The sequence below is a fragment of the Aeromonas sp. 602200 genome (genome assembly GCF_049173895.1).
Taxonomy (GTDB): domain Bacteria; phylum Pseudomonadota; class Gammaproteobacteria; order Enterobacterales; family Aeromonadaceae; genus Aeromonas; species Aeromonas veronii_A.
The window spans coordinates 1-55,491 of the sequence record NZ_JAAKSL010000014.1; the positions used below are offsets into that span (position 1 = coordinate 1).

55 protein-coding genes, 1 riboswitch and 1 other annotated feature (1 of these 57 only partly in view) are annotated in these 55,491 nt (G+C 58.6%); of the genes, 34 read left to right on the forward strand and 21 right to left on the reverse strand.

Annotated features, from left to right (window positions below):
• Positions 1-242 precede the first annotated feature (242 nt).
• Positions 243-2,426 carry an ExeM/NucH family extracellular endonuclease gene (locus tag G5221_RS15630; RefSeq protein WP_227341240.1) on the reverse strand — a complete coding sequence of 728 codons (2,184 nt, stop codon included), beginning with the start codon at positions 2,424-2,426 and terminating at the stop codon, positions 243-245.
• A 296-nt stretch (positions 2,427-2,722) separates the two neighbouring features.
• Positions 2,723-2,808: riboswitch (cyclic di-GMP riboswitch) on the forward strand.
• A gap of 115 nt (positions 2,809-2,923) precedes the next feature.
• Here G5221_RS15630 and G5221_RS15635 point away from each other — a divergent pair.
• Both G5221_RS15635 and G5221_RS15640 read left to right on the forward strand, forming a co-directional pair.
• Positions 2,924-5,950, forward strand: a complete 3,027-nt coding sequence (locus G5221_RS15635) for a glycosyl hydrolase family 18 protein (protein WP_421263553.1) — start codon at positions 2,924-2,926, stop codon at positions 5,948-5,950.
• A gap of 139 nt (positions 5,951-6,089) precedes the next feature.
• The gene (locus G5221_RS15640) at positions 6,090-7,034 is read left to right on the forward strand and encodes a chemotaxis protein CheV (protein WP_216951924.1); all 945 of its coding nucleotides are present in this window, start codon (positions 6,090-6,092) and stop codon (positions 7,032-7,034) included.
• Positions 7,035-7,110: 76 nt separating this feature from the next.
• Here the strand turns inward: G5221_RS15640 and G5221_RS15645 are convergent, their stop codons facing one another.
• Positions 7,111-8,265, reverse strand: a complete 1,155-nt coding sequence (locus G5221_RS15645; protein WP_227341239.1) for a flagella assembly protein FlgT — start codon at positions 8,263-8,265, stop codon at positions 7,111-7,113.
• A 206-nt stretch (positions 8,266-8,471) separates the two neighbouring features.
• On the opposite strand from G5221_RS15645, the gene G5221_RS15650 reads away from it, so the two are divergent.
• Both G5221_RS15650 and G5221_RS15655 read left to right on the forward strand, forming a co-directional pair.
• The gene (locus G5221_RS15650; protein ID WP_227341237.1) at positions 8,472-9,092 is read left to right on the forward strand and encodes a FlgO family outer membrane protein; all 621 of its coding nucleotides are present in this window, start codon (positions 8,472-8,474) and stop codon (positions 9,090-9,092) included.
• Positions 9,093-9,102: 10 nt separating this feature from the next.
• A complete protein-coding gene (locus tag G5221_RS15655) occupies positions 9,103-9,528 on the forward strand; it encodes an LPP20 family lipoprotein (protein WP_227341235.1) in 426 nt (141 codons plus the stop codon).
• 77 nt (positions 9,529-9,605) lie between these two features.
• Here the strand turns inward: G5221_RS15655 and pheA are convergent, their stop codons facing one another.
• Positions 9,606-10,778 carry a prephenate dehydratase gene (gene pheA / locus G5221_RS15660; RefSeq protein WP_021230338.1) on the reverse strand — a complete coding sequence of 391 codons (1,173 nt, stop codon included), beginning with the start codon at positions 10,776-10,778 and terminating at the stop codon, positions 9,606-9,608.
• A 38-nt stretch (positions 10,779-10,816) separates the two neighbouring features.
• Positions 10,817-10,938: a sequence feature (Phe leader region), on the reverse strand.
• Positions 10,939-11,108: 170 nt separating this feature from the next.
• Between pheA and G5221_RS15665 the strand changes: the two genes are divergently transcribed.
• From G5221_RS15665 to G5221_RS15745, 17 genes are all read left to right on the forward strand, one after another.
• Positions 11,109-11,720 carry an HAD family hydrolase gene (locus G5221_RS15665; protein WP_216979355.1) on the forward strand — a complete coding sequence of 204 codons (612 nt, stop codon included), beginning with the start codon at positions 11,109-11,111 and terminating at the stop codon, positions 11,718-11,720.
• Between the two features lie 18 nt (positions 11,721-11,738).
• On the forward strand, positions 11,739-12,017 hold the full coding sequence (locus tag G5221_RS15670) for a DUF6482 family protein (RefSeq protein WP_227341233.1): 279 nt from the start codon (positions 11,739-11,741) through the stop codon (positions 12,015-12,017).
• 79 nt (positions 12,018-12,096) lie between these two features.
• Complete coding sequence (locus G5221_RS15675) at positions 12,097-12,933, forward strand: hypothetical protein (RefSeq protein ID WP_227341232.1); 837 nt, start codon at positions 12,097-12,099, stop codon at positions 12,931-12,933.
• Between the two features lie 106 nt (positions 12,934-13,039).
• Complete coding sequence (locus tag G5221_RS15680) at positions 13,040-13,612, forward strand: DUF3157 family protein (RefSeq protein ID WP_227341230.1); 573 nt, start codon at positions 13,040-13,042, stop codon at positions 13,610-13,612.
• Positions 13,613-13,800: 188 nt separating this feature from the next.
• Positions 13,801-14,451 (forward strand): porin family protein, encoded by a 651-nt coding sequence (locus G5221_RS15685; RefSeq protein ID WP_216979351.1) that lies wholly within the window; start codon positions 13,801-13,803, stop codon positions 14,449-14,451.
• Between the two features lie 180 nt (positions 14,452-14,631).
• Entirely contained in the window at positions 14,632-15,579 is a 948-nt protein-coding gene (locus tag G5221_RS15690) for a YbgA family protein (RefSeq protein ID WP_227341229.1), read from the forward strand.
• A 67-nt stretch (positions 15,580-15,646) separates the two neighbouring features.
• Entirely contained in the window at positions 15,647-16,534 is an 888-nt protein-coding gene (locus G5221_RS15695) for a MerR family transcriptional regulator (protein WP_421205905.1), read from the forward strand.
• On the forward strand, positions 16,531-17,952 hold the full coding sequence (gene phrB, locus G5221_RS15700; protein WP_421263554.1) for a deoxyribodipyrimidine photo-lyase: 1,422 nt from the start codon (positions 16,531-16,533) through the stop codon (positions 17,950-17,952). The genes G5221_RS15695 and phrB overlap by 4 nt, the downstream gene beginning before the upstream one ends.
• A gap of 1 nt (position 17,953) precedes the next feature.
• Complete coding sequence (locus tag G5221_RS15705) at positions 17,954-18,382, forward strand: nuclear transport factor 2 family protein (protein ID WP_167572453.1); 429 nt, start codon at positions 17,954-17,956, stop codon at positions 18,380-18,382.
• Positions 18,379-19,113, forward strand: a complete 735-nt coding sequence (locus G5221_RS15710; protein WP_227341225.1) for an SDR family NAD(P)-dependent oxidoreductase — start codon at positions 18,379-18,381, stop codon at positions 19,111-19,113. Before G5221_RS15705 ends, G5221_RS15710 begins: the two co-directional genes overlap by 4 nt.
• Positions 19,110-20,369: an NAD(P)/FAD-dependent oxidoreductase gene (locus tag G5221_RS15715; protein WP_227341223.1), complete on the forward strand. Its 1,260-nt coding sequence runs from the start codon at positions 19,110-19,112 to the stop codon at positions 20,367-20,369. Before G5221_RS15710 ends, G5221_RS15715 begins: the two co-directional genes overlap by 4 nt.
• Positions 20,366-21,148 carry a DUF1365 domain-containing protein gene (locus G5221_RS15720; protein ID WP_227341221.1) on the forward strand — a complete coding sequence of 261 codons (783 nt, stop codon included), beginning with the start codon at positions 20,366-20,368 and terminating at the stop codon, positions 21,146-21,148. The genes G5221_RS15715 and G5221_RS15720 overlap by 4 nt, the downstream gene beginning before the upstream one ends.
• Complete coding sequence (locus G5221_RS15725; RefSeq protein ID WP_227341220.1) at positions 21,148-22,404, forward strand: SAM-dependent methyltransferase; 1,257 nt, start codon at positions 21,148-21,150, stop codon at positions 22,402-22,404. Before G5221_RS15720 ends, G5221_RS15725 begins: the two co-directional genes overlap by 1 nt.
• A gap of 2 nt (positions 22,405-22,406) precedes the next feature.
• Positions 22,407-22,883 carry a DUF2878 domain-containing protein gene (locus G5221_RS15730; protein WP_159163039.1) on the forward strand — a complete coding sequence of 159 codons (477 nt, stop codon included), beginning with the start codon at positions 22,407-22,409 and terminating at the stop codon, positions 22,881-22,883.
• Positions 22,880-23,101, forward strand: a complete 222-nt coding sequence (locus G5221_RS15735; protein ID WP_005338671.1) for a TIGR02450 family Trp-rich protein — start codon at positions 22,880-22,882, stop codon at positions 23,099-23,101. The genes G5221_RS15730 and G5221_RS15735 overlap by 4 nt, the downstream gene beginning before the upstream one ends.
• The gene (locus tag G5221_RS15740) at positions 23,058-23,600 is read left to right on the forward strand and encodes a chalcone isomerase family protein (RefSeq protein WP_227341218.1); all 543 of its coding nucleotides are present in this window, start codon (positions 23,058-23,060) and stop codon (positions 23,598-23,600) included. The genes G5221_RS15735 and G5221_RS15740 overlap by 44 nt, the downstream gene beginning before the upstream one ends.
• A 14-nt stretch (positions 23,601-23,614) precedes the next feature.
• Positions 23,615-24,154: a DUF3833 domain-containing protein gene (locus G5221_RS15745; RefSeq protein ID WP_227341216.1), complete on the forward strand. Its 540-nt coding sequence runs from the start codon at positions 23,615-23,617 to the stop codon at positions 24,152-24,154.
• Positions 24,155-24,229: 75 nt separating this feature from the next.
• On the opposite strand, the gene nqrM is transcribed toward G5221_RS15745, so the two are convergent.
• The 9 genes from nqrM to G5221_RS15790 form a co-directional block, all read right to left on the reverse strand.
• A complete protein-coding gene (nqrM, locus tag G5221_RS15750; protein ID WP_227341214.1) occupies positions 24,230-24,454 on the reverse strand; it encodes a (Na+)-NQR maturation NqrM in 225 nt (74 codons plus the stop codon).
• Between the two features lie 9 nt (positions 24,455-24,463).
• Complete coding sequence (locus G5221_RS15755; protein WP_005343668.1) at positions 24,464-25,504, reverse strand: FAD:protein FMN transferase ApbE; 1,041 nt, start codon at positions 25,502-25,504, stop codon at positions 24,464-24,466.
• 3 nt (positions 25,505-25,507) lie between these two features.
• The gene (gene nqrF / locus G5221_RS15760) at positions 25,508-26,731 is read right to left on the reverse strand and encodes an NADH:ubiquinone reductase (Na(+)-transporting) subunit F (protein WP_005343670.1); all 1,224 of its coding nucleotides are present in this window, start codon (positions 26,729-26,731) and stop codon (positions 25,508-25,510) included.
• A 32-nt stretch (positions 26,732-26,763) separates the two neighbouring features.
• Complete coding sequence (nqrE, locus tag G5221_RS15765; RefSeq protein WP_227341212.1) at positions 26,764-27,360, reverse strand: NADH:ubiquinone reductase (Na(+)-transporting) subunit E; 597 nt, start codon at positions 27,358-27,360, stop codon at positions 26,764-26,766.
• 3 nt (positions 27,361-27,363) lie between these two features.
• Positions 27,364-27,996 (reverse strand): NADH:ubiquinone reductase (Na(+)-transporting) subunit D, encoded by a 633-nt coding sequence (locus G5221_RS15770; protein WP_033114212.1) that lies wholly within the window; start codon positions 27,994-27,996, stop codon positions 27,364-27,366.
• Positions 27,989-28,777, reverse strand: coding sequence for a Na(+)-translocating NADH-quinone reductase subunit C (locus G5221_RS15775; RefSeq protein WP_005343676.1), 789 nt, complete (start codon positions 28,775-28,777; stop codon positions 27,989-27,991). The genes G5221_RS15770 and G5221_RS15775 overlap by 8 nt, the downstream gene beginning before the upstream one ends.
• Positions 28,767-29,996: an NADH:ubiquinone reductase (Na(+)-transporting) subunit B gene (locus G5221_RS15780; RefSeq protein ID WP_227341210.1), complete on the reverse strand. Its 1,230-nt coding sequence runs from the start codon at positions 29,994-29,996 to the stop codon at positions 28,767-28,769. Before G5221_RS15780 ends, G5221_RS15775 begins: the two co-directional genes overlap by 11 nt.
• A gap of 3 nt (positions 29,997-29,999) precedes the next feature.
• Positions 30,000-31,343: a Na(+)-translocating NADH-quinone reductase subunit A gene (locus tag G5221_RS15785; protein WP_216951904.1), complete on the reverse strand. Its 1,344-nt coding sequence runs from the start codon at positions 31,341-31,343 to the stop codon at positions 30,000-30,002.
• Between the two features lie 451 nt (positions 31,344-31,794).
• Positions 31,795-32,109 carry a BolA family protein gene (locus G5221_RS15790; RefSeq protein ID WP_005343682.1) on the reverse strand — a complete coding sequence of 105 codons (315 nt, stop codon included), beginning with the start codon at positions 32,107-32,109 and terminating at the stop codon, positions 31,795-31,797.
• 204 nt (positions 32,110-32,313) lie between these two features.
• Here G5221_RS15790 and G5221_RS15795 point away from each other — a divergent pair, with 204 nt between their 5' ends.
• The 5 genes from G5221_RS15795 to G5221_RS15815 all read left to right on the forward strand — a co-directional run bounded on the left by G5221_RS15795 (position 32,314) and on the right by G5221_RS15815 (position 37,190).
• Positions 32,314-33,447: a methyltransferase gene (locus G5221_RS15795; RefSeq protein ID WP_421263555.1), complete on the forward strand. Its 1,134-nt coding sequence runs from the start codon at positions 32,314-32,316 to the stop codon at positions 33,445-33,447.
• 17 nt (positions 33,448-33,464) lie between these two features.
• On the forward strand, positions 33,465-34,049 hold the full coding sequence (locus G5221_RS15800) for a YajG family lipoprotein (protein WP_421263556.1): 585 nt from the start codon (positions 33,465-33,467) through the stop codon (positions 34,047-34,049).
• A gap of 2 nt (positions 34,050-34,051) precedes the next feature.
• Complete coding sequence (locus tag G5221_RS15805) at positions 34,052-34,639, forward strand: peptidylprolyl isomerase (RefSeq protein ID WP_421263571.1); 588 nt, start codon at positions 34,052-34,054, stop codon at positions 34,637-34,639.
• Positions 34,640-34,811: 172 nt separating this feature from the next.
• Positions 34,812-36,191: an AmpG family muropeptide MFS transporter gene (locus G5221_RS15810; RefSeq protein WP_421263557.1), complete on the forward strand. Its 1,380-nt coding sequence runs from the start codon at positions 34,812-34,814 to the stop codon at positions 36,189-36,191.
• A gap of 156 nt (positions 36,192-36,347) precedes the next feature.
• On the forward strand, positions 36,348-37,190 hold the full coding sequence (locus G5221_RS15815) for an outer membrane protein OmpK (RefSeq protein ID WP_204385165.1): 843 nt from the start codon (positions 36,348-36,350) through the stop codon (positions 37,188-37,190).
• Between the two features lie 97 nt (positions 37,191-37,287).
• Here the strand turns inward: G5221_RS15815 and G5221_RS15820 are convergent, their stop codons facing one another.
• The gene (locus tag G5221_RS15820; protein ID WP_216951900.1) at positions 37,288-37,770 is read right to left on the reverse strand and encodes a YajQ family cyclic di-GMP-binding protein; all 483 of its coding nucleotides are present in this window, start codon (positions 37,768-37,770) and stop codon (positions 37,288-37,290) included.
• 201 nt (positions 37,771-37,971) lie between these two features.
• Between G5221_RS15820 and G5221_RS15825 the strand changes: the two genes are divergently transcribed.
• Positions 37,972-38,925: a ketopantoate reductase family protein gene (locus tag G5221_RS15825; protein WP_227341202.1), complete on the forward strand. Its 954-nt coding sequence runs from the start codon at positions 37,972-37,974 to the stop codon at positions 38,923-38,925.
• Between the two features lie 31 nt (positions 38,926-38,956).
• Positions 38,957-39,517, forward strand: a complete 561-nt coding sequence (locus G5221_RS15830; RefSeq protein WP_227341200.1) for a DJ-1 family glyoxalase III — start codon at positions 38,957-38,959, stop codon at positions 39,515-39,517.
• A gap of 111 nt (positions 39,518-39,628) precedes the next feature.
• On the opposite strand, the gene G5221_RS15835 is transcribed toward G5221_RS15830, so the two are convergent.
• Positions 39,629-39,835: a hypothetical protein gene (locus tag G5221_RS15835; protein ID WP_005338629.1), complete on the reverse strand. Its 207-nt coding sequence runs from the start codon at positions 39,833-39,835 to the stop codon at positions 39,629-39,631.
• Positions 39,836-39,966: 131 nt separating this feature from the next.
• Here G5221_RS15835 and dinB point away from each other — a divergent pair, with 131 nt between their 5' ends.
• From dinB to rlmM, 6 genes are all read left to right on the forward strand, one after another.
• Positions 39,967-41,022, forward strand: coding sequence for a DNA polymerase IV (dinB, locus tag G5221_RS15840; protein WP_227343092.1), 1,056 nt, complete (start codon positions 39,967-39,969; stop codon positions 41,020-41,022).
• 66 nt (positions 41,023-41,088) lie between these two features.
• Entirely contained in the window at positions 41,089-43,230 is a 2,142-nt protein-coding gene (locus G5221_RS15845) for a methyl-accepting chemotaxis protein (protein ID WP_227341198.1), read from the forward strand.
• A 284-nt stretch (positions 43,231-43,514) separates the two neighbouring features.
• Positions 43,515-44,435, forward strand: a complete 921-nt coding sequence (locus G5221_RS15850) for a transcriptional regulator GcvA (RefSeq protein WP_005338622.1) — start codon at positions 43,515-43,517, stop codon at positions 44,433-44,435.
• Positions 44,428-45,057 carry an alpha/beta family hydrolase gene (locus G5221_RS15855; protein WP_227341196.1) on the forward strand — a complete coding sequence of 210 codons (630 nt, stop codon included), beginning with the start codon at positions 44,428-44,430 and terminating at the stop codon, positions 45,055-45,057. Before G5221_RS15850 ends, G5221_RS15855 begins: the two co-directional genes overlap by 8 nt.
• A 51-nt stretch (positions 45,058-45,108) precedes the next feature.
• Complete coding sequence (locus G5221_RS15860; protein WP_227341194.1) at positions 45,109-45,495, forward strand: DUF423 domain-containing protein; 387 nt, start codon at positions 45,109-45,111, stop codon at positions 45,493-45,495.
• A complete protein-coding gene (gene rlmM, locus G5221_RS15865) occupies positions 45,488-46,582 on the forward strand; it encodes a 23S rRNA (cytidine(2498)-2'-O)-methyltransferase RlmM (protein WP_005338617.1) in 1,095 nt (364 codons plus the stop codon). Before G5221_RS15860 ends, rlmM begins: the two co-directional genes overlap by 8 nt.
• A gap of 82 nt (positions 46,583-46,664) precedes the next feature.
• Here the strand turns inward: rlmM and G5221_RS15870 are convergent, their stop codons facing one another.
• The 7 genes from G5221_RS15870 to queF form a co-directional block, all read right to left on the reverse strand.
• A complete protein-coding gene (locus tag G5221_RS15870; protein WP_136501476.1) occupies positions 46,665-47,123 on the reverse strand; it encodes a hypothetical protein in 459 nt (152 codons plus the stop codon).
• Positions 47,124-47,240: 117 nt separating this feature from the next.
• Positions 47,241-48,248: an isocitrate dehydrogenase gene (locus tag G5221_RS15875; protein WP_421263558.1), complete on the reverse strand. Its 1,008-nt coding sequence runs from the start codon at positions 48,246-48,248 to the stop codon at positions 47,241-47,243.
• Positions 48,249-48,407: 159 nt separating this feature from the next.
• Positions 48,408-49,208, reverse strand: coding sequence for a flap endonuclease Xni (xni, locus tag G5221_RS15880; protein WP_110303307.1), 801 nt, complete (start codon positions 49,206-49,208; stop codon positions 48,408-48,410).
• A 135-nt stretch (positions 49,209-49,343) separates the two neighbouring features.
• Complete coding sequence (ppnN, locus tag G5221_RS15885; protein ID WP_019445906.1) at positions 49,344-50,699, reverse strand: nucleotide 5'-monophosphate nucleosidase PpnN; 1,356 nt, start codon at positions 50,697-50,699, stop codon at positions 49,344-49,346.
• A gap of 148 nt (positions 50,700-50,847) precedes the next feature.
• Positions 50,848-52,461, reverse strand: coding sequence for a GGDEF domain-containing protein (locus tag G5221_RS15890; RefSeq protein WP_227341190.1), 1,614 nt, complete (start codon positions 52,459-52,461; stop codon positions 50,848-50,850).
• A 79-nt stretch (positions 52,462-52,540) separates the two neighbouring features.
• Positions 52,541-54,823: a hypothetical protein gene (locus G5221_RS15895; protein WP_421222323.1), complete on the reverse strand. Its 2,283-nt coding sequence runs from the start codon at positions 54,821-54,823 to the stop codon at positions 52,541-52,543.
• Between the two features lie 177 nt (positions 54,824-55,000).
• Positions 55,001-55,491 carry the 3' portion of an NADPH-dependent 7-cyano-7-deazaguanine reductase QueF gene (gene queF, locus G5221_RS15900; protein ID WP_101530823.1) on the reverse strand. Its footprint extends 358 nt past the window's final position, so the window shows 491 of its 849 coding nt (coding positions 359-849); the start codon falls outside the window, past its right edge — the gene reads right to left on this strand; its stop codon occupies positions 55,001-55,003.

A 55,491-nucleotide genomic window follows, 5' to 3' on the forward strand; every position in this document is an offset into this window, starting at 1 on the left:
TATAGCTCAGCTGGGAGAGCGCTTGCATGGCATGCAAGAGGTCCGCGGTTCGATCCCGCGTAGCTCCACCAAATTCTTCTTACAAGAAGCAATAAGGCCACCGCATCGCGGTGGCCTTTTTTTTTTCTCCATCATTTATTTTCTCCATACGTCCGTGCCTTTCATTTGTAAATCCAATGACCTGAATGAAAAAGCCCGCGAGAGTCGCGGGCTTTGCTTGCACTATTCAAATGCGCCTGTGGTTAACGGCGACGTCGCCAGGCCAGTGGCAACAGGGCTAGCAGGCCGAGTCCCAGCGCACCACCGCCTGAGGAGGTGTCCGGTTTGGTGGCATCGCTCTCCAGTCTCAGGTCGACGATGATGGGATCATGGTCGGAGGCACTGAAGGGGTTGTCAGACTTGAGCAATGTGCCGGTGTACTGGCTGCCGTATTCGAACAGGGAGCTCTCGAAGGAGTTGATATGCCAGTCGGCGACACCTGCCACCTTGCTGGCCAGCGCCGGGTTGGCGAAGGCGTAGTCCAGGGTGCCCAGCTCCCCGTCGTAGCTGTAGGAGATGGCTTTCTCCTTGTTGAATTTGACGTTGAGATCGATCAGGCCGTAGCTGCGAGTCACTTCGCGACCGAGCTGTTCATAGGACTGATCACCGATAAAGGTGTGAGAGGCCGATACGATCTTCCGCTCGCTGGTGGCCGGGTTGTAGTCGGTCAGCACCCGGATCGGATCTTCCTTGGCGTAGGAGTTGAAGTCGCCAACCAGCAGCACCTGGCCCGGCAGTTTGCTGACCGCCTCACCCAGCACCTTGGCGGCAGAGACCCGGAACTCGGTGCACTTGCCCTGCAGGTCGGCCGGTTCTGTCTTGCCATCGCCATTTTCGTAGCAGCCTGACCCCTTGGATTTGAGGTGGTTGACCACCAGCGTCAGCGGTTCCTTGCTCTTGGCGAGGGTGAAGGTCTGAACCAGCGAGTCGCGCTGACCGGCTGTCTTGGCCACACCACCTGTGGTGTAGCGCTGCTCCGGCAGCTTGATGACGCTGGCATCCCCGCTGGGGGTGAGCAGGGCAGGGCGGTAGATCATCGCCACCATGATGGCGTCCCCGCCGAAGAACTTGCCATCGGTAAGGGCAGTGACCGGCAGACGCACATAGGCGTAGTGTTTGCTCGCATCCTTCTGCTGTTCGTTGAGGCGAGTCACCAGATTGTGGAGGGCCGAGTTATCCTCGAAGCCGTTGTTTTCCATCTCCATCAGGCCGAGCAGATCGGCATCCATTGCGGTAATGGCATTGACGATCTTGGTGCGCTGTTTCTCGAACTCGGGCTGGCTCTTGGCACCCCGGTTGCAACCTTTGGCGTTGTCGGCATCCGCCTGATCCTTGCACAGGATATTGAGTGCACCGCCAATGCTGGAGTGGCTGGTGAAGTAGTTGAGCACGTTGAAGCTGCCGATCCGCAGATCGCTGCCAGCGAGGCGAGCCGGCGCGTCTTGACGATCCTCTTCAGGGCTGCGCAGCAGAGCACCGGCAGCCAGGGTGACGTCGCTCGGTACCACCAGACGGAAGGCATCCTTGCTATAGACGATCACCCCCTCCAGCCCGGTCAGTTGATCACCGATACGCAGATAGCCCTGATCGGCATCCCAGCCCGGGAACCAGGGCAGTACGCCATCCGGCGCTTTGTAATCAGACTCGACCACCAGACGGTTGCTGCCATTTTTGGTAGCCAGCGCGACAGCGTCCGCACTGCTGGCGACATGGAGCTGGGTCGGTTTGATCAGCGGGGTTTTGTGGGCCAGCTCTAGGTTGTTGCGATAGACCTTGTAGTCGAAGCCGTAATTGCGGGTCAGGTGCAGGTCACTGCTGCTGTCGAGACGTACCCGCATCCCTTCGTAGCGATTGAGCGCTTGCGCCAGCGTCTCCCCTTCATTGACCTGCAGTACGCTGGTCGGCACCGCCAGTCCTTGCGCTGTGACCTGCAGGCGGGCTTTGCTGGATTCGAAGGTGGGCTTAAGCTGAGTGCCGCCGTAATACTCCTCGACTTTGGCTTCGAGGCAGAGTTCTGCCCCCGGTTTGATGTCGGCATAGTTGGTCGCAAACTCCTTGTCGTTCAGATAGACAAAGATGCCGTCAGAGGTGGCCGGATTGCCATCACCCACCGGGTCGGTCAGATAGAACCCCTTGGTCAGACTTTGGCCCAGCGCCGTCACGATACCGCGAACATTGAAGGTGCCCGTGCTGATTTTACCGGTCACATTGCCGTTCTTGTCGGTCACGGTCTGGGTGGCCAGCGCGCTGCCGGAACCTCTGCCCTGAATGGCCGGGATGGGGGTGAGTTGAGCCGGATCGGACGGGCAGACAAATGCCGCATGGGCGCCTGAGGATGCAAGTGCCAGCCCCACGGCCAGCGACAGCAGGGTACGAGTACCTTTCATAGGTGTTCCTTTTTTATTTTTGCCAGTGATTCCATAGCCTTGGCTCGTTGACCAAGGGCGCGCATTGTCACATTTCTGGCATGTCGTACCAGTGAGCCAACGCACATTCCAGGGATACAAACGAGCGCAAAGCAGCTTTTTTTGACTTGGCTAACATCTTGAAGTTACTGATAAAAGACCTATCAAGTGCGTCGGTGAGAAAGTGTGATCCTGCCGGCAACCACATATTTTTCTTCGAGAATGAAGATTGAGACTCAGCTGGTTGATTCCTATACTCGGCTTGTTCCTCACGGAACCCAGGTAAAGGGCAAACCGGTCGAGATGCCGGGACGCAATGCCTCCGGTCTTCAGAGCGTGCGATCCAGATAGCGGGGCTTCCCAGGGTGAGGGTGACGTTTGTGGCAGGTCCATTGCCAGTTGTCTGCGCCCATCACGCAGGTTGCGCTTGTTCTTTGCCTTGGTGACCAATGCCAAGACAAAACAAGGAAGATAACAATATGCAACAGACCCTAAGGCCCAGCAGGCTTGCCATGCTGGTGGCTTTGGCTGCCATGCCCGCCTGGGCACAGGCCGCCTATCCCGCCTATCAGGCCGGTACTGCCTACAAGGCCGGCGACATCGTCAGCAACGTCGGCAATCTCTATGAGTGCAAAGAATTTCCCTACTCCGGCTGGTGCGGGGCCTCGCCCTATCACTACGCTCCCGGAGTGGGTGTGGTCTGGGCCGATGCCTGGAAGCTGTATGGCGGGGACGTGCCGCCACCGGCACTCGGCGTAGCCGTCAGCTCGCCAGCTGCCGGCGCCAGTTTCAACGAGGGGGCCAGCGTCGCGCTGGCGGTGACCCTGAGCGGCCCGGTGACGGCGCTGGTTCGGGTGGAATACCTCATCAACGGCAAGCTGGTCGCCACGGCGAGCGCCTCGCCCTGGAACGGCAGCTGGAGTGCCGCCGGTGTCGGCGCCCATGCCCTCAAGGCACGGGCACTGGATAAAGATGGCAAGGTGCTGAGCGAGGCGGATTCGAGCTTCAACGTCGCCGCCGTGGTGGCGCCGGAGGCGCCCAAGGTGAGCATCAGCAGTCCGGCCAGCGGCGCCAAGGTGACCCTGGGTCGCAGCGTGGCGGTGAGCGGCAACGTCACCGATGCCAACAACGACGTCGCCAAGGTCGAGCTGTTCGTCGATGGCAAGAAGGTGGGCGAAGACACCAGTGCCCCCTGGCAGGTGAACTGGACGCCCCAGAGCAAGGGGCTGGCCGGCCTCAAGCTGGTGGCGACCGACAAGGAGAACCTGAGCGGCGAATCGAGCCAGGTCGACGTACAGGTGGAAGAGGCAGCCCTGCCGCCCACCGGCGGCAACCTCTCCTGCGACATTCGCCAGATCTACCGCCCGGACGGCTACGAGTGCATGGGGGATGACCACGCCCGTCGGGTCATCGGTTATTTCACCTCCTGGCGTACCGGCAAGAACGGCTTGCCCTCCTATCTGGTGAGCGACATTCCCTGGGACAAGATCACCCACATCAACTATGCCTTCGCGGCGGTGGACGAGCAGAGCCACACCATCAAGGTGGACGACTCGGCGACCAAGATGACCTGGGACGGCGTGCCGGGTGCCGAGATGGATCCGGAGTTTGCCTACAAGGGCCACTTCAACCTGCTGTCGAAGTACAAGAAGCAGTATCCGGACGTGAAGACCCTGATCTCGGTGGGGGGCTGGGCCGATACCCGCGGCTTCTATACCGCTACCACCAAGGGTGACTGCTCGGTCAACAATGACGGCATCAACGCCTTTGCCAACTCGGCGGTGAGCTTCATCCGTCAGTACGGCTTTGACGGGGTCGACGTCGACTACGAATACCCCACCTCCATGAAGGATGCGGGTAACCCCAACGACTTCCCGCTCTCCAACCAGTGCCGTGGCAAGCTGTTTGCCAACTACAAGGTGCTGATGCAGACCCTGCGCAGCAAGCTCGACAGCGCCGGCAGCGAGGATGGTCGCAAGTACATGCTGACCATCGCCTCGCCGGCCTCGGCCTACCTGCTGCGCGGCATGGAGAACTTCCAGGTCACCCAGTACCTCGACTACGTCAACCTGATGACCTACGACTTCCACGGTGCCTGGAACCACTTTGTCGGCCACAACGCCGCCCTGTTTGACAACAAGGCGGATGCCGAACTTGCCCACTGGGGCGTCTATACCCAGAGCCAGTTTGGCGGTATCGGCTACCTCAACGCGGCCTGGTCTGCCCACTACTTCCGTGGTGCACTGGCGGCCGGCAAGATCAACGTGGGTGTGCCTTATTACACCCGTGGCTGGCAAGGGGTCAGCGGTGGCACTCACGGCCTGGCCGGCAAGGCAGCCCTGCCGAGTCAGAGTGATTGTCAGCCGGGTACCGGTGGCAGCACCATTCCGTGCGGCAACGGGGCGGTCGGCATCGACAACATCTGGCACGATCTGGACAAGAACGGCAAGGAGATCGGCGGTGGCGCCATCCCCATGTGGCATGCCAAGAACCTGGAACACGCAGCCGACTTGGGGATCACCACCATGCCGAGCTACGGTCAGGCCTGGGGTCTGGATCCCAACAACCCGGCGCACGTGATGCAGGGCAAGTATGTCCGCTACTACGACGACAAGGCCCATGCCCCCTGGTTGTGGAACGAGGAGAAGAAGGTGTTCCTCTCCACCGAGGATGAGGAGTCCATGGGTCACAAGCTGGACTACATCGTCAATCGTGGTCTGGGTGGTGTGATGTTCTGGGAGATGGCGGGTGACTATGCCTACGATCCGGTGAAAAAAGAGTACGGTATGGGGGATACCCTGACCACGCTCGCCTACGACAAGTTCGCCAAGGCGACCAAGTACAACACCAAGCAGAACGATCTGGCTGCGCCAACTGCCCAGCTCGACATCGCTGTGAGCCTCTCCGGCTTCAAGGAAGGGGATTCCAACTATCCGATCAACCCGACCCTGAAGCTCACCAACAACTCGACCCAGACCATTCCGGGCGGCACTCGCATCGAGTTTCTGGTACCCACCTCTACCTCCGACACCATCACTGACCAGAGCGGGGTGGGGCTGAAAGTGGTGGAGAGCGGTGGCAACCAGAACTCTGACGGGATTGCCAACGAGAAGGATTTCCACAAGGTGGCTCTGACGCTGCCGACCTGGAAAGCCTGGACGCCGGGCAGCGATGTGGAAGTGGCGATGACCTACTATCTGCCGGCAGCCGGTGTGCCGAGTGGCATCCGCATCATCAGCGGCAGCCAGACTGCGGGTCTCAAGGCCGAGTTCCCGACCCTGCCGGAGGCCGTACTGGGTTCGGGCGGTGGTGAGGGCGGTGCGACCTGCAGCAGCCAGAACATCAATCCGGCGGCCTACAAGGCTTACCCGACCTGGCCGCAAGGGGATCATGCCAACGCTGGCGATCGCATCACTCACAACAAGGTGGTGTGGCAGGCCAACTGGTGGACCAGCAGTGAACCCAAGGCCACCGATGGCAGCTGGAAGTCTTTATGTAGTTATTGATTTTGAAATCAATGAGATAAGTGAGGCTTCGGCCTCACTTTTTTTATCTGGGTGGTTGCTCTGGTTGAAAATGCGCCTGCCTTTCCTGGCGGGCAGCCTCTATAATAGAGTCGATTAATAATCAGATGGATATCAGCGTATGGCGAGTATATTGGATTCCGTTGATCAACGAACTCAACTGGTGGGTGAAAACCGCCTCGAGTTGTTGATGTTTCGTCTCGGCACCCGCCAGATGTTCGCCATCAACGTCTTCAAGGTTCGGGAAGTGGTCAAGTTGCCCCATCTGAGCAAGATGCCGGGCTCCCATCACAATATCAGTGGGGTGGCCAATATCCGCGGTACCTCGATCCCGGTGATCAACCTGCGCAGCGCCATCGGTATGCGCCCCATGCCCATCGACAGTGAATCCAACCTCATCATCACCGAGTACAACCGTACCATTCAGGGCTTTCTGGTGGGGCAGGTGGCCAACATCGTCAACATGACCTGGAAGGATATACTGCCGCCGCCGCGCTCCGCCGGGCGCGCCAATTACCTCACCGCCATCACCCGCATTCCGGAAGATGGCGTCGATCAGATTGTCGAGATCATTGATGTGGAGAAGGTGTTGGCTGAGATCATCACCTATGACATCCGCATCTCCGAAGAGGTGCTGGATCGGGAGATCCTGCCCGAGATGCACGGCCGCAAGGTGCTGATCGTCGATGATTCCAGCACCGCCCGCACCCAGGTGCGTGAGACTCTTGGCCAGCTGGGACTCGAGGTTATCGAGTGTCAGGATGGCTTGCAGGCGCTGACCCTGCTCAAGGGGTGGTGCGATGCTGGCAAGAAGGTGACCAACGAGATCCTGCTGATGATCACCGATGCCGAGATGCCTGAGATGGACGGCTACCGGCTGACCCACGAGGTGCGCAGTGATCCGCGCATGTCCGATCTCTTTATTACCCTCAATACCTCCCTGAGCGGCAACTTCAACGAAGCCATGGTCAAGAAGGTGGGTTGTGATCGCTTTATCTCCAAGTTCCAGCCCGACCTGCTGGTGGGCGTTGCGCAGGAGAGGTTGCGTCAGGTGTTGGGAAACTGACCGATACCAATCCACTGGTGAACCATAACAACGGGAAACTCGGGAGATGCCGTAAGCGCCGGTAACTCTCTGGCACCTATTCCAATACAGCCAAATCCCCATTCTGGATGTTAAACGGCGTATATTTGTTCTGGCTGCTGATGATGGCGCCATCGTCGAATACCTGCACCACCTCGAACAGACCGTCGGCCGGATTGCGCATCATGCGCGACTTGCCGTAGGGGTCGATGAAGTCGGCGTTGTGCTGGATGCGGAACTGGTCGCCAAGTTTGACGCCGTTGCGCCGTCCCAGATTGATGTAGGGACCGCGTTCGTTCTGGCCGACCACCCGGGCGGTGACCGGGGCGCAGGTAAGCTGGGCCACCAGATCCTGAGCCGCCTGCTGCAACTGGTAGTTGACCTCTTGGCCATAGCTCGACTGCCAGAACTGGCCGCTGCTGCTGCCCACCTGTTCCCGCTTGCCAAAGGTCCAGGTGGCACGTCCTTCGTAGACCTTGCGGTTGATCAGACTGCCGTTAATACCGTCGAACAGGTAGAGCTGCATGCGAAAGTTGCGCACCGGATCCTCATACCAGCTGGTCAGCTGGTTGCCCTGCGACTCTATGGAGAGATCGTCGATGCTGCCAAGCACCAGATATTGGCTGTCGGTACGCAGGCTGAGCGCCTTGATCTCTTCCAGAGCACTGCGATCCCCCTGTTGCAGATGGAGCGGATCGATGCGCAGGTTTTCATCCAGCCACTGGCGCACCGCGACCCCTTGCGGCGCATTGGCGAGAGTTTCGAATAGCCGGCGCGAGAGGTTTTCCGGCATGTCGTCCATGGCGCCGTAGCTGGCTTGGTCCGGATAGCGCATCCGCAGCCTCACCAGTGTCAAATCCTTGGCGAAGTGCTGGGTCTGGCAGATCTGGCGCTCGGCCTGAATGTCGGCCACTAGCGTGATATACATGCGGCCGTTGCGCACCTCTTCCCGCTTGAGCCGATACTGGCGAATGTCGCCGCCGGAGCGGATCTGGATCTGCTCGGATCGCAGGCTGCCATTTTCCAGACGCTGGATGCTGGAAACGGCCGCGCCGCTGGCCAGCAGCGCCTGACGCAGGGCGTCGCGGGTCGCCTGCTCGCGGGCATAGACCTCATCGCCCCCCAGAATGGCGGTGCTGCCCTGCGCTTCGATAAGCTCGGCGCGGGCGCTCAGGCTGGCCAGCAGCAGGGTCAACAGCAGCGGTAATTTCATAGCAGATACCTTGAGTTGGCGGGCAGCCGAGCCATTTTGAGGAAATGGCATCTGCTGGCCGACATGGATCACAACACGTTCCAAGTGGCAGCGCATGTTGGCGCTGACGATGACCATTAAAAAGCAAGAATCATGCCTCATTCCCGGCTCAAGCTTTGTCCGGCGCGTCCGATAACAAATCAGGTGCAGATACAGGAAAGGTATCCATGAACAAACTCATCACGGCGTTGGCGCTTGCCCTGGCATTGACCGGGTGTGGCTCCGACCCTATCAATCGGGATCAGGGTGACCCCCGCCAGGCGGCGCAGGGGATGGAACTCAACTGGCTGGTGGCGCGCATGACCGATCAGCTGATGGAGCGCAAATCGCTGACCACCCTGACCGAGCCCATCGCGGTGGCCTCTTTCGTTGATCTCGACACCCTGCAGGATACCAACTGGATGGGGCAGCAGATTGAGGAGAGCTTTATCTACGAGCTCAACCGCCGCGGCGAGGTGGTGGTGGACTTCAAGCTGACCGGTAGCATCAAGGTGACGCCGCAGGGGGACTTCGTACTGAGCCGAAACTACAAGGAGCTCTCCTCCCGTTTGCCGATCACCCGCATTCTGGTCGGCACCTTCAGCCGCAACAGCAAGGGGATCCTGGTCAACGCCCGCGTTATCGACATGCGCACCAAGATGGTGGAGACCACGGCCCAGAGCCTGATCCCGCAAAAATATCTGTTCGGTGCCAACAACTCGTTTGGTCGTGCATCGATCAATCGCGGTTATCTGATGCGTGACAGTCAGGCCCGGCCGGGCGGTCATCTGGTCAACCTGACCCCGTGAGGAGCGAGTCATGAAGATCCTGTTTAGTTGCCTGTTGGCACTCTTGCTCACCGGTTGCAGCGGTAACCGGGTGGTGGATTATACCCAGGGTGGCAAGCCCGATGATTTTCCGGTGCTCAAGGCGGTGGGCTATGCGGTGATCGACATCCAGCCCGGCCCCTCCCAGTCGGAGAAGATGCTGCAAGCCATTCGCGCTTCCAAGATGGATGCCTATCGCGAGCTGGCCGAGCAGCTCAATGGTCAGCAGGTGCGCGGCCAGAGCAGCTACCGCGACTTGACCCAGACCTCCAACTCGCTGGATGTGTCGGTCGCCGGTGTGGTGCGTGGTGCCCGGGTGGTTGCCTCCTATCCGCGCGGCAACACCTATGCCACCGAGATGGAGCTCGATACCCGTGCCCTCTACAACATCAACCAGCTGATGGCCGGTCAGTTCTGAGTTGATGGGCTTGCCGTGAAAACCGGCATCAAAACAAAAGGCGAGCAGGATGCTCGCCTTTTGTCGTTGTGGGCTGGTTAGCTCCCCATCAGCACCGGCGGCACTGCGGTGGGTTTCACATCCTCACTCGGGTAGCAGCCAAGCACCTTGATATAGCGGGTGATCTTGGTCAGCTCCACCAGTGCGGCCTGCATCGCCGGGGTCTGCAGGTTGGCGGAGACGTCGAGGTAGAACATCTCTTCCCACGGGTTGCCCTGCACTGGACGGGACTCCAGTTTGGTCATGTTGATCTCGTGGTTGCGCAGCACCAGCAGCGCCTCGACCAGCGAACCTGGTTTCTGGGAGGTGGACATGATGAGGGTGGTCTTGGCCGGGATCTGCGGCGCCACGTCGATGGGCTTGCGCGCCACCACGATGAAGCGGCTGTAGTTCTCTTTCTGGTTGGCGAGCTGCTCGGCCAGCACGTCCAGGCCATAAAGCTCGCCACCGGCGGCGCTGCCGATGGCGGCGGCCTCCGGGCTGGCCAGTTCTTTCACCTTCATCATGGCACTGGAGGAGGAGTCGCAGATCTCGTGGCGTGCCCCTTCCAATTTGCTCAGATAGTGGGAGCACTGCTGGAACACCTGCGGGTGGGCATAGAAGGTTTTGATGCGACTCAGCTCGGTCGGCACGGCGGTGAGGATGCAGTGCTCGATGGGGTAGGTGAGCTCGCCGACGATGGAGAGGCTGGTGTGTTGCATCACGTCATAGACTTCGTTGATAGAGCCAGAGCTGGTGTTTTCGATGGGCAGCACGCCGAAGGCGGCGCGACCCGACTCCACCGCATCCAGTACTTCACGGAAGTTCTGGCAGTTTACTTCGATCACCTGATCCTTGTAGCGCGCCAGATATTTGCGGGCGGCCAGGCTGGAGTAGGAACCGCGCGGCCCAAGATAGGCGACGCTGGTCATCGGCTCCTGCTGCTCCGGGTTGAGCAGGCTCTGCAGATAGGCCTGCTGGGAGAGCACTGAGTCTTCGATGATGGTGTGATAGATACGGGTGATGTACTGGGCATCCAGCCCCAGCACGCGCCCTTTCTGGATCAGGGCGACCAGCAGCTCCTGCTCCCTCTGGTGGTCACGGATGGGACGCGGGTTGGCTTGCTTGGCACGGGCGACCTCGATGCTGAGGGTCTTGCGTTTCGCCAGCAGGGCAAGCAGCTCCTGATCCAACCGGGTGATGTCTTGTCTGATCTCGTCGAGCGTTGCCATGATTGTTCCCTATCCAAGTAATCGATTGATATTAATGCAAAAAAAAGCCTCCGCTAGGGGAGGCTCGATTCGTCTTTGCTTTCTGTTCACACGACGACAGGCCTTCCCTCAAGCGGGCCGGATAAACGAGAAAGCAAAGAAGAATGGTGCGTGCATAGGTGTGTCCTTGAAGTAACGTCATAACCATTAAGGGATTTGCCGGTCTGATGCAAGTAAAACTTGCCCGCGGGCGGGGATGGGGGCAGGGTATCCGGTTAAGAAAATGGCGTATGAGCGATGTTCTATTGACTCTGTTTTGATGACTGACACCCAGTGGGGGAGGTAAAGACGATGGCGATTATTTTCGATCTGGGACGGGTGGTGGTGAGCTGGGATCCGGTAGACATAGTGCGTTCCGTGCGTGGCCCGCAAGGGGCCGAACAGTTGGCCGAGCGGCTCTTTAACCACCCGGACTGGCTGGAGGTAGACAGAGGCACCATGTCGCTCCACACCATGGCCCGGGAAGCGCAAGCGCGCACAGGCCTCTCGGCGGCACAGAATCTGGCCATTTTACAGGCAGTTCCCGCTTCCCTGCTGCCAGATCCCGCTATGCTAACCCTGATAGCCGAGCTGCACGGGGCGGGGCACACTCTGTATGCCCTCTCCAACATGGGTCATGCCAGCATCGACTGGTTGGAGCAGCATCAGGATTTCTGGCGCTTCTTCAGCGGCAAGGTGGTCTCGGCGCGGGTGCGGATGATGAAGCCGGAGCCGAATATCTACCGCTATCTGCTGGTGTCGTTCGATCTGAAACCGGCAGAGTGCATCTTCATCGATGACAGTCCTGCCAACATCGCGGCCGCCGAGGCCCTCGGTATCAGGGGGATCGTTTTTACCGACGCGGCGAGTTGTCGTCAGCAACTGGGTGAGCTGGGCTGTTTGCCCGCCACCGGCAAGGGGTGATGCCCCTCCAGGAGCACTATGGAGCATGGCCGGTTTCGCAATTGGCTCAGTCATTATCCCGAGGCGACCCTGATCATCGCCTGCAAGGATGGCAGTGGTTATCAGCTCTGTATCGAGGCGGAAGGGGAGTACCTCTATCTGACCGACAGCGAGGGGGAGCACCTGACCTTCACCTCGCTGGATCAGGCGCAGGGCTTTTTGCGAGCCCATCGGGTACATCAGGCCAGATTGCGAGTGTATGACGCTCAAGGTATTGATTTTATGGATGAATCACGGGAAATAATCATCAAGTTTTAATTTTAACCTGACTCTGTAAGGGCCTATTCAGCTTGTTTCCCGCACAATAAGCCACCTGTTTATCATCCGGAGCTGTTTAATGGATGCCAATGTTGTTGTCTTGAATCAGGGATATGATCACTCTTTTCAAGCCAGGGAGCTGCAGCTGATTGAGCGACTGGCAAATTTTGACGAGCTGATAGTCTCTTTTTCGGGGCGGTTGGAATCCTGTTACAGCATCGATTTGTGCCGTGCCAGCGGGATCAAGATCCGCGCCATCACCCTCGATAATCCGACCCGCAGCCGCAGCGAAGTGGCCCGAGCCCGCCGTTATTGCCAGCGTTATGGCATCGATCACTGGGTCATCAAGAGTGACGAAATCATCTTTTGCGATCGCCTGCCGAATATGGAGGGGTTGATCGATCCGGTTCGCCGCATTGGTGAGTATGTGCAGGCTCGTCCGGAATGGGCTCATCTGCCGTTGCTGGTTCCGGCCGCGGTGGAGGAGCGTGATGACTATCTTGCCCAGTTCGGCTCACTGCCTGCCAACACCATCTGGTTTTTTGCCGATAACGGGGTGATGAGCCGTGATTTTCGCTATGGCTTCAACAAGCGTCAGCTCGGTCGTTGGGGCAAAGGGAGCAACGGTTGCCTCAGCAATCGCTTCACCAATCCACGGCAGTTGAAGCAACGTTATCTACGAATGGTGGATCAGGCCGAACAGATGCTGGCCGACATGGGGCTGGATGAGGCGCAGGTCTTTTTCCATACCCTGTGCGACTGCTCTACCACCCTGGCCCGGGTGCGTCTGCCCGAGCATCAGCGTGCTCAGGCCTTTGATATGCAATCGGATATTCTCTCTGCCCTCAAGAGGACCGAGTTCGATCTGGTGACTCTGGATATGGCGCACAAAGAGCGGCACGATCTTGCCATCTAGCCCGTGGGCAAGCGACGCCGGAGCCAGAACGTGAGTGCCGTCATAGGCAAGGGGGGGCGGGACTGTTTATACTGTCGCCCTTTCACCTGTTGCCGAGCTTCGCCCTATGAAACCCTTCTCCCGTCTGCTGATTGCCCTGTGCCTCTCCCCCGTGTTGGCGCAGGCTGCCCCTCTTTCTCGGGTGACGCTGCCCGATGGTCGGCAGGTTCAGCTCAACGATGACTTTACCTGGGAGTATCTGGTGGTCAAACCGGCCGAGTCCGTACAGGGCGTGGCTGCTGATGGGAAGGCTGGGGCCGTGGTGGCCGTTGCTGCTCCGGTGCTGACCGATCAGGCCAAGGCCAACCCCGAATTGCTGTCACAAGCAGCACGCGACGGTGTGGTGGTCAAGCTGGACAAGATCGAGGGATCTGACCCGCTGGTGCTGACCTTTATGGTGAGCAATACCGGCACCCGCAATGTGGTCGGGGTGCGTGGCATGGTGACCCTGTTCAGTGCTGACGGAGTGCAGCTGAGCCGTCAGGAGGCCCGTTTCTGGGTTGCCGAGAACCGCCTGCCGGAGACCTATCTGCGCAAGGGGCAAGTCCGTCCGTCGTTGGCCCTCGAGATCCCCCGTCCTGCCGGATTGACCGGGCAGCCCTTGGTCAGGGTCGAAATTGATGAGGTGGTCTTCCGCTGATTTGGTGTTGTCCGGCCCATGCAAACCGATTGGGCCGGCAATTTGTTACCCCTGACATCTCGGGAAATATCTGCTTACATCTGACATGGTTTTGCAACAGCTTGCCGCTCGGCAAGCCGGGATGCTGACCGCACAATGACTCCATACCAGCTCGCTAGCAACGGGCCCAATCACATGGAGTTATCATCATGAAAAAAGCAACTGTATCTCTTCTGGTTCTGGCCGGTTTCGCCTCTACTTCCGCTCTGGCACAGGATGCGTTCAGCTACGCAAAGGGCGGTTTGACCTGGGCGCACACCAAGTCTGATTACCTTAGCCAAGACAGCGCTGCATTTCCCCGTGATGCTGCCAGCAAAGGTACCCGTGATTTTGGTGGTCTGAGCCTGGACCTCTCAAAGAGCTTTGGCTCCAACTTCTACGGTCGTGCCGGAACCGAATTCACCTCCCGCAACGACGGCAATGACAGCATGTCCATCTCCAGCCTGGGTATCGGTGTCTTTACCCCGCTGAGCACAGGACTCAATCTCTATGGCGAAACCGGTTTGATGGGCTATCAACTTGAGCGTGAGCTGGCCAAGAACAACAAGGGATGGGACGAAGTGGCTCGCAAGGATAGTGGCAGCATGTACGGTGAAGTGGGTCTGCGCTACGACATCGGCGACATCGAGCTTTCCACGGCTTACCGTTACGCCAACATGACCGACGATATGCATGACTTCAAGGTAGGCGGTGCTTACAAGCTCAACCAGAACTGGGCGCTGACTGCCGACTACACCTATCGCAGCTGGGATCTGCAGAAAGGCTCCATCTCCAGCCTGGGTGTGAAGTACAGCTTCTGATCCTCCTTCCAGTAGTCCGTAGTGTCTTGATTTTTACCCATGGCGTTCGCCATGGGTTTTTTCGTTTTCCGGTGATCTCTTTTTTCTCCTTGTGTCGTATCAGTCGGCAATAGTTATACAACTTCCATTTTTTTGTATAACTGCTATAACTGAATCAAGACTTATACAAGGAGTGCCATCATGTACAAGATTAAAGTCGGTATCAGTGCTTGCCTGCTGGGACAAGAGGTGCGTTTCGACGGGGGCCACAAGCGCTCCAGCTTCTGCGAACGGGATCTTGGCGCTCACTTTGACTATCACCCCGTCTGCCCCGAGATGGCTATCGGTCTGGGGGCGCCCCGTGCCGCCATCCGGCTGGTCAAGCGCAACGGCGAGATCCGTGCCGAGGCGAGCAACGGTAGTTTCGATGTCACCCAAAAGCTGATTGCCTTCAGCGAGCAGAAGGCCCGTCAGCTCGACTTCATCTCCGGTTATATCCTCTGTGCCAAATCACCCAGCTGCGGTATGGAGCGGGTCAAGGTCTATGGCGCCAACAACGAGGGGAGCGCCAAGGAGGGGATCGGCCTCTTTGCCAAGGCGTTGATGGAGGCCAACCCCCTGCTGCCGGTGGAAGAGGATGGTCGGCTCTGTGATCCCATCCTGCGGGAGAACTTTGTGCTGCGGGTCTTCGCCTACCACGACTGGCAGCAACTCTGTGCCCGCGGTATCACCGCCTCTGCGCTGATCCGCTTCCACTCCCGCTACAAGTATCTGGTGCTCTCCCACGCAACCACCCACTACCGGGCGCTCGGCAAGCTGCTCGGCAATCTGGGCAAGTCCACCAATTTGCAGGAGGTGGCCGACAGCTACATCAAGGGATTGATGACCGCGCTGACCCTGCGGGCCAACCGTCGCAGCCACACCAATGTGCTGATGCACCTGCAGGGCTACTTCAAGCGGGTGCTGACCCCGGCCCAGAAGCAGGAGCTTGCCGATACCATCGACAAGTACCGCACCGGCATCTTCCCCTTGCTGGTGCCGCTCACCCTGATCCGCCACTACCTGCGCGAGTACCCCAATCCCTATCTCGCCGAGCAGGTTTATCTCAATCCGCACCCCGATACGCTCAAATTGCGTTACGGACTCTGAATCCGTTCTGTTGCCCCGGTGCATGATTTGCACCGGGCGCTTTACACCTCTGTTTGATGGACGTTGTATGTCTGATTTATCGCAAGAAGTTGCTCATCTCGCTGATGAGGGGATCTACCCCATTCGCGAGGTCTCCCGTCTCACCGGCGTCAACGCCGTGACCCTGCGCGCTTGGCAGCGCCGCTATGGTCTGGTGCAACCGGCCCGCACCGAAAAGGGCCACCGCCTCTACAGCGAGCAGGATATCCGCCAAATCGGCGAGATCCTGAGCTGGCTGGAGCGGGGAGTGAGTATCGGGCAGGTGAAGGGGCTCCTGAGCGAACCCCATTCCGAGCCGGTGAGCGATCACTGGCAGCAGACTCTGGAGCAGTTCAGTCAGGCGTTACTCGCCTTCAACCAGCGCAAGGCGGAGGCTGAGCTCAACGATTTGCTGGCTAGCTACCCGTTCGAGCTGGTGCGCAGCCGGGTACTGCAACCGCTGGTGGAGCGGCTGCTGGGGTTGTGGCGCGAGCGGCCCGATGGCGAGCTGCTGCAACAGGTGTGGCTGGGCTGGTTCCATACCCGCTTCGCCCGCCACCTGATCGAGCAGGAGAAGGGCGTGCCGATCACCTTGGTGAGCTGGGGACAGGTCGGCCCCCTCGATCTGGTGTGGGCCGCTTACGAGCTGATCGGTCAAGGCTATGAGGTGCAACTGCTGGGAGCGGTAGAGCCTCGCCATGCCAGCTTGCTGGAGGGGCGTGCCGTTACCCCCTGGCTGGTACTGCTGGGAGCTGGTCTTGGCAAACCGGAGCTGGCCGCCGGGTGGCCTGCAGGCACGCGCCTGTTTGGCGAACTGGGCCGTCTCTACGATGATGAGTGGCTTAAAGCACACGGCTGGCAGGCGAGCCTTGCCGAGCTGATGGCGAACGCGCCTGCTGCGGCTGGCGCCAGCGGACGCGGGAGGAAAACGTCATGAGACTGGTCTGGTTGCGCAACGATCTGCGCCTTGCCGACAACCCGGCGCTACGCCATGCCTGCGCCGGTGATGAACCGGTCGCCGCGCTCTTTATCATCTCTCCTGCCCAGTGGCGGCAGCACAAAATGGCCCCCGTCCGTCAGCGCTTTGTGTTGGCGCAGGTGGATGAGTTGGGGCGCGAGCTGGCGGCCCTTGGCATTCCGCTTCATCTGCTGCGAGTGGAAACCTTTGCCGAGGCGCCCGCTGCGCTGGCAGACCTCTGCCGCGAGCTGGGGGTGACCCAGCTCTACGCCAATCAGGCTATCGAGATCGATGAGCAGCGCCGCGATCACGCCGTCAGCGCCGCACTGGCAGAGCAGGCGGTGAGTTGTCACTGGTTCAACGGCTGCTGCATGTTGCCACCGGGGCGGGTGCTGACCGGCTCGTGTGAGATGTTCAAGGTCTTCACCCCCTTCAGCCGAGCCTGGCTCAAGGCCCTCGACGAGGAGGGGGTTGTCATTCATTGCGCTCCTGCGCGCCGTGGTGAGCCGCTGCCGTGGCAGCCGCTGGCCGAGCGGGAGTGGGTTGATGAAGCGCTCGGCGAGCTTACGGCTGATCCACGTTGGCCAGTAGGGGAGGCAGAAGCTCTGCGTCGTTTGAACATTTTTCTGGAGCAGGCAGTGCTCGACTATGGCGAGACCCGCGATTTTCCTGCCATCGCTGGCACGTCCGTGCTCTCCCCCTATCTGGCGGCGGGCATCATCAGTCCTCGTCAGTGTGTGGCGGCGCTTCAGCAGCGGCTCGGCTATCGGCCCCAGTCCAAGGCCCAGCCCGGCTTTGTCTGGCTCAATGAGCTCATTTGGCGTGAGTTCTATCGCCACCTGCTGGTGCTAATCCAGACCCTCTCCATGAATCGCCCCTTCAAACCAGAGACGGCGGACTTGCCGTGGAGCTGGGATCCGGATGCCTTCGCCGCCTGGTGCGAGGGACGAACCGGCTACCCCATCGTGGATGCGGCGATGCGCTGTCTCAACGCCACCGGTTGGATGCACAACCGGCTGCGGATGATAGTGGCGAGCTTTCTCACCAAGGATCTCCATATCCACTGGCGGCTCGGGGAGGATTACTTCATGAGTCGGCTCATCGACGGGGATCTGGCGGCCAACAACGGCGGCTGGCAGTGGGCGGCGGGTACCGGCGCCGATGCGGCGCCCTATTTTCGGGTCTTCAACCCCACCACTCAGGGGCAACGATTTGATCCACAAGGGGAGTTTATCCGTACTTGGGTAACTGAACTGGCCGATATTCCCGCCGCTTATGTGCATCAGCCCCACGATTGGCTGCGACTCAAGGGGCGACAGGATTATCCGGCACCCATGGTGGATCACGCCGTTGCCCGGGTGAGAGCCATCGAGATGTTTCGCTCTCTGGAGAAATAGGATGAACGAGCCGCTGGCCCGCTTTATTGGCCTCTATCAGCAACTGGACAAACAGCAGTTGCACCGCTTGCCCGAGGTCTATGCCGAACAGGTGGTCTTTACCGATCCGGCCCACCGCATTGAGGGGCTGGCGGCCCTTGGCGACTATTTTGCCGCCCTCTATCAGCGCCTCGCCTACTGTCGCTTCGTCATCACCAGTCAGCAGCAGCAAGGGCCGCAGGCCTGGCTCGGCTGGACCATGACCTTCTCTCACCCCAGATTACGTGGTGGTGAGCCGGTGACGGTGGAGGGGGCCACCCACCTCGAATTCGACGAGGCGGGCAAGGTGTGCCAGCACCGGGACTATTTTGACCTGGGCGCCATGCTCTACGAGCAGTTGCCGCTGCTTGGGCCCGTGGTGCGCACCATCAAGATGAGGCTTGGCGCATGAGCGGCCGGGTGCTTATTACAGGCGCGACTTCCGGCATCGGTCGCCAGTTGGCGCTCGATTACCGGCGGGCAGGCTGGCAGGTGTGGGGTTGTGGCCGCGATGGCGAACGGCTGCAGGCGCTGGGGCTGGATGGCGTCACGCCGCTGCAGTTCGATGCCCGGGATCTGGCCGCAATGAGCGGGGTGGCTGCTACGCTGCCATTCCTCGATCTGCTGATCCTCAACGCAGGCAACTGCGAGTACATGGATGTGGCGGAGGGGTTTGACAGCGAGCTGTTTGCCCGTGTCATCGACACCAATCTGACCGCCACCGGCCATGCTTTGGCTGCCTTCTTGCCGCTGTTAGGAGCGGGATCACGGCTGGCCATCGTCAGCTCGTCGGTGAGCTGGCTGCCGCTGCCGCGAGCCGAGGCCTATGGTGCCTCCAAGGCGGCCCTCGACTATCTGGCGGATACCTTGCGCCTCGATTTGGCCAGCAAAGGGATTGGGGTGACCCTGATCCGCCCCGGCTTTGTCCAGACGCCGCTCACCGCCAAAAATGATTTTCCCATGCCCTGTCTGGTGACGGTGGAGCAGGCCTCCCGTGCCATCATGGACGGGCTGACCGCTGGTCGTCACCAGATCCACTTTCCCCGCCGTTTCATCTGGTTGCTGCGCCTGCTTGGTGCGCTGCCGGTGGGGCTCTGGCTGCGCCTTGGCCGCGCACTCGTATCGAAAGGAAGCCATTCATGAAGAAAAAGATCGCCATCGTCGGTTCAGGGATCTCGGGGCTCACCGCCGGTTTTCTGCTCCACAAACTCCATGACATCACCCTGTTCGAGGCGGCGCCGACTCTGGGCGGCCATACTGCGACCGTCGATGTGAATCAGGCTGGCCGCAGCTATGCCATCGACACCGGCTTTATCGTCTTCAACGATCGCACCTACCCCAACTTCTTGAAGTTGCTGGCGCGGATCGGCATGGCGCGCCAACCGGCCGAGATGAGCTTCTCAGTGAAGAGCCCGGAGGGACTGGAGTATAACGGCCACAACCTCGACACCCTGTTTGCCCAGCGCAGTAATCTGCTGAGTCCGCGCTTCTACGGCTTTGTCGCCGAGATTTTGCGGTTCAACCGGGAGGCACGGGCCTGGCTGGCGGATGGTCAACATCAGGGGGCGGGCCCCGAGCTGACCCTGGGGGACTTTCTGCTGGCGGGGGAGTTTAGCGACTACTTCGCCCGCCACTATATCTTGCCGATGGGAGCGGCGATCTGGTCATCGACTCTGGCCGATATGCGTGCCTTCCCCCTTGGCTTCTTCCTGCGCTTTTTTGCCAACCACGGCCTGCTCGATGTGGCCAATCGCCCCCAGTGGTACGTGATCCCGGGTGGCTCGCGGGAATATATCGGCCCCCTTACCGCGGGTTGGCAGTCGCAGATCCGCCTCGCCTGTCCGGTGCAGAGCGTACGGCGGGACGCGGACGGCGTGGTGATCCAGAGCAGTTACGGTGAGGAGCGGTTTGACGAGGTGATCTTCGCCTGCCACAGCGATCAGGCGCTGGCGCTGCTGGCGGATCCCGGCGAGCGGGAGCAGGCCATCCTCGGCGACATGCCCTATCAGGCCAACGATGTCTGGCTCCACACCGATGCTAGCTGCCTGCCCACCCGCCGCAAGGCATGGGCCAGCTGGAACTATCAGCTCGATGGCAATGACGAGGCGCGGCCACTGGTGAGCTACAACATGAACATCCTGCAGGGGGTGAACTCGCCGGAGCCCTTCTGCGTCAGCCTCAACCCCAAGGGCAAGGTGGATGAGAGCAAGGTGCTGCGCCGCTTCGTCTACCACCATCCGGTGTTCAATCAGGCCTCTATTGCCGCCCAGCAACGGCGTGCGGAGATCTGCGGCCAACAGCACACCCACTTCTGCGGTGCCTACTGGTACAACGGCTTCCACGAGGATGGGGTGCGCAGCGCGCTGGATGTCGCCAGGCGCTTCGGGGCCGAGCTATGAACGGCGCCACTGTGGCCACCGAACATGAGCGTGCCGACGAACTGGCCGGCGTCACCAGCGCCATCTGGCAGGGTTCGGTGCGCCACCGCCGTTTCGCGCCGCGGCCCCACGCCTTCTCCTACAGCCTCTTTATGCTGGGACTGGATCTCGACGAGCTGCCGCAGCTCGATCAGGGGCGCTGGTTCGGGGTGGAGCGCTCGGGGCTGCTCTCGTTTCACCGCCATGACTATCTCAAGGGCAGCGAGGGGAGCCTCAAGCAGGCGGTGTGGCAGAAGGTGAGCGAGCTGGGTGGTGATGCCGAGCCCGAGGGGCGGGTACTGCTGCTCGGCAATGTGCGCTGTCTCGGGTTCTACTTCAGCCCGGTCAACTTCTACTTCTGCTACCGGCAGGGAGACGCCCGCTATCTGCTGGCAGAGGTCTCCAACACCCCCTGGAACGAGCGTCACTACTACCTGCTGGATCTGGCGGCGCTGGCACCCCATGACAAGGATTTTCACGTCTCCCCTTTCATGGGGCTGGCGATGCGTTATCACTGGCGGATCAGGCCGCCCGCGCAGGAGACGCTGATCCATATCGAGAGTCATCCCGTATCCGGTGAAGCCAAGTTGTTTGACGCCACCCTGGCGCTCACTCGCGAACCCTTGTCGCGCAAGGGGCTGGTGGCCCTGCTGGCCTGCTGGCCATGGATGACCATGAAGGTGCTGCTCGGGATCTACTGGCAGGCCCTGCGTCTTTTTATCAAACGAACCCCGATATTTACCCATCCGGAGAGCCGCTAATGGAACTTGCTCAATCAACCCTCTCTGCCTCTTTCATCGACAAGGGGGCAAGGCAACTGCTGCTCAATCTGCTGGGGCGCCTAGAACATGGCCAGCTGCTGCTGCGGGATGGCGGTAAGCGCCACAGCTTTGGCGTGGCGGGCACCGATCTGCATGCCGAACTGGTGGTGCAGGATCCCGCCTTCTATCGCCGCCTGTTGCTGGGGGGCAGCATTGCCGCCGGGGAGACCTGGGTGGAGGGGCTCTGGACCAGCCCGGATCCGGTGGCGTTTGTACGGCTGCTGGCTCGCAACCTGACTCTGCTCGACTCCCTCGAGCGGCGCTTAGGCTGGCTCAGTTTCCCCTTCAACAAGGTGCGCCACTGGCTCAACCGCAATACTCTAACCGGTTCGCGCTCCAACATCGCCGCCCACTACGATCTCGGCAATACCCTCTATCAGGGTTTTCTCGACAGCCATATGCAGTACTCGAGCGCCATCTATCCGAGCGCCGAGGCTACTTTGGAAGAGGGGCAGCAGGCCAAGTTGCGCACCATCTGCGAACGACTGGAGCTGGGGCCTGACGATCATCTGCTGGAGATCGGCACCGGCTGGGGCGGCCTCGCCGTCTATGCCGCCCGCCACTATGGCTGCCGGGTGACCACCACGACTATCTCCCGGGCCCAGCATGACTATGCCAAGGAGTGGATTGCGCGGGAGGGGCTGGGGGATCGCATCACCTTGCTGCTGGAGGATTACCGCAAGCTTGAGGGCACCTATGACAAGCTGGTCTCCATCGAGATGATCGAGGCGGTGGGCCACGCCTTCCTGCCCGACTATTTCCGCCAGCTGTCGCGGCTGCTCAAACCCGGTGGTCGCCTGCTCATTCAGGCCATCACCATCGCCGATCAGCGCCACGCCCAGTATCTGCGAGGGGTCGATTTTATCCAGCGCTATATCTTCCCCGGTGGCTGCCTGCCCAGCGTTTCCCAGATGGCGGGGTTGCTGGCGCGGGAGACCGACATGCAGCTGGTGCGGTTGCACGATCACGGTCATCACTATGCCCGTACACTGGCTCACTGGTGCGAGCGGTTTCTGGCGTTGGCACCCGAGATGCCCAAGCTCGGTTACAGCCAGGATTTCATCCGGCTGTGGCACTTCTACTTTGCCTATTGCGAGGGGGGATTCTGGGAGCGCACCATCAGTCTGGTGCAGCTGGAGGCCGCCAAGCCGGGGCCCGCTGGCTGGTCGGGTGATGTGCCAGTAAGCGGTCACTGACCATGTGGCAGTGGGCTCACCTGCTGGGGTTCAACCTCTACTGGTTGCTGGCGGTGAAGTGGCAGCAGCCGGGCCCGCTGCTGGCAATGTTGCTGCTGCACTTTCTCTTCTCACCCAGCCGCCAGCGTGACTGGCGGCTGCTTCCCATCGCGGTCGTCGGCTGTCTGCTGGATGCCCTGCTCTGGCAGCTCGGCCTGTTCCGGTTCCCGTCCGGTTTTCCCCTCTGGCTGGTGCTGCTCTGGCTAGGTTTTGCCCTGACGCTGGCCCACGGTATGCGCTGGCTGCTGCGCTTGCCTCGCTGGCAGCAGGCACTATTTGGCGTGTTTGGCGGTGCCTCCTCCTATGTGGCGGGGGCCGCCATGGGGGCAGTAAACTTACCCTGGGGCATCTGGATCAGCACGGCGCTGCTGGCTGTGATCTGGATGTGGTGGTTACCCGTACTCCTGTGGGTAATGGTCAAGCTGGAGGGTGAGTCATGACAAACACCTTTTCGACCGACTCGTTGCTTTTTTCCAAATGGACCAAAGAGAGCCAGCATGAGCTGACTGATCGCTTCTATCTGGTGGTTGCCTGCCAGCGGGATGCGCAGGGGCAGCTGGTGCAGGTGGTGATGCAGGATATCAATACCCTGCAGGAACAGGAGATGGACTGGCATGAACTGGAAGACCCCAACCACTGGCATATGGGGTGGAATTAACCCGCTGCTGCTGGCGTTTACGCTCTTGGCTGCAACCGCGGTGCAGGCTTCTGCCGCCCCCTGGCAGCAGTTGCGCCCGGTCGGGCAGGGGGAGATGAACTGGCTCTGGTTCAAGCTCTACGATGCCACCCTCTACAGTGCGAGCGGGCACTATCAGCCCGGTCACTATCCGCAGGCCCTGACCCTCACCTATGCCAGACCCATCGAGCGGGAAGATCTGCTGAGTGCCACCGCCGCCGAGTGGCAGCGGCTAGGTCTTGGCACTGACGCCGAGCGTCAGCGCTGGCTCGGCCAGCTCGCTGCACTCTGGCCTGATGTGCAGGCGGGCGACAAGCTCACCTTTTATGTCGACAAGGGCGGTGTAGGCCACTTCTGGTGGCAGGAAAAACCCCTCGGCACTCTTGCCGATCCACATTTTTCGGCCGCTTTTCTCGCCATCTGGCTGGCTGACAATAGCCGCGATCCTGCCCTGACCCGCCGCCTGCGTGGCCAACCCTGAACATGGAGCTCCTGATGTCTTTCTATCGTGCATATCGCTGGTTACTGTTGATCCCTTTTTTGTTGCTGAGCGGCTGTGGTGCCAGTCTCGATGACTATCGGGGGCAGGGGCCAAACTGGGATCTCGCCCGTTTCTTCAACGGCAAGCTGGTGGCTCACGGCCTGGTGACCGACCGCAGCGGCGAAGTGACCAGTCGCTTTCGGGTGGAGATGGTGGGGCGCTGGCAGAACGGTAAGGGAGAGCTGTTCGAGCAGTTCTACTTTGACGATGGCCGCCAGCAGACCCGAACCTGGTATCTGAGCAAGGGGGCTGATGGTCACTGGCGCGGTACCGCTTCCGATGTGGTGGGAGAGGCGGTAGGTAAAAGCCAAGGGTTTGCCCTCAACTGGCGTTATCAGCTCGATCTGGCGCTGCCGGATGGCGAGGTGGTGCGGGTGAGCTTCGATGACTGGATGTATCTGCTGGATGAGGATCGACTGATCAATCGCGCCGCTATCAGCAAGTTCGGCATCCATTTGGGGGAGGTGATCCTCTATATCGAGCGAAAATTATGACCGGCCTACACTGCATGAAAGCCAATAAAAAAGCGCGCCACCAGCGCGCTTTTGTTTATCGAAAAATCAGGGTCATCAGATGATGCGGTTCTCTTCCAGCATCTTGCGACGGGCCTCTTCCTTGGCCATCTTCTTCTTGCGATTGTCGCAGGGTTCCGGGCAATCGCACTCTTTCTCGATGCCAACGCTCCCCAGACCGCCACAGGAGCCGGAGATGGATTTTTTCTGGAAGATATAGCCGATAGCCATGGCGGCTATCGCCAGCATGAATACCCCGAAGGTGATCAGAAAAACCTGCATCTATCCTCCCTATTTCCTGACCAGATACTGTTTGAACGCATCGGAGTAGGCCTCTTCAAAGCCGTTGTCCGTCTTGGTGATCACGAAGATCGCCAGACCACGCTCTTTGGCATAGGCCAGGCTCTTTTCCGGTCCCATGACCATGAATACGGTCGCCAGCCCGTCTGCGGTCATGCAGGAGGGATGGATCACGGTGACCGACACCATGCGGTGCTGGATCGGCTTGCCGGTGCGTGGATCTATGGTGTGGGAGAAGCGCTGGCCATCCATCTCATAGTAGTTACGATATTCACCCGAGGTGGCCACCCCGTTGTCACCCGGAACGATCACCTCCTGCACCGAACCGGCATTGGCTGTCGGCTTCTCGATGGCAACGCGCCAGGGGTGTCCCTTGCCGTTGACGCCATTGATCCGCAGCTCGCCGCCGATCTCTACCAGATAGTTGCGCGCACCCAGAGACTCCAGATACTCGGCTACCTTGTCGACACCAAAGCCCTTGGCAATGGCGGATAGATCAACGTAAAGATCCGGGATATCCTTTTGCAGGGTATCGGCATCGACCGAAGTGATGACGTGCAGGTTGCCCAGGCCGGTCTTCTGACGGGTCTGGGTGATCAGCTCCTCCGATGGTATTTTGGTCGGTCGCTTGTCCGGACCGAAGCCCCACAGATTGACCAAGGGGCCGACGGTGACGTCAAGCGCCCCCTGGCTCTCACGGCCAATATGAATGGCTTCTGTTATGACCCGAGCCGTGTCCCGAGATACCACTACCGGTGTCGAACTGTGGTGCTGGTTGAAGCGCGACAGTTCGGAATCGGGACGATAGGTGGACATCTGATCGTTGACTCGCTCCAGCAGTACGTCGACCTCGGCCTGAAACTTGGCCGCATCGCTGATGACGTTGTCCGCCACCTTGATGGAGTAGTAAGTGCCCATGGTGCTGCCGGTGATATGGATCTCCGGCTTCGACTGGACCGTGCTTTCCTGACCGCACCCTGTCAAGAAAAAGGCTAGCCCGAAGGCTAGCCAGGTTTTTACAACGCTGTTCATGGATTAACCACCAAAATCATCCAGCAGGATGTTCTCGTCCTCAACGCCCAGATCTTTGAGCATGTTGATGACGGCTGCGTTCATCACGGGAGGTCCACACATGTAGAACTCGCAATCTTCCGGCGCTTCGTGGTTCTTGAGATAGTTCTCGTAGAGCACATTGTGGATGAAGCCGGTGTAGCCATCCCAGTTGTCTTCCGGTTGCGGATCGGACAGGGCGACGTTCCAGGTGAAGTTCTCGTTCTCGGCCGCCAGCATGTCGAAGTCTTCGACATAGAACATCTCGCGCTTGGAACGGGCACCGTACCAGAAGCTCATCTTGCGCTTGGACTTCAGGCGACGCAGCTGGTCGAAGATGTGGGAGCGCATAGGCGCCATACCCGCACCACCACCGATAAAGACCATTTCTGCATCGGTATCCTTGGCGAAGAATTCACCGAACGGACCGGAGATGGTCACCTTGTCACCCGGCTTCAGGCTGAAGATGTAGGAGGACATCTGTCCCGGAGGGGCAGTCCAGTTGCTCGGGGGCGGTGTGGCGATACGCACGTTCAGCATGATGATGCCGAACTCTTCCGGATAGTTGGCCATGGAGTAGGCACGGATGATCGGCTCATCGACCTTGGACTCCAGATCAAAAATCTTGAAGCGATCCCAGTCACCACGATACTCCTCGGGAATATCGAAGTTCTTGTAGTAGACGTGGTGAGCCGGCGCTTCGATCTGGATATAACCACCGGCGCGGAACGGCACGCTCTCGCCATCGGGGATCTGCAGCTTGAGCTCCTTGATGAAGGTGGCCTTGTTATCGTTGGAGATAACAGTACATTCCCACTTCTTCACCCCGAAGATCTCTTCCGGCAGTTCGATGTCCATGTCGCCACGCACGGTGACCTGGCAGGCAAGACGCTCGCCGTGACGGGCTTCGCCCTTGCTGATGTGATCCAGTTCGGTCGGCAGGATGTCGCCGCCACCGGATTTCACCCGTACCTTGCACTGGCCGCAAGAGCCACCGCCGCCACAGGCGGAGGAGACGAAGATACCGTTGCCGGCGAGTACGCCGAGCAGCTTGCCACCGGCCGGGCTGGTCACAGCCTTGGCCGGGTCACCATTGATGCTGATTGTCACGTCGCCCGCGGTCACCAGCTTGGACTTGGCGAACAGAATGACTGCCACCAGTGCCAGCAGGATCACGGTAAACATGACCACACCCAAAATAATTTCCATCTATCGTTCCTTTCTGATTGCAGGAAAGCCGATTACAGGGAGATACCAGAGAAGGACATGAAGCCCAGCGCCATCAGACCGGCGGTGATGAAGGTGATGCCCAGACCACGCAGGCCTTCCGGAACATCGGAGTACTTCATCTTCTCGCGGATACCCGCTAGCGCAACGATCGCCAGCATCCAGCCTGCCCCTGAGCCCACGCCGTAGACCACAGACTCCACGAAGGTGTAGTCACGCTGCACCATGAAGGAGACGCCACCGAAGATGGCGCAGTTCACGGTGATGAGCGGCAGGAAGATGCCCAGCGCGTTGTAGAGAGCCGGGAAGTACTTGTCCAGCGCCATCTCCAGGATCTGTACCAGCGCTGCGATCACCCCGATAAAGGTGATGAAGCTCAGGAAGCTCAGATCCAGGTCAGGGGAGAGAGCTCCGGCCTTCAGCACGTAGTTGTAGATCAGGTTGTTGACCGGTACGGCGATGGTTTGCACCACGATAACGGCAATACCCAGACCCATGGAGGTCTTGACCTTCTTGGATACCGCCAGGAAGGTACACATCCCCAGGAAGAAGGAGAGTGCCAGGTTTTCGATGAAGATCGATTTAATCAACAGACTCAGATAGTGTTCCATACCTTAATCCTTCGCCTCCACCTGCTTGGGATCCTTGGTGCGCACGCCCCAGATGATCAGACCAATGATGAAGAATGCACTCGGCGGCAGCAGCAGGAGGCCGTTGGGTACATACCAGCCACCGTTGTTCACCAGCGGCAGCAGCTCGATGCCAAACCAGGTGCCGGAGCCCAGCAGTTCACGCACGGTCGCGACACTCAGCAGAATGGCGCCATAGCCCAGACCGTTACCGATACCATCCAGGAAGGAGGGGAGCGGCGCGCTCTTCATGGCGTAGGCTTCGGCGCGGCCCATCACGATACAGTTGGTAATGATGAGACCGACGAAGACTGACAGCTGCTTGGAGATGTCATAGGCATACGCCTTGAGCACCTGGTCAACCACGATAACCAGCGAGGCGATGATCGCCATCTGGGCAATGATCCGCACGCTGTTCGGGATCTGGTTGCGGATCAGGGAGATGAACAGGTTTGAGAAGGCGGTGACCGCCATGACCGCAAGGGTCATTACAAACGCTGTCTTCATCTGGCTGGTAACCGCCAGTGCGGAACAGACACCCAGCACCTGCAAGGCGATGGGGTTGTTGCCCAGCACTGGAGTCAACAGCAACTTCTTCATTTCGCTCTTGTCAGCCATTGTTGATTTCTCCTGCACGAACCTTGGCCAGGAAAGGACCGAAGCCCTTGGGACCCATCCAGAAGTCAAAGGTATGCTGTACACCGTTACCGGTCAGGGTAGCACCGGAGAGACCGTCGATCTCGTGCTCGGAGCCCGCCGGAGCGTGACCCTTGATGACGCGCAGCGCCGGCATGCCATCCTGATCGAACAGCTTCTTGCCGACAAACAGCTCGCGCCAGGCCGGATTTTCGATTTCACCGCCCAGACCAGGGGTTTCACCGTGGTCATAGTAGGTGATGCCCTTGATGGTCTGGCCATCAGCGGCAACCGCGACGAAGGCATACATGGTAGACCACAGACCCTGACCGTAGATGGGCAGGATGATGTTGTCGATCTTGCCATCGGCATCCTTGGCGAAGAACACCGGAACCAGCTTGGAGATCTGGCGCAGGCCAGCTTTGTCCTCGGCAGCAGCCAGACGGATGTTTTGCGCCGGATCTTTGGCCGCCTGTTTGGTATCGAAGTTGTCGGCATCGCCGTCAACAAAGTTACCGGTGGCGAGATCCACCAGACGGGCTTCGATCTTGTCGCCATACAGCTTGGCCAGATCGCGCTTGGCTACATCGCTGATGTCCACGCCGGCTACGGAGAGAATATTGCTCTGTTTATCCAGCGCCTTGTTCTCCTCTTGGGTAGAACGCAGGCCAACGGCAGCAACGGATACCACGATGGAACAGGCCAGACAGAGGCCGGTGACCACGCTGATGGTGCCGAAGGTTGAGTCTTTATTAAACGCCACGAGCAATCCTCCGCTTGATGTTTGCCTGAGCGACGAAGTGGTCAAACAGGGGAGCAAACAGGTTTGCAAACAGAATGGCCAGCATCATGCCTTCCGGGAACGCAGGGTTGACCACGCGAACCAGCACGACCATCACGCCGATCAGGGCGCCGTACCACCACTTGCCCTTGTTGGTAAAGGCGGCGGAGACAGGGTCGGTCGCCATGAAGGCCATACCGAAGGCGAAGCCACCCAGTACCAGATGCCAGTGCCACGGCATGTTGAACATGGGGTTGGTATCGGAACCGATGACGTTGAACAGCAGGGAAGTGGCGATCATACCGACCATCACGCCGGCGATGATGCGCCAGGAGGCGATGCGCATATAGACGATCATGGCCGCACCCAGCAGGATCATCAGGGTGGAGACTTCACCGATGGAACCCGGCAGGTTGCCAAGGAAAGCGTCCATCCAGCTGATAGCCTGACCGGTGGCACCGTTGATCAGCGCCATCTGGCCGCCCTGAGCCCATTGGCTCAGCGCGGTTGCACCGGAGTAGCCATCAACGGCAACCCAGACTGCGTCACCGGAGATTTGGCCCGGGTAGGCGAAGAACAGGAACGCACGACCTGCCAGCGCAGGGTTCAGGAAGTTTTTGCCGGTACCACCGAACACTTCCTTGGCCATTACCACACCGAAGGTGATGCCCAGCGCAGCTTGCCACAAGGGCAGCTCGGGCGGCACGATCAGGGCAAACAGGATGGAGGTCACGAAGAAGCCTTCGTTGATCTCGTGCTTGCGCACCATGGCAAACAGCACTTCCCAGAAACCACCGACAAAGAAGACGGTGATGTAGATCGGGAAGAAGTGGGTGGCGCCAATCAGCATCTTGCTGCCGATACCGGCAACAGCCGGATCGAGGGAGGCACCCAGCATGGTGGCCAGGGCATATTGCCAGCTGCTGGCACCGGCTGCCGAGCCCATGTGGGCAATGGCGGCGATGGCCTGGTTGCCAACGTTGTACATGCCCCAGAACATGGCCGGGAACACGGCCAGCCACACCATGATCATCATGCGCTTCAGATCGAGCGCATCACGGACGTGGGCGGCATTGCGGGTAACGCTACCCGGGGTATAGAACAGGGTGTACGCCGCTTCGAACAGGGCGTAGTACTTGGCGTACTTTCCACCCGGTTCGAAGTGATGTTCCATATTTTCAAGAAGTTGCTTGAAACTCATCGCTTAACCTTCCAGTTCAATCTTGGTCAGGCACTCACGCAAGATAGGGCCGTACTCGGTCTTGCCGGGGCAAACGAAAGTACAGAGGGCCAAATCTTCCTCATCCAGCTCCAGGCAGCCCAGTGCTTGCGCACCGTCGGTATCGCCGGAGACCATGTCCCGCAGCAGCAGGGTAGGCAGGATGTCGAGTGGCATCACCCGTTCATAGTTGCCGATAGGCACCATGGAACGGTCACTACCGTTGGTAGTGGTGGTGAAGTTGATAAGGCGACCCTTCATCAGATGAGAGAGGGTGGTGCGGGTGATGGAGAACTTGTTGGCACTGGGGTTGATCCAGCCCAGGAACTCTTTCTCGCGACCCTCGCCCAGTGCACAGACCTGATTGTGGTAACGACCCAGATAGTCGTGAACACCCTCAGCCTTGGCGCCGCTCAGCAGGGAACCGGAGATGACGCGGTTTTCATCGGCACGCAGCTCATTGTTGGTGAGTTGGCTGATGCAGGCCCCCAGACGGGTACGCAGCAGACGCGGCTTGAGCACATTCGGGCCGGCCAGGGCGATCACCTTGTCGGTGCAGATCTGACCGGTGGTGAACAGCTTGCCGAATGCGATCACATCCTGATAGTTGATGTGCCACTGCACCTTGGTGCTGCTGACCGGATCCAGGAAGTGGATATGGGTACCCGGCAGACCGGCAGGGTGCGGACCGACGAAGATCTCTTCCTTGACCTGAGCCAAAGAGGAGTGAGGCAGACTGCCTTCGCCTTTACAGACATAGACGGTGCCGTCGGTCAGGCGGGTCAATACGGCAAGACCATCGAGGAAGGCCTGCGGCTGTTCCTTGATAATCAGCTCGGCATCGGCAGCCAGCGGGTTGGTGTCCATCGCGGTCACGAAGATGGCGCGCGGGGCTGAGCCAACCGCAGGGACTTTGCTGAACGGGCGAGTGCGCAGTGCTATCCACTGACCTGATGCAACCAGGATCTCTTGCACCTTGCTGCGCTCGAGCTTGGCCAGCTCGGAAGAGGCAAAATGCTCGAAGGTCACCTGCTCATCGGAGCCGTCGAGGTCGATGACCACTGACTGGAGCACACGTTTGGCTCCACGGTTGATCTCTGAAACTACGCCGGTGGCGGGGGCCGTGAATTTAACGCCGGGATTCTTCTTGTCTTCGAAGAGCTCCTGACCTTTGATGACGCGATCACCTACTTTGACGAACATAGTAGGTCGCATCCCCACGAACTCCTCGCCCAGTGTAGCAACACGGGTGATGGCGGGGCCATCGTAGATTACTTGCTCTGGCGCACCCAGCACGGGGATGTCCAGTCCTCTTTTGATTGTAATCATACTTAATTGCACTACCGTTACGGGAAGAGAGGTTGGTTAGCGCCGAGAAATACATCACGACGGGTGGTTGAATGAGTCGCTGTTGTGGCTGCGCCGGGTGGTCAGGCTCAGCAATTATTCAACATGCGAGGTCACTCAAAAGCGCTTGAGTCTACCACTTAAGGCCCATTTTCTGCCATGCCAAATAGGCAAAATCCCTGCGTCATCACAAAATTAACCTGCAATGAATAACCCCTGAATTCCTTGTAAGCTGTGGTTTTAAAGGTTTTTTTAGTTTAATACCCCCATGGGGGTATGCTTGTGTAAGGCTGTGACTAAGCCGCCAGGGAAAACTGAATTAAAAACCTATTTATGGTTGTCAGGATCAGCAGGCTGGCGGCTTTTTGTTTAATTTTTGTTTGTTTGTCACCCATAGGGTGGTGGGTCAGAGCAATGGGTGACAGCTAGCCGTTCAGGAGTGCGAGGGGTTGCCAACACAAGCTGGTGTGCGTGGTGCCTTACCCTTCTCCTGCCACTCGCTTGCCGTGTAGGTATGCAGTGCAAGTGCATGGACAGCGCCGGCCAGTTCATCGGCCAGGATGGCGTTGACCTGACGATGCCGAGAGAGAAGGCGCTGACCCGCAAACTGTTCGCTGACGATCACCACCTTGAAGTGGCTCTCAGATCCCGGTTCCACACGGTGCATGTGGCTCTCGTTGATCACCTCCAGCACGGTAGGGGAGAGGGCGGCGGTCAGCTTGGCTTCAATCAGTTGTTGGATAGTCATCGGATCGGCTTCCAGAGTGAATGTCGGGCCATTCTATCGGCAGTCGCGGGATGGAATAAGCCCCCGTAAGAGGGAAATCACCCGTCAGTTGCCCCCTTGATGCGCATCGAACTGGTGAAATTCCTGCTCCTCGCTAGAATAGCGCCACTTTGCGTCGCCCCTGGCGCCTGTATACACGAATCAAGCCGAGGTTGGACTCTTCCTATGCAAACCCTTCTCGACACTCCCCATTGCCAGCTCACGCTCTACCGCTATCCGCGCCAGAGTCAGGAGACCCTGCAAGCCTGGGATGCGGCTGACGAATATCTGATCAACACCCTGGCGGAGTCCCCCCTTGAGCAGGCGGGCCCCGTCATCATCATGAATGACGGTTTTGGCGCGCTGGCCGCCTATCTGCATCCGCACTCCCCCTGCTGCGTCACCGACTCTTACATCAGTGAACGGGCGACCCTGGCCAATCTGGCCGAAAACGGACTGGATGCAGGCGGGATCCGCTTGCAGGATGCGCTGGCGCCGCTGCCCGATGCCCCTGCGCTGGTAGTGATCAAGGTCTCCAAATATCAGGCTCTATTGGAGCAGCAACTGCTGGCATTGCGTGCGGTGGTGACACCGGCAACCCGCGTTATCGCTGCCGGCAAGGCGAAGGATATTCATACCTCCACCCTCAAGTTGTTCGAGAAGTATTTGGGGCCTACCCGTACCTCGCTGGCCTGGAAGAAGGCGCGCCTTATTCACTGTGAGCCGCAGGCAGAACGTCCCGAGCTGGCCAACCCCTTCCCGACTGTCTGGCCGCTGGAGGGGAGTGGCATGCTCATCCACAACCATGCCAACGTCTTCTCGCGCACCAGTCTCGATATTGGAGCCCGCTTTATGCTGGACAACCTGCCCATCCACAGTGCCCGCAAGGTGATCGATCTGGGCTGTGGCAACGGGGTGCTGGGTCTGTCGCTGCTCGCCAAAGACAGCGAGGTGGAGGTGACCTTTATCGATGAATCCTATATGGCAGTCGCCTCGGCACAGCTCAACGTCGAGCACAATCTGCCCGATGCACTGCCGCGCGCCCGTTTTATGGTCAATAACTGTCTCGACGGGGTGGCGGTCGGCTCGGCGGATCGGATCCTCTGCAACCCTCCTTTCCATCAGCTGCAGGCGATCACCGATCATATCGCCTGGCAGATGTTCAGCGATGCGCACCGGGTGTTGCCTCAAGGGGGTGAACTCTGGATAGTAGGCAACCGTCATCTGGACTATCACAACAAACTCAAGCGCTTGTTTGCCAACGCACAAGTCGTTGCGTCGAACAGCAAATTCGTTATTTTGAAAGCCATCAAACGCTAAAGCCAAAGGAAACCATGATGAAAAAGTCACTCTTGCTGCTGGCCGCCCTGATGCTGGGCGGGTGTGCCACTCATTGGCCGGAGACGGCACTGCTCAATCCGCAGGTGATCCCCGCCAACCAGCAATACTACTCTGGCAATCGCATCACCATGGAAGGGGTAGACAAGCGTGAGGCTGCCTACGTCTTCTCCATTAAACATAAAGATAAAGCCCCCGTCCTGGTCAACAGTGAGCGTCCGCTCAATCTGCTGATGGCCGAGCGGCTGGCCGAAGGGCTGCGCAGCCAGGGTCTGGAAGTGGGTAACAGTGGCACCACCAACCTGACGCTGGTGATCTCCAACGCCGCAGTCAATGTGGAAGAGAAGACCTTTACCTATGTCACCAAATCCCGCGTCAGCCTGCAGGTGATCGCCGATTTCCAGGGCAACCGTCTGACCAAGCAGTTCAACATGTCCTCCAGCAAGGAGAGCCCGAGCGAGCCAAGCATGGCCGACCTGGAGTCTACACTGAACCTGCAACTGGGTAGCGTGCTGCAGCAGATCATGGCGGATGATGCGCTGCGCGGTTACCTGAAAGGTCAACCGAACGGTGCAGGGGTCTGATGATGAAAAAACTCTGGTTGCTGGCCATGCTGATCTCCCCGCTGGCGTTCGCGGGCCCGAAAGTGAGAATGGAGACCAACCACGGCAATATCGTGGTGGAGCTGGCGTCCAAGCAGGCGCCCCAGACGGTGAAAAACTTCCTGCGTTACGTGGCTGATGGCAGCTATGACGGCAGCATCTTCCACCGGGTGATCCAGGATTTCGTGGTGCAGGGTGGGGGCTACAACCAGCAGTTCCAGCAACTGCCGGCTTATGAGCCTGTGGTCAACGAGTCGCGCGGCGGTCTGCCCAACAAGCGTGGCTCCATCGCTATGGCTCGCACCCAGGCGGTCGACAGCGCTACTCGCCAGTTCTACTTCAATCTGGTCGACAACAATAACCTCAACGCCGGTGGCTCTGCGGGTTATACCGTGTTCGGTCAGGTGGTTCAGGGGATGGAGGTGCTGGACAAGCTTGCTCAGGTACAGACCGGTTACAGCCCCATTCTGCGTGCCAACGATGTGCCGACCAGTCCCATCATTCTGAAGAAGGTGGTCTTGCTGGCAGAAACTCCGGCAGACAAGAAAGTCGACAAGAAAGCGGGCAAGTAACTCTCGCCGGACGCGGTTCGTCACCACGATCCCGCCATGCTCCATGCAAGGCACATCCCGCTTGAGATGTGCCTTTTCTCTATCCGGACTTCTTTTGCCTATCTCTTTGCTCGCCTTGGCTATCTGCCATCAACCTGCCAAAATGACGCACTTTTCCAAAGTCGTCAGGTAGTTGAACATGATCCGCAAACCAAGCTGGAGAGAGTCCCTCGCCGTCTATCTCGAATTTCGGGTGTTTATTCTCTTTGCCATGGGCTTTTCATCGGGTCTGCCGCTGCTGCTGGTGTTCGGTACACTCTCATTCTGGTTGCGTGAGGCCGATGTCAGCCTGACCGATATCGGCTATATGAGCTGGGTGGCGCTCGCCTATGGCTTTAAATGGCTGTGGTCGCCGCTGGTGGATCGCATGCCGCTGCCGTTGCTCTCCACGCTGCTGGGGCGTCGCCGCAGCTGGATGTTCTTCTCCCAGCTGTTGATTGCCGCCGCGTTGGTCGGCATGGCGTTCTGCGATCCCAAGACCGAGCTGGTCCAGCTGGCGATGTTTGCCCTGCTGGTGGCCTTTGCCTCGGCCACGCAGGATATCGTCATCGACGCCTATCGCATCGAATCGGCCCCTGAGCGGCTGCAGGCGGCTATGGCTGCTTCTTACATGACCGGTTACCGACTGGCGATGATCATGGCGGGGGCCGGTGCGCTGGCGCTGGCAGCCTGGTTTGGCAGCAATAGTGGCTATGACTATCGTGGCTGGCAGATTACCTATCTGGTGATGGCGGGTCTGATGTCACTCGGGGTCATCACCACGCTGTTTTGCCACGAGCCGGAAATCGATCTGGCCGAGCAGGGCAAACAACAGGCCGAACGCAAGGCGCAGCTCCTGGAAAAAGGGTGGCCTGCGCTGCTGGCGAGTGCGGGGGCCTGGGGCTATGAGGCGGTCTGGTGTCCGTTTGCCGACTTCTTTCGCCGTTATGGCAGCTCGGCGCTGCTGATCCTGGCTCTGATCGCCTGCTATCGGGTTGCCGATGTGGTGATGGGGGTGATGTCCAACAGCTTCTATGTGGATATGCAGTTCAGCAAGACCGAAGTCGCCACTATCACCAAGGTGTTTGGCGTTATCATGACGCTGGTGGGGGCGGCACTGGGGGGCGTGCTGGTGATGCGCTTTGGCACGCTGCGGATCCTGTTTCTCGGGGCGCTGCTCACCGCCAGCACCAATCTGCTGTTTGCCCTGCTCCATCAGGTTGGTCACAACCTGGAGCTGCTGACCCTGATCATTTCGCTCGATAACCTCAGCGCGGGTATCGCCACCGCAGCTTTTGTGACCTATCTCTCCAGCCTGACCAATGTGGCGTTTTCAGCGACGCAATACGCCCTGTTCAGCTCGGTGATGTTGCTGCTGCCCAAGTTGTTGGCCGGTTTTTCGGGGCAGGTGGTGGAGCAGATTGGCTACAGCGCCTTCTTTGTCGGCACCAGTTTGTTGGGCTTGCCCGTGTTGTTGTTGATTGTGCTGGTCGCCCGTAAAGGGGGTGAGTTGTTCTCAGTTGCTGACAAATAGCAAGCGTTTGCGTAGAATCGGGGGTGATTAGATTCACACTTCCGGATAAAGTTCCCGAGAAGTTGTTTCACCCCCAATTTTATTTGATTAGAATTCCTCTCGCTCCTTGTGGGCAGGCTACGGAAAACCTCAACTAACGCACAAGAGACCAATAAAATGGCCAAATTTACCAAGACTCTGATCGCTGCCGGTCTGCTGGCTGCTGCCGCTACTCCGGCCTTTGCTGCTGACTACAGCGGTGACATCCACAAGAATGACTACAAGTGGATGCAGTTCAACGTAATGCATACCATCGACCAGCGTCCTTTCACTACCGGTGAAGAGGACTACAACGATACCTATTTTGAAATGGAGTTCGGTGGTCGCTCCGGCCTGTTTGACCTGTACGGTTACGTCGACGTATTCGATATTTTCGACTCCCGTCACAGCAATAAACACCATGGTCAGAACCTGTTCATGAAGTTTGCACCGCGTATGTCTCTGGATGCGCTGACAGGTAAAGATCTCTCCTTTGGTCCTGTGCAAGAGCTTTACATTGCCAACCTGAACAACGTTGGTGACAAGCAGATGGAAAACCAGCTGGGTCTGGGTGCCGATGTGATGGTTCCCTGGTTTGGCAAGGTTGGCATGAACCTGTATGCACGTCACGCCACCGAGAACCAGTTCTTCACCGAAGAAGAAGGTGAGTGGAACGGTTATCAGTTCTCCATGAACTGGTTCAAGCCTTTCTATACCTTCGGCAATGGCAGCTTTGTCTCCTACCAGGGTTATCTGGATTATCAATTCGGCCTGGATACCCATGACCGTGCTGACCGTACCAGCGACAACCTGGCCACCTTCCACGGTATCTACTGGCACTCCGATCGCTACGCGGTTGGTTATGGCCTGAAGTATTTCATGGATGCCTACGGTACCAAAGATGGCTCCAAAGCCTACGACGGTACCCCGTGGAAGAGCACCGGCTTCAGCCACTACTTCTCTGTTACCTACAAGTTCTAATAAAACTTGGGGAACAAAAAACCGGAGCATTTGCTCCGGTTTTTTTATGCTCGGACGATTAAAGAAGAGGAGAAGGGAGAGCCCTTCTCTCCCATCATCAGTCGCGGAAATTCTGAAACTGCATCGGTTGGCCCAGGTCGGCGCCACGGACCAGTGCCATGGTCTCTTGCAGATCGTCACGCTTCTTGCCGGTGACACGTACTTCATCACCCTGGATGGCGACCTGTACCTTGATCTTGGAGTCCTTGATCAGCTTGACCAGCTTCTTGGCGATCTCTTTCTCGATCCCCTGTTTGAACTTGACGGTCAGGTGGAAGCGTTTGCCGGAGTGAACGGAGTCACCCACTTCCATGGAGCTGTTTTCGATGTTGCGCTTGAGCAGGGCACCGCGCAGGATTTCGACCATCTGCTTGAGCTGGAAATCGGCATCGGCTTCCAGCTTTACCTCTTCTTTGTTCAACTCGAAGCTGGCTTCTACCCCACGAAAATCGAAACGGGTGGCCAGTTCACGATTGGCGTTGTCGACTGCGTTCAACACCTCGTTCATTTTGACTTCAGAGACAATATCGAATGACGGCATAGCCGAAGCTCCTCATGTTGCGTTATCGGGGGCCAAATCTACCAGAAATACGGCAAATTTGCTGATTTTGATGGGAGTGCTCTGCTAGAATCCCCTGCGCACAGGAAGGTTGGACCCGTTAGTGTCCGCTCGCGCTATTTTTCATTTATTCCCGGTAACAGGTTGAGAGGATTGCAACCCTTACCCTGACAGAGTCACATCATGCCAAGCGGATTAAAAAATTCCCGACAACCCGTTATGCCACCTGTAGCGCCCAAGTGGACACTGCTCGGGTGCGGAGCTCTCGGCGGCGTTTTTGCCTCCCTGCTGACCCAGAGCGGTCAATCCACCCGAGTCTTGTTGCGTGAGCATCATCAATCTACCCTGCACCCCGGATTTGACTTTACTTCGCTGGAGGGGCAGGTACAGCTGCTCAATATCGAACGTGCATTTGCCGGCCAGCCGGGAAAAATTCAGCGTCTGTTGGTGATGACCAAGGCCAGTCAGGTGGTTGGCGCCCTGGCTCCACTGGTTGGCCATCTGGATGCTGGCGTGCCGATCGTACTGCTGCACAACGGGATGGGGATTGCCGAGAAGGTGGTCCAGATGTTCCCGCATAACCCGGTGATTGCCGGGGTGACCAGCCATGGTGCCATGAAAGCGGGCCATTTCGTGTTCCGTCATACCGGCAAGGGGGAAACCTGGTTGGGGCCATTTAACGAGGCGGCCAAGGCTCATGCATCACTGGCAGATGAGTTGGCGCAGGCATTGGGTCAGGCGGGTTGGGATGAGCAGATAGTGGCACGCCAGTGGCAAAAGCTGGCCATCAACTGTGCCATCAATCCCCTGACGGCCCTCTACAAGCTGAAAAATGGCGAGCTGGCTGGCCCCCGTTTTGCCGATGCCCTGCAGCAGATCTGCGTGGAGGTGGCGGATGTGATGTGCGCCGAAGGAGTTGCAACCACGGCAGAGGAGTTGCAGCGTCGGGTGATGACAGTGGTGGAACTGACCGCTGACAATTACTCCTCCATGCATCAGGATATGGAGCTGGGACGCGAGACCGAGATTGAGGCCATCACCGGCTTCCTGCTGGCCAAGGCTGCCCGGCATGGCATTGCCGTACCGGTCAATCAGGGTCTCTATCAGGCGATTAAAGAGAAGAGTCAGGCCGTCTGATCTTTTACGAGCAAGCAGCAAGGAGGCGAACGTGAGTGTACTGGTGCTGGTGGCCCCCGGGTCGGAAGAGATAGAGACGGTTGCCATTGTCGATACCCTGGTGCGCGCCAGCATCGAGGTGGTGCTGGCCTCTTGCTGCCCTGCCGGGTCTCGGCAGGTGAAGGCATCGCGCGGGGTACAGCTGGTGGCCGATTGTCATATCGGCGAGCTGACCCATCGGGACTTTGAAGCCATCGTGGTGCCTGGCGGTTTGCCCGGCAGCGAAGTGATCCGCGATACCCCGCTGGCCATCGATCTGCTCAAAGAGCAGGCCGCTCTTGGCCGCTGGCGTGCAGCCATCTGCGCCGCCCCTGTGGTGGTGTTGCAACATCACGGCCTGCTGGATGGTGCCATCGTCACCTGTCATCCCGGCTTTCAGCCCCGACTACCGACATCGCAGCTGTCACATGAGCGGGTAGTCAGGGATGAGGCTCATCGCCTTATCACCAGCCAGGGGCCGGGCAGTGCCATCGAGTTTGCGCTTGAACTGGTCCGGGTGCTGCGTGGGGATGAAGTGGCGGCCACTGTCGCTGGCCCTATGGTTCTGCCTTGAGCGCACTCTGCTGCAGAATCAAGCTGGTCATGCTTTGAAAAACGGGCCCCGATCATCTTGATCGGGGCCCGTTTGTTATCTGCCGTTGTCGGTCACGCCATCTTGTCCGGCTCAGTAGTCGTACTGTGAGCACTGTTTTTTGTTGTACTCAGTTTTCCAGCGTGCCAATTCTTGCTCTGTGCCGAGCTTGTCTCCTTTCTTGATGGCCTGTTCCAGTATCTCAATCCGGTCGTACAGCCAGCGGCACTCTGCCGTCGGGTTGTTCTTGCCGATGCCGGTCAACGGTAGCAAACAGAGTCCCAACCAAAGATATTTCATCCCGAACGCTCCTTGTCATTGTGGTAGTAAAGGTCTCCTTGGAGTCTACTATTTTAGCCGCAACGAGAGAGATAGAGCTGCGGTTATCCTTGGGGTAAGATGATGCCATGTCTGTTTATTTATACAGTGGTATGCGCAAGATCATCCATATCGACATGGACTGCTTTTTTGCCGCGGTGGAGATGCGGGATAACCCCGCATTGCGGGAAGTTCCGCTTGCGATAGGGGGGGCGTCCGAGCTGCGCGGTGTCATCTCGACCTGCAACTATGTGGCGCGCCGGTTCGGGGTGCGCTCCGCCATGCCGAGCGCGCTGGCGAAAAAACTCTGCCCACCGCTGGTACTGATCCCGGGGCGAATGGCGGTGTACAAGGATATCTCCCGTCAGCTCAGGGCCATTTTCCTGCGCTATACCGATCAGGTTGAACCGCTGTCGCTGGATGAGGCTTACCTCGATGTGACCCATAGTCGCTGTTGTGGTGGCAGCGCCACCCTGATGGCGCAAGAGATCCGGCAAGCCATCGTCACCGAACTGGGATTGACCGCTTCGGCCGGGGTCGCCCCCAACAAGTTTCTCGCCAAGCTCGCCTCGGAGCAGCGCAAGCCTGATGGTCTGTTTGTCATTCGTCCCGACGAAGTGGCCGAATTTGTCTGTCAGCTGCCACTCGGCAAACTGCCCGGGGTGGGGCGCAAGACTGCCGAGCGGCTGGAGGCGCAGGGGCTATACACCTGCGAAGATGCCCGAGCCTTGTCGGCAGAGGAGTTGTGCCGTCGCTTTGGCAAGCTGGGCGAAATGCTGACGACCCGTATCTGGGGGCTAGATGAACAGCCGGTGCAGGCGCACCGGATCCGCAAAACCATCGGGGTGGAGACCACCCTGGCAAGCGATCTCTGTGACGAAGAGGCCTGTCTGAAGGTATTGCAGCAACTGCTGCCTGAGCTGGAACGGCGATTTCAGCTGGCGTGTCCTGCCGAGCAGGTGATGGGTCAGGGGATTAAACTCAAATTTGCCGACTTCCATCAGACTACCGTCTATCGCAGCCAGGGGGGCTATCAGGCCGCATTGTTCACACCACTGCTCAAGGAAGGGCTGCTGCGGGCGCAAGGGCGTTCGATACGTCTGCTGGGACTGGTAGTCGGGCTACCGAAGGAGGGAGAAGTAAACCAACTATCGCTGGATTTGCTATGAGATGGTTAAGTTTTTGTTTATAAAGTCGATAATCTACCTGTATCTGCATGAAGTAGGAATATTGGCATGAATGCTCTTTCTGTCCAGGGACGGATTACCCTGATCGCCGGTTGCTGTCTGCTGGTCACGGCCGCTGCGCTGGTCACCTCCTCTATTTATAACGCGAGCAAGATGCAGTCCCAGGTGCGGCAAGCCACCATGCATGAGGCACAGCTGTCAGCCGAAAACAGGATGAAAGCGATGGGGTCAGAGCAGGCCGCCAAGGTGACCAGCTATCTTGATGAAGCCTATTTTCGTGCCAGTCTGCTGGCCGAGAGCGTGCTGTTCCAGCGCAAGAATGCGGCCGACAACTTCGTTCATTCGGAGGCGCTGCGCGGGGCTATCAATCAGCAATTGCACGATGCGGCAGCCTCATCGACCAACCTGCTCGGCGTCTATGCGGTATTTGAGCCCGATCAGCTGGATGGGGAGGACAGCAACTATCAGGGCTCTACGGAACTGGGCTCAAATGACGAAGGACGCTTCTCCAGCTATTGGGCCTATGACAATGGCCAGCTGGTGCCCGAGGTGCAGAATGAGGATGTGCTGACTGACGAGAGCCCGACCGCTGCCGGTGGGGTTGAAAACGAATGGTATCGCTGCAGTATACGTACCCGGGCCCTCTGTCTGCTGGAACCTTATCTCGATGATGTTGGCGACAACAAGATACTGATGACCTCGGTGACAGTGCCCTTGCTGGAGCAAGAGCACTTGCTGGGGATGGTCGGTGTCGATATCTCTCTGACCACCTTGCAGAATCTGGTCTCTTCCATGGACAAGGAGCTCTATGACGGCAAGGGAAAGATATTGTTGGTCAGCCACGATGGGCGTGTGACCGGGGCGGACGAGTTCGCCGTGACGCCGGGCGAGAAACTTGCTCAAACCAATCAGGAGCTGGCTGGTGAATTGCGAGGGTGGCTTGCTCAGGGTAAAGAGCTGACTCGCTGGAGCCGTGACGGTTCCCTGCTGCAGACCTTTGTCCCGGTCTCCATGCGTGGCACCGACCGTAAATGGGGCATCTACATTGAATTGCCACGGGCCGTAGTGCTGGCCTCGGCCCAGCAACTGCAAGATGAGCTGGCCAGTGAGGCCAATCGCAGCGTGGTCTCGCAACTGTCGATCGGGGTGCTGATCTCGCTGGTGGCCCTGAGTTTTATCTGGTTGATGGCGCGCCAGATTGTGGCGCCCATCCGCGCCGTGGTTGCCCGCCTCAAGGATATCGCCAGCGGTGAGGGGGATTTGACCCAGCGTATCGAGATCCAGCGGCAAGACGAAATCGGCGAGCTGGCCAAGTGGTTCAACAGCTTCCTCAACAAGTTGCAATCCACCATCAGTCAGGTGATTGATACCGTCTCCGGTACGCGCAACAGTGCCGAGCGAGCCGCGCAAGTGGCCGAGCGCACCAGCAGTGGCATGCAGGCCCAGTATCAGGAGATCGATCTGGTGGCGACGGCATTTGAAGAGCTGAGCGCCACGGCGTTGCAGGTCTCCGGTAATGCCGGCTCGGCGGTGGCGGCTGCCAACACCACTGACGCTGCAGCGCAAGAGGGCAAGTATGTGGTGGCTGACACCCAGGAAGCGATGCGCAAGCTGATGGCCATCATCAATGATGCCCAGCCGGTAGCCGAGCATCTCTCGGCCAACAGCGGCAACATCAATGACATCCTTATCGTAATCCAGGGGATTGCCGAGCAGACCAACCTGTTGGCACTCAATGCGGCCATTGAAGCGGCGCGAGCCGGTGAACAGGGGAGAGGTTTTGCCGTGGTGGCCGATGAGGTGCGCAATCTGGCAGGACGAACCCAGAATGCGATTGTCGAGATCCAGACCCTGATCAGCCAACTGCAATCCGGTACCGGCGCCGTGGTCAAGGCGATCCGCGATGGTCATGGTCAGGCTGACGAGACGCTAGCCAAGGTGGATCTCTCTGTGCAGGTGCTGGAGCAGATTATCCAGTCGGTCTCCACCATCCATCAGATGAACGAGCAGATTGCCCGGGCGGCGCAGGAGCAGAGCCGGGTGGCGGACGAGATCAACCGTAACGTCAGCAACATTCGCGATGTGAGCCACACCATTCGGGCCGAGGCGGCGACCTCCGCCGAAAATGGTCGCGAGCTCTCTGCGCTGGCGGACAAGCAGCAGCAGCTGGTGGGGCAGTTCAAGGTATAGAAGGGATGAAAAAAGGCGCCATCCAGCTGGAGGCGCCAAACACATTCAGATGACAGACTGGGTCAAACCGGTGAGATTTGAGCCCCTCTTCCCGCAGAGGAAGAAACACAACACCACAATCGCAGTCGAAAGACTCACTAAAAACACATGTAAACCAACACGTAGTAGAAAATGTGAGCCATATGACGACTGATTGCTGGGCGAATTATGTTTATTCACTGGTCGACCCGCAACCGACAAATTATAATGCGCCCCATTAGAAAAACTCATCGTCGGCTGGTGTCATGTCTCGTCGTTTACCCCCGCTCAATGCCCTCAAGGCCTTTGAAGCAGCGGCTCGTCACTTAAGCTTTACCCGCGCAGCAGAAGAGTTGTTTGTGACTCAGGCTGCCATCAGTCACCAGATCAAGGCGCTGGAGGAGTATCTTGGCATCAAGCTGTTCCGCCGCAAAAACCGCTCCTTGTTGCTGACCGAAGAGGGGCAGGGCTATTTCCTGGATATCAAGGACATCTTTGCCTCCATCTCTGAGGCGACCGACAAGCTGCTGGCCCGCAGTGCCAAGGGGGCGTTGACTGTCAGTTTGCAGCCGAGTTTCGCCATCCAGTGGCTGGTGCCGCGGCTGGTCAAGTTCAGCGAGCGTCATCCTGATATCGATGTACGGATCAAGGCGGTCGACCTTGACGAAGGGTCGCTCACCGACGATGTGGATGTGGCCATCTACTACGGGCGCGGCAACTGGCCGGGTCTGCGCTCGGACAAGCTGCATACCGAATACCTGATCCCGGTCTGTTCCCCCTTGCTGCTGACCGGGCCCAAACCGCTGCGTACGCCGCAAGATTTGACTCTTCATACCCTGCTGCACGATACCTCCCGCCGCGACTGGAAGGCGTGGTTCCGCCAGCTCGACATCGATGCGCCCAACGTCAATCAGGGCCCCATCTTCAGCCACTCCACCATGGTGATCCAGGCGGCGATCCACGGTCAGGGAGTGGCACTTGGTCACAGCGTGCTGGCTCAGCCCGAGATTGAGGCTGGTCGCCTCATCTGTCCGTTCGAGCAGGTGTTGGTGAGTAAGAATGCTTTCTATCTGGTGTGCCAGGAGCAGCAGTCGGATCAGGGCAAGATCGTTGCCTTCCGCGACTGGATGCTGGAGCTGGTGGAGCAGGAAGAGGCGCGTCGCAGGGCAAGGCTCGCCGATGCATGAGGTGATCCGCGAGGGGGCAGTTGATGCCCCCGTTCGCATTTTGCTGGCCCACGGGGCAGGTGCAGGGATGGATCACCCCTTTCTTGCCGAGTTGTCACGCCTGCTGGCCGGGCCGGATATCGAAGTGGTGCGCTTCAACTTTCCCTACATGACAAAGCGTGCACAGGATGGCAAGCGCCGCCCGCCTGACAGGGCGCCAGTGCTGCTCGCTCATTGGCGCGACATGATCCGTGAGTTTGCCCATCCACGGCTGTTTCTGGCGGGCAAGTCGATGGGCGGGCGGATGGCGGCGGAACTGTATAGCGAAGGCGAGGGTGAGATGAATGCTGCAGGATTGCTCATTCTCGGGTATCCTTTCCACCCTCCGGCCAAGCCCGACAGCTGGCGAGGCGAGGTACTCAAGCATATTGCAGTACCAACCCTGCTGTTGCAGGGGGAGCGCGATACCTTCGGTAGTCGCGCCGAACTGGCCGATTTCCCCTTCTCACCCGCCGTATCGGTCCATTGGTTGACCGATGGTGATCATGGTTTCAAACCGCGTAAAGCCAGTGGCGTGAGTGAGCAGGAGAATATGCAGCATGCAGCGGCGGCCATCAGCCATTTTGTGGCCCGGCATGGATAGCACGAGAGGGTTGGCTTTATTGCCAGCCTCGATGAGAGAGGGAGAGTGAGGATGCAGATCCATCGACATTGGCTGATACTGGCTGGTCTCTTCGGGTTGACGGCCACCATGCTGGGGGCTTATGGCGCCCATGGATTGGCTGCGACCGGCATTACGCCCGAGCGTCTGGCGGCGTTCAATACCGCCGTGCAATATCAGTTTTTTCACGCATTGGCCCTGCTGGTTCTGGGCTGGTGTGGTGTGCGCAGCAGGGTGATCCAGCTGGCTGGCACCGCCTTTGTGCTGGGGATCATCGGATTCTCCGGCAGTATTTACGCCATGGTGCTGCTTGGCAGCAAGGGGCTGGGGTTGATTACCCCGGCCGGTGGCCTCTGTTTTATGTTGGGATGGACGGCCCTGATCTGGGCTGGCTGTCGTCTTGGAGGAAAAAATGAATAATCTGCTGCTTTATTGCCGCCCCGGTTTTGAGAAAGAGGCGGCTGCAGAGATCACCGAGCGTGCCGGTAACATGCAGTGCTACGGTTTCGCCCGGGTCAAGGACGACAGCGGTTATGTGATCTTCGAACTGTATGACGAGGAGCAGGCGGACCTGCTGGCTCGCAAGCTGCCGTTCCGGGAGCTCATCTTCATCCGCCAGATGCTAGTGGTCACCCATGAGTTGAAGGATCTGGATGTCGCGGACAGGATCTCCCCGATCCTTGAGGCGGTGAGTGACTACACCATTTGCGGTGATCTGCGGGTCGAAACCGCGGATACCAACGAAGCGAAAGAGCTGTCGGCCTTCTGCCGCAAGTTCACCGTGCCGCTGCGTCAGGCGCTGCGCAGCAACGAGATCCTGACCAAGAAGGAGACGCCGAACCGTCCGGTGTTCCACGCCTTCTTCATGGCCAATGATCATGTGTTGCTGGGCTACTCCTATTCGTTCAACAACTCCGGATTCCACATGGGGATCCCGCGCTTGCGCTTCCCGGCCGATGCACCGAGCCGCTCCAGCCTCAAGCTGGAGGAGGCGTTTTACGTTTTCGTGCCGCGGGAAGAGTGGGATGTGCGTCTCTGTTCAGGCATGAAGGCGGTGGATCTGGGGGCTTGCCCGGGTGGCTGGACCTATCAGCTGGTACGCCGTGGCATGATGGTGACGGCGGTCGACAATGGCATGATGGCCCAATCCTTGATGGATACCGGCCAGGTCAAGCATATCCGGGATGACGGTTTCGTCTGGCGTCCGAGCAAGAAGAACACCTACTGGCTGGTGTGCGACATGGTCGATAAACCGGCGCGGGTCGTTCACATGATTGCGGACTGGTTCCGTGAGGGCGACTGCCAGGAGGCGATGTTCAACCTCAAGCTGCCGATGAAGAAGCGTTATGCTGAATCGGTACACAATATCGAGGTGCTGCGCGAGATGCTCAAGGAGATCGACAACGCGTTCGTGATCCAGGCCAAGCAGCTCTATCACGATCGGGAAGAGATCACCGTGCATGTTTACAACAAGTACTGGGTCTCCAAACTCGAGCCCAAGGCGTGATGTAGCGGTTCTGCCCGTACGATAAATACCAAGGCCGACAGGGAAACCTGTCGGCCTTTTGCTATTCGGCTGCCGGAAAATATCAGAAACGGTAATCGAGGCGCAGGGAGGATTCGTCGTCGGTCACCTTGATCTCTATCTGCAGCGGGATGGTTTTGTCGACCGGATTGAATTGCATCTTTATCCCGTCTCCTCTCAGCCTGAGGGCGGTGTTCATTCCGCCAGCCTTGAACTTGACCTTGGGTCTAAAGCGTTCAACTGACAGACTGACGCTCTTTTCCGGGGTCAGATTGAGCTGCGGGTAGGAGGTGATCTTTTGATTACCAAAGTTGTCGGTGGAGACTTCAATACCAAACGACAGGGGTTTGGGTGCCTTGAGTAGGTCGTTGGTATTCAGGCTCGAGCGCCATACCTCTGTGGCAGTCCGTTTTTCCTGCTGTGGCAGTTTGGCGGTTTGGGTCTGTTGATCCTGCTCGAAAGCACTTGCTGCACCACACACCAGCATCAAACCCGAAACCAGATAGCACCCGTATCCCTTCATGAAAAACACTCCCTGTTCTTCTTCTCTATTGAACATAGTTGCTGTTTGGGGAGTGGCAAAGGATTCGAAAATATAAAAAAGGGAGCCTAGGCTCCCTTTTAAAATCAATTGGTTAGCTTACAGGCGATCGATGATGGCTTGGGTGAATTCGCTGGTGGAAGCCGTGCCACCCAGATCGCGGGTGACCCGATCACCGGATTCGATGGTGGCTCGTACCGCCTCGCGGATCTGCTCTGCCTTATCCTGCATGCCGAGGTACTCCAGCATCTGAATGGAGGCGAGGATCACCGAGGTCGGGTTGGCGATATTCTTGCCAGCTATGTCCGGCGCAGAACCGTGGACCGCTTCGAAGATGGCAGCGCCATCGCCGATGTTGGCGCCGGGCGCCATGCCGAGACCGCCAACCAGACCGGCGCAGAGATCCGAGAGGATGTCGCCGAACAGGTTGGTGGTGACCATGACATCGAAACGCTCCGGGTACATCACCAGATTCATGCAGGCGGCATCGACGATCATCTCTTCGCTCTGGATATCCGGGTAGTGGCTGGCGATTTCACGGGCTACTTCGAGGAACAGGCCGGAGGTCGACTTGAGGATGTTCGCCTTGTGGATGATGGTGACCTTCTTGCGCCCTTCCTGACGAGCCAGCTCGAAGGCAAACTTGACGATGCGCTCGGCCCCTTCGCGGGTGATGATGCTCATCGCCTCGGCACTCTTGTTGTCATCACTGCGCTTCTGACCTGCACCCGAGTACATCCCTTCGGTGTTTTCACGCACCGTGATGATGTCGATGTTGTCGTAACGGCTTCTGGTGCCCTTGAAGGAGATGACCGGGCGCACGTTGGCGTAGAGGTTGAACTTCTTGCGCAGGGAGACGTTGATGGAGGTAAAACCGCCGCCGACCGGTGTGGTCAATGGCCCTTTCAGGCTCACCTTGTTCTTCTCAATCAGATCCAGGGTAGCCTGGGGCAGCAGCTCGCCATGCTTCTCGAGGGCAACCAGACCTGCATCAGCGTATTCGTACTCAAAATCACAGCCCGCATGGGTCAGGATCTGGATGGCTGATTCAATAATGCTGGGGCCGATGCCGTCGCCGGGGATCACGGTAATTTTTCTTTTGGACATGAGAGGGTTCCACTTCCAGGGTATAGGGGAGGATGGGGCTGCTTTATAGCATTTACTCAGCAAACCAACCACATTCCTTTACATTCTACTCACTTTTATCAACAGCGAGGGTGAGTCTCGTCATGGTTCACGCCCTTGCCTGCATTTTTGTTCGGCACTTTAGTCTGGCTGGGGCGGGTAGCGGATGTCCCGCAGGTTGAATCCCAGCGGAATATCCCGCTGCAAGCGCACCAGTCGCTGGGCCAGCAGGGCCTCATCCTGATGTTGGCGCAGTTTGATCAGTGGCTTGGCAGCGTCCTCTTGCTGGCAGGCTTCGAGCATGGCTGCCAGATTGCCATATTGTTGCAACAGCTGGGTGGCGGTCTTGGGGCCGATCCCCGGAACCCCCTTGATATTGGAACCGCTGATACCGGTCAGGGCCCAGAAGTCGACCAGCTGAGCAGGGGCTACCCCATATTGCTGCTGGACGAAGGCCGCATCCAGCCAGCGCTTGTTGAAGTAGTCGCGCACCCGGATCTGCGGGCAGATCAGTTGGCAGAAGCCCTTGTCGGTGGAGATGATGGTCGCCTGATGGCCATGGCTGGCGATGCCGCTGGCCAGGGTGGCGATAAGGTCATCCGCTTCATCGGTCTCGGAGAGCAGGGCATCGACACCGCACTCCCAGAAGGCATCCTGCAGGGTCGCCAACCCCTCACGCAGTTCGGGGGGCATGGGAGTTCGCCCCTCCTTGTAGGCCGGATAGACCTCCTTGCGCCAGCTATGCACCTCGCCATCAAACACGGCAATGACATGGGTCGGCTCGCTATTGGCCAGCAGCTTGCGGCAGGTATTGATAAGGTTGGCGCGGGTTGCAACCAGCGCCTGGGCAGGGGTCAGTGCCTGCTGGGCCTGTACCGCGTGCAGACGGCGAATGAGGTTGAGGGCATCGATGATGAGCAGGTGTGGCCGGATAGTTGACATGGGGCACTCTTGGCGGTCGGGACGCCCCATTGTAACAAACCACTCGCCTTATGGGGGATTGATGGCGGTCGGGAAGGCATAGCGCCAATAAAGAGGGGCGCCGATGCGCCCCTCTGTCGATGATGTATCTGTACCCTAGCGGACGATTTCGTAGCAAGGCACATACTGACTGCCCGGCAGCTTCATCCGCTGCTGCTTGACGAAGCTCTCCAGCAGCTTGTCCATCAGGTGCATCAGCTCCTTGTCGCCGTGCAGCTTGAAGGGGCCCTTCTTCTCGATGGCGCGAATGCCCCCTTCCTTGACGTTGCCGGCGACGATGCCGGAGAAGGCACGACGCAGGTTGGCGGCCAGCAACTGGGGCGGCTGGTTGCGGTGCAGATCCAGACTGGCCATGCTGGCGTGATCCGGTTCGAAGGGGAGCTGGAACTCCGGCTCAATCTTGAGGGACCAGTTGAAGGAGTAGGCATCACCGACCGATTTGCGGTATTCGCGGATTTTCGGCATCGCCTCCTTCATCACTCGGGCCACTTCCGGTGCATCGCCAACAATGATCCGGTAGAGCTTGGTCGCCGGTTCACCGAGGGTCGCCTTGATGAAGTCATCGATGGCTCGGAAGTAGTCGGCACTCTCTTTCGGGCCGGTCAGGATGATGGGCATGGGTTGTCGTTCGTTGGCCGGATGCATCATGATGCCGAGCAGATAGAGCAGCTCTTCGGCGGTGCCGACCCCGCCCGGGAAGATGATGATGCCATGGCCCAGACGCACGAATGCTTCCAGCCGTTTCTCGATATCCGGCAGGATCACCAGCTCGTTGACGATGGGGTTGGGCGGCTCGGCCGCGATAATGGAGGGCTCTGTGAGGCCGATGTAGCGCCCGTTGCGCACCCGCTGTTTGGCATGGCCGACGGCGGCCCCCTTCATCGGGCCCTCCATGGCTCCCGGGCCGCAACCGGTACAGATGTTCAGCTCACGCAAGCCCAGCTCGCTGCCCACGGCGCGGGTGTACTGGTACTCGATCTCGTTGATGGAGTGGCCACCCCAGCAGACGATCAGGTTGGGATCGGCGCCAGGCAGGATCACCTTGGCGTTGCGCAGGATGGCGAACACCACGTTGGAGATATGAGTCGAATTGGTGAGGTTGACCAGCCGGTTCGATTCAAGCTGGTTGGAGACATAGAGAATGTCGCGCAGCACCGAGAAGAGGTGCTCCTGAATACCACGAATGATCTCTCCATCGACGAACGCGTGCTCGGGGGCGTTGAACAGTTCCAGCTTGACCCCGCGCTCGCGCCGGATCACATGAATGTCGAATGATTTGAAGCGCTCCAGGATCTCCTTGGAGCTGTCGGTATGGCTGCCGGAATTGAGCACCGCCAGCGAGCAGTTGCGAAACAGTTGATAGATATCGCTGGAGGCAGTCTGCTTGAGGCGATCCACCTCGAGCTGTGACAGCAAATCCATGCTGCCAACGGGATTGATGTGCGTAATCATAGGTTCCCCTTTACTCACTTGTTATCGTTGTGTTTTTTCCCTGGGGAGAAAAGGGATGCCATGTTGCATCCCCTGAGTTTGATAGTAGTGGCAACGGAGGGGGGAGGGAAATAGGGCGACGACTGTTCGCTGTTTTTTTAGTCACAACTCAGGCCAGTGTCACTTGATCCCGACCTGCGTTCTTGGAGTGGTAGAGCGCCTTGTCCGCCCGCTCGAACACATCTGACGGGTTGTCCCCATCCTTGAACAGGGTTGCGCCGATGGAGATGGTGATCTCCACCTTGGCATCGCGAAAACGGAACGGGATGCTCTTGATGGTCTGGCGCAGGGTTTCCAGCGGCTTCTGGAACTTGTCCGGGTTGATATTGGGCAGCAGCACCACGAACTCTTCGCCGCCGAAACGGGCGATGAAGTCAGTGTCACGCAGGGCGCTCTGCAGCGCTTTGGCAACAACCTTCAACGCCTTGTCGCCGGCCATGTGGCCGTAGTTGTCATTGATGTTCTTGAAGTGATCGATGTCGATGATCGCCATGCAGAGCGGAGTGCGGTAGCGAAGCCAGCGCTTGAACTCCTGCTCCAGCCGCTCGTCGAGGGCGGCCCGGTTGTGTACCTGGGTCAGGCTGTCGAGGAACAGCTTGTGTTTTTGAATGGTCAGCCGCTTCTTGTACTCGGCGGTCTCCTCCTTCATCAAGCGCAGCTTGGACTCCATGGTGGAGAGGCGGGTAAGCAGGTGACGCTCCCGCGCCGCTGTGCTGTCACGCTCCTGCAGCAGCAGGTTGATGGCGCCCATATGGCCGGAGATGGCGCGCTTGAGCGCATCGATGGAGTTATGGCTGGCCAGGGAGTGATCGATCGCCTGCAACTCGTTGACCAGCGCCTCGCGGGTCTCTCGGGTTTCGTTTTGCAGCGCACGCCCCTCATCGAGGGATTCGGTAAAGCCGACATGCACTGCTGACAGGCTCTCGTTGAGGGAGCTGAGAAAGGCGCGGGAGGCTTTGCGCTCCTCGCGGGTGCCTTCGATGATAAGTTCGATGACCTGCATACAGGTCTCTGCCAGCATGGCAGGATTGATGCCGATCAGCAGTTGACGGCGGATATCCCCGAGGCTCTCGCCAATTGAACCGGCGAAATCAAGTTCGGTGATCAGCCGCTGCAGTTCGTCTGCGATACGCGCATGATCTTTGAGGTCAAACGGCTCAACATCAGGTTGGGGTTCACAACCGGGCTCGCTCTCTTGCTGTTGGGGCGCTGAAGAGCCGGACAGTGGCTGGCTTGGCAGCAGCTGGATCTTGATCGCCTGCTGATAGAATTCAAGCAGGCGGATCACCTTCTTTTGATGATCGGCAATACCATAGCCGGCGGGGCTTTTCAGAAATTCCTTGAGGGATTTTCGGGTCTCTTCCGGGAAGCCCTTGATGGTTTTTAGCTGTTTTGAGCCAAGATCAATGGCTGCCTGGGTCAGGGTGAGCGACTCTTCCAGTGCATTGCTGTGCTGCTGCAGCAACTTCTCGATGGCAAGTAGCTCTGCATCCAGCGAGGTGAATGCGGGATTGCTATCCAGTCTCTGCTTGAGTTTGGCGAAGCGATTGTCCAGCTCGCGATCGAAGCCGCGGCAAGAGAGCATCAGCTTGTTGATAAACTGGATGCCACGAGCTCGCTCTGCATCGGAAAAGGAGAGAACGCCGTCGAGCTCCAGCTGTTTTTGCTGGAGGGATTCCCTGAGCCTGGCCAATTGTCCTGCTACGGCAGCGATGTCATTCATTATCAGGTCGCCCTGTTGTCATTATTGTTTTTGGTGTTGGATAGCAACAGTGGCCGAACCCGAGGTTGAGTGTCGTCTGTTATCTATTATTTGCCGGCTGGCCTTCAGCCGCTTGCATCCTTGCGAGGCTGGGCCAGTTAACCCATTGCTTTTCATGAGAAGAATTGACTTTTACCAGCCCCTTGTCAATTGCCATCAAGCCGCATTGCCACACATCCCCATTAAAAAATGCAGCCTGCTGGCAATCGATGGCGGCGAGCTCCAACCAGGCGTTTTGCCGGTATTTTTCACTGAGCTGAATGGCTCCCGACAGGGCGAGATAGCAGAGGTCGAACAGGCCATTGTGATCGAGCGCGGTCGCCGCCTTGGGCAGGAAGGGGTGGCTGACAATCCCCAGGCTTATCTGGCGATCAAGCTCGTATTGGCAAGGGAAGGCGGCGATGGCGGTTAGCAGGTCTCCCGCAAGTTGATGCAGGTTGGTCACGTGGCGCTGCGGCACAACGTACAGCATGTGCCCTTCCCGCAAGTCATAGATACGGCCATCTTGCGGGGTCAGGGTATCCATATAGATGCCGAACGCCTGCTCGATTTCACGGCTGGCCTGATAGCCGTGGCGCTCCAGCGTATTGACCAGGAAGGGTACCCGGAACAGCAGATAGTGCAGCTTGTCATCGAATTCACTGTGCTCTTCGCTCAGATACCAGCGCTCCGATTTCAGCTGGCGTTTTGCCATCTCCCGCGGCCAGCGATTCATCAGCCGCTGCCAGTTGGCAAGTCCGGAGCGGGGTTCGATCAGCAGGGCCTCGCCAGTGCGTTTCAGTTGCAGACGGGCGGTACGCAATTTTAGCCAGAGGGTGAAGAAGAGGTAGATAAAGAGCGCCAGCAGCAGGCTGGTGGTAATGCTCGACCAGAGATAGCGCTCCTGCTGGTGCTGGCTGTTGTTAAGCTGCTGCTCCAGCTCCTTGATGTGTTGTACCCGTTCAACCTGGACATAGTTGTCGCGGATCGCAGCCTGCTCCTGATCAATTTCCTGCTGGCGAACCTCTTCTCCCAAACGATGGAAGCGCTTGTAACTGTCGAGGGCCTGGTGCAGGTATCCCTTCTGTTCATACGCAAGTGACAACAGGCGGAATACTTCGTACTGGCGGCGAGTGTCGCCTACCTGATTGGCCAGTGCCCGGGCATTTTCCAGCTGCAGGATGGCGATGGCCGCCTCATGCTTCTTCAGATAGAGCTCGCCGAGCAACAGCAGGGTATCGATCAGCGGCTCTTTGGCATCGCCCAACTCGTGGGACTGCCGGGATGCATTGAGGTAGTTGCCGGCCAGCGAGAGGTTACCGCTTTGCAGATAGGTTTTGCCTATCTCGTACTTGAGCAGAGAGGCCTGCGGCCGACTGCTTCCCTCATCAAGCAAATCCAGCGCATTGAAGAAGTAGACCAGCGCCATATTGAGGTCGCCCTGATCGCGGTTGAGTCGGGCCAGCACGATAAGTGAGTCGCATAGCAGTGACGGATTGCCGATGGAGTGAAAATAGTTGGCCGCTTCATTGGCATATTGCAGTGCTTTCTGGGGCTCCTGCTCTTGCTGATAGAGTTTGACTATCTGGTTGGAGAGCAAGCCGAGAAAGAGCGGGTCGTTGAGATTCTTGGCCTGCTGCTGGGCATCGATATATTCACCCAGTGCCAGCTGGGGTTGTTGCAGCACACGATAAAGGTCGCCGCTGATGGCGCTGACCCAGGCGCTGGCAAGAGGATTGGTGGCTTTGGCAGCCCAGATCCTTGCATCCGCCAGATGGGTCTTGGCGTCTTCAAGATGCTGATTTTCAATCTCGTAGCTGGTGCGTTGCAGGCGGCTATAGATCTGTAACTGGCTCTGTTTGAGGTCGGGACGGGCCAGCTGTTCGTCCAATTGTTCCAGCAGGATACGGCTGTTGTTCTGGCCATCTTGCCTTAGCCCCTGGCTACGGATTTTGAGATAGAGGGCGTGGGCCTTGAGTTCGGGTTGGCGCTCTCTCTCCGCCAGTTCCATCGCCTTGTCGAGGGTTTGCTGGGTAGCTTGATATTGGCCAAGCTGGATTCGGCACTCCCCTTCAAGCAGGTGTGCTCCGATGGTTTGCGAAACGGTGCTGTAGCTGAGCAGAGGCTCGCGATAGCCGAACTCCTGACGATTACTGATGATTTGCTGGGGATTATTGGCCGCACGCGTCAGAAAGGCGGAGGTGATCTGAACACATCTGGCAGGGTCGGTCAGCACCAGTGATTGGGCCTGTTGCAGATCCAGGGATAGTTGCTCCTTGTCCAGATCCAGATTTGGAGCGGACAGAGAAGACATCATCATAGCCAGAAAAAACAGTTGATTCATTGGATTAAGGACGGCGCAGAGGTGTTGGCATGTTATCCAAGCCCACCCCTGCGAGTCCAGCGTTTACTGATGGTGTGCTCAGGCTCCTTTGTAGCCGGATGCATCAAGGCGCCAGCAGGGTTGAGATAGCAGGGCGCTGTGGTGTGATACCGGGAAGCCCTTTATCAACGTCTGCTCTTATTGACGGATCAGACGCAGGTTGGTTGGCACGGCTTCGAAATCGGAGCGGAACGGGTTGATGTCGAGGCCGCCGCGGCGGGTATAGCGTGCATAGACGGTCAACTGCTCAGGCTGGCAATAGTGCTTGAGGTCGATAAAGATCCGCTCGATGCACTGCTCGTGGAACTCGTTGTGTTGGCGGAACGAGATGAGGTAGCGCAGCAGCTTCTCCCGATCGAGTTTCGGCCCCTTGTAGCGGATTACCACGGAGCCCCAGTCGGGCTGGCTGGTGACCAGGCAGTTGGATTTGAGCAGGTGGCTGTGCAGAGTCTCTTCAACCTGCTCGCTGCCGGCCGCCCCTTGCAGCAGGGACGCATCAAACTCGTAATTGTCTACCTCGATATCCTGCTCATCAATGCACTCGCCGGGCAGCAGGGCAATCTGGTGCGGCGCCTTGTCGAGGGGGAACAGGGTCACCTTGACGGTCTCACCGGCACAGGCACTCAGAT

Excerpts from the sequence above, each read along its gene's own strand:
- G5221_RS15630 (WP_227341240.1), bottom strand. The coding sequence starts at position 2,426 with ATGAAAGGTACTCGTACCCTGCTGTCGCTGGCCGTGGGGCTGGCACTT.
- G5221_RS15635 (WP_421263553.1), top strand. The coding sequence starts at position 2,924 with ATGCAACAGACCCTAAGGCCCAGCAGGCTTGCCATGCTGGTGGCTTTG.
- G5221_RS15640 (WP_216951924.1), top strand. The coding sequence starts at position 6,090 with ATGGCGAGTATATTGGATTCCGTTGATCAACGAACTCAACTGGTGGGT.
- G5221_RS15645 (WP_227341239.1), bottom strand. The coding sequence starts at position 8,265 with ATGAAATTACCGCTGCTGTTGACCCTGCTGCTGGCCAGCCTGAGCGCC.
- G5221_RS15650 (WP_227341237.1), top strand. The coding sequence starts at position 8,472 with ATGAACAAACTCATCACGGCGTTGGCGCTTGCCCTGGCATTGACCGGG.
- G5221_RS15655 (WP_227341235.1), top strand. The coding sequence starts at position 9,103 with ATGAAGATCCTGTTTAGTTGCCTGTTGGCACTCTTGCTCACCGGTTGC.
- pheA (WP_021230338.1), bottom strand. The coding sequence starts at position 10,778 with ATGGCAACGCTCGACGAGATCAGACAAGACATCACCCGGTTGGATCAG.
- G5221_RS15665 (WP_216979355.1), top strand. The coding sequence starts at position 11,109 with ATGGCGATTATTTTCGATCTGGGACGGGTGGTGGTGAGCTGGGATCCG.
- G5221_RS15670 (WP_227341233.1), top strand. The coding sequence starts at position 11,739 with ATGGAGCATGGCCGGTTTCGCAATTGGCTCAGTCATTATCCCGAGGCG.
- G5221_RS15675 (WP_227341232.1), top strand. The coding sequence starts at position 12,097 with ATGGATGCCAATGTTGTTGTCTTGAATCAGGGATATGATCACTCTTTT.
- G5221_RS15680 (WP_227341230.1), top strand. The coding sequence starts at position 13,040 with ATGAAACCCTTCTCCCGTCTGCTGATTGCCCTGTGCCTCTCCCCCGTG.
- G5221_RS15685 (WP_216979351.1), top strand. The coding sequence starts at position 13,801 with ATGAAAAAAGCAACTGTATCTCTTCTGGTTCTGGCCGGTTTCGCCTCT.
- G5221_RS15690 (WP_227341229.1), top strand. The coding sequence starts at position 14,632 with ATGTACAAGATTAAAGTCGGTATCAGTGCTTGCCTGCTGGGACAAGAG.
- G5221_RS15695 (WP_421205905.1), top strand. The coding sequence starts at position 15,647 with ATGTCTGATTTATCGCAAGAAGTTGCTCATCTCGCTGATGAGGGGATC.
- phrB (WP_421263554.1), top strand. The coding sequence starts at position 16,531 with ATGAGACTGGTCTGGTTGCGCAACGATCTGCGCCTTGCCGACAACCCG.
- G5221_RS15705 (WP_167572453.1), top strand. The coding sequence starts at position 17,954 with ATGAACGAGCCGCTGGCCCGCTTTATTGGCCTCTATCAGCAACTGGAC.
- G5221_RS15710 (WP_227341225.1), top strand. The coding sequence starts at position 18,379 with ATGAGCGGCCGGGTGCTTATTACAGGCGCGACTTCCGGCATCGGTCGC.
- G5221_RS15715 (WP_227341223.1), top strand. The coding sequence starts at position 19,110 with ATGAAGAAAAAGATCGCCATCGTCGGTTCAGGGATCTCGGGGCTCACC.
- G5221_RS15720 (WP_227341221.1), top strand. The coding sequence starts at position 20,366 with ATGAACGGCGCCACTGTGGCCACCGAACATGAGCGTGCCGACGAACTG.
- G5221_RS15725 (WP_227341220.1), top strand. The coding sequence starts at position 21,148 with ATGGAACTTGCTCAATCAACCCTCTCTGCCTCTTTCATCGACAAGGGG.
- G5221_RS15730 (WP_159163039.1), top strand. The coding sequence starts at position 22,407 with ATGTGGCAGTGGGCTCACCTGCTGGGGTTCAACCTCTACTGGTTGCTG.
- G5221_RS15735 (WP_005338671.1), top strand. The coding sequence starts at position 22,880 with ATGACAAACACCTTTTCGACCGACTCGTTGCTTTTTTCCAAATGGACC.
- G5221_RS15740 (WP_227341218.1), top strand. The coding sequence starts at position 23,058 with ATGAACTGGAAGACCCCAACCACTGGCATATGGGGTGGAATTAACCCG.
- G5221_RS15745 (WP_227341216.1), top strand. The coding sequence starts at position 23,615 with ATGTCTTTCTATCGTGCATATCGCTGGTTACTGTTGATCCCTTTTTTG.
- nqrM (WP_227341214.1), bottom strand. The coding sequence starts at position 24,454 with ATGCAGGTTTTTCTGATCACCTTCGGGGTATTCATGCTGGCGATAGCC.
- G5221_RS15755 (WP_005343668.1), bottom strand. The coding sequence starts at position 25,504 with ATGAACAGCGTTGTAAAAACCTGGCTAGCCTTCGGGCTAGCCTTTTTC.
- nqrF (WP_005343670.1), bottom strand. The coding sequence starts at position 26,731 with ATGGAAATTATTTTGGGTGTGGTCATGTTTACCGTGATCCTGCTGGCA.
- nqrE (WP_227341212.1), bottom strand. The coding sequence starts at position 27,360 with ATGGAACACTATCTGAGTCTGTTGATTAAATCGATCTTCATCGAAAAC.
- G5221_RS15770 (WP_033114212.1), bottom strand. The coding sequence starts at position 27,996 with ATGGCTGACAAGAGCGAAATGAAGAAGTTGCTGTTGACTCCAGTGCTG.
- G5221_RS15780 (WP_227341210.1), bottom strand. The coding sequence starts at position 29,996 with ATGAGTTTCAAGCAACTTCTTGAAAATATGGAACATCACTTCGAACCG.
- G5221_RS15785 (WP_216951904.1), bottom strand. The coding sequence starts at position 31,343 with ATGATTACAATCAAAAGAGGACTGGACATCCCCGTGCTGGGTGCGCCA.
- G5221_RS15790 (WP_005343682.1), bottom strand. The coding sequence starts at position 32,109 with ATGACTATCCAACAACTGATTGAAGCCAAGCTGACCGCCGCCCTCTCC.
- G5221_RS15795 (WP_421263555.1), top strand. The coding sequence starts at position 32,314 with ATGCAAACCCTTCTCGACACTCCCCATTGCCAGCTCACGCTCTACCGC.
- G5221_RS15800 (WP_421263556.1), top strand. The coding sequence starts at position 33,465 with ATGAAAAAGTCACTCTTGCTGCTGGCCGCCCTGATGCTGGGCGGGTGT.
- G5221_RS15805 (WP_421263571.1), top strand. The coding sequence starts at position 34,052 with ATGAAAAAACTCTGGTTGCTGGCCATGCTGATCTCCCCGCTGGCGTTC.
- G5221_RS15815 (WP_204385165.1), top strand. The coding sequence starts at position 36,348 with ATGGCCAAATTTACCAAGACTCTGATCGCTGCCGGTCTGCTGGCTGCT.
- G5221_RS15820 (WP_216951900.1), bottom strand. The coding sequence starts at position 37,770 with ATGCCGTCATTCGATATTGTCTCTGAAGTCAAAATGAACGAGGTGTTG.
- G5221_RS15825 (WP_227341202.1), top strand. The coding sequence starts at position 37,972 with ATGCCAAGCGGATTAAAAAATTCCCGACAACCCGTTATGCCACCTGTA.
- G5221_RS15835 (WP_005338629.1), bottom strand. The coding sequence starts at position 39,835 with ATGAAATATCTTTGGTTGGGACTCTGTTTGCTACCGTTGACCGGCATC.
- dinB (WP_227343092.1), top strand. The coding sequence starts at position 39,967 with ATGCGCAAGATCATCCATATCGACATGGACTGCTTTTTTGCCGCGGTG.
- G5221_RS15845 (WP_227341198.1), top strand. The coding sequence starts at position 41,089 with ATGAATGCTCTTTCTGTCCAGGGACGGATTACCCTGATCGCCGGTTGC.
- G5221_RS15850 (WP_005338622.1), top strand. The coding sequence starts at position 43,515 with ATGTCTCGTCGTTTACCCCCGCTCAATGCCCTCAAGGCCTTTGAAGCA.
- G5221_RS15855 (WP_227341196.1), top strand. The coding sequence starts at position 44,428 with ATGCATGAGGTGATCCGCGAGGGGGCAGTTGATGCCCCCGTTCGCATT.
- G5221_RS15860 (WP_227341194.1), top strand. The coding sequence starts at position 45,109 with ATGCAGATCCATCGACATTGGCTGATACTGGCTGGTCTCTTCGGGTTG.
- rlmM (WP_005338617.1), top strand. The coding sequence starts at position 45,488 with ATGAATAATCTGCTGCTTTATTGCCGCCCCGGTTTTGAGAAAGAGGCG.
- G5221_RS15870 (WP_136501476.1), bottom strand. The coding sequence starts at position 47,123 with ATGAAGGGATACGGGTGCTATCTGGTTTCGGGTTTGATGCTGGTGTGT.
- G5221_RS15875 (WP_421263558.1), bottom strand. The coding sequence starts at position 48,248 with ATGTCCAAAAGAAAAATTACCGTGATCCCCGGCGACGGCATCGGCCCC.
- xni (WP_110303307.1), bottom strand. The coding sequence starts at position 49,208 with ATGTCAACTATCCGGCCACACCTGCTCATCATCGATGCCCTCAACCTC.
- ppnN (WP_019445906.1), bottom strand. The coding sequence starts at position 50,699 with ATGATTACGCACATCAATCCCGTTGGCAGCATGGATTTGCTGTCACAG.
- G5221_RS15890 (WP_227341190.1), bottom strand. The coding sequence starts at position 52,461 with ATGAATGACATCGCTGCCGTAGCAGGACAATTGGCCAGGCTCAGGGAA.
- G5221_RS15895 (WP_421222323.1), bottom strand. The coding sequence starts at position 54,823 with ATGAATCAACTGTTTTTTCTGGCTATGATGATGTCTTCTCTGTCCGCT.